The sequence below is a fragment of the Paraburkholderia aspalathi genome (assembly GCF_905220735.1).
Lineage (GTDB): Bacteria > Pseudomonadota > Gammaproteobacteria > Burkholderiales > Burkholderiaceae > Paraburkholderia > Paraburkholderia aspalathi.
This window is the reverse complement of sequence record NZ_CAJNBA010000016.1, coordinates 1-55,792: the sequence shown is the minus strand read 5'-3', so window position 1 is coordinate 55,792 and position 55,792 is coordinate 1. Positions and strand designations below refer to the sequence as shown.

The window sequence follows — 55,792 nt, the reverse complement described above, 5'->3', positions numbered from 1 at the left end:
GACTCCACGCCGATGATAGTGCGGATTCCCGTGTGAAAGTAGGTAATCGTCAGGCTCCCCTGCAAGTCCAGAAACCCCACCCCATAAAGGTGGGGTTTCTGCGTTTACGGCACGAAACGCAGAGGCAGAACGAGTCTTCTGCCTCCAGTCGAGTCATCACGACGACGATGGCATGCTCACGCCGGGACTTAGTCCGGGCGTCTGTCCGTCCATCACAATGGTCGGATCTGAAAACATCATTCCGCGCAGCTTTGCCCAATGCGCCTCAGTTCTCCTTGCCTTACTTCTCCCCGATCCGCAGCGATCGCGTAACCGTTGGCTCTTATCAATTCCGCGACATACATGCGCAGGCTCTCTGCTCTTCTCATTCCTCCCAGAGCACGTGAGATTGGACCCTGCTTGCTGAGCGACAGCGCCAAAAAGTAGCTCTCCCGCAGGCGAAAAATCTGCAACAAAAACAGCTTCGCCACCCCTTTTTATTTCCCTCTTGCGCGCGCCTCGTCGCATCGCTTTGCCTTAACATCCGTCCCAGAATACTGTATAAATATACAGTGAAAACTCGTCACCCCATGCTTGCCCGATGCCGGGCAGGGTGGAGTATTCCCTATTGAACGAGCGTGTCTATGGCAGCAGCGATTCATCTGGCGACGACAGCGTTGTCGTCGAGATTGCGGCGTCAGGTGTGGCAGGGCAATGAGCTTGCCGAGGCGGACTCGCGGGTGATTTCCAGCGGCTATGCTGCGCTGGATCAACTGCTGCCTGGGCAGGGCTGGTCGGCCGGCGGCCTGACAGAGTTATTGATTGAGCACGAAGGAGTCGGCGAACTGCGCCTGCTGGCCCGCGCGCTTCGGCATCTTACGGCACAAGCTGAACGGCACGTCATGCTCGTGGCGCCCCCTTACCAGCCCTGTGCTTCGGCATTGAGGTCGTGGGGTATCGATGTCGAACGCGTCTTATGGGTGCGTTCGAGTGAAGACCAGTCTCTGTGGGCTGCTGCTCAGGCATTGAAGCAGGATGGCATCGGCGCTGTGCTGGTATGGCTACCGAATGCGCGCGCCGATAAGGTTCGGCGTCTGCAGGTGGCGGCTCAGGAATCGGGATCGCTGGCATTTTTGATCCGGCCTGTCGAGGCAGCCACGCAATCTTCACCGGCGCCATTACGAATGATCTGCGAGCCGCTCTTGCCGGCCAATGCGCAGACGATCAACCGTCGTGAATGGTTGCAGGAGATTGGTATTTCGATCGACATCTTCAAGCGTCGCGGCCCGCCGCTAGCGGAGCCTCTGCGTCTCATTTTGCCGTTACAAAGCGTCTTGTTGCCGGAAAGCGGGATCGGTAGCAATCAAGGACGAGAGATCAAACATGTTGTGGATCGCAGTCACATTGCCACTCTTATCGCTGGAAGCGGTGAAGCCTCTCGAGCCGCTTCCGGATGGTTCGCTCGCGAAGCCGAATCGGTGTGAGTCCGGCGAGACAAGCCAACCTCCGGGTGCCGACAGCGTTACCGAGGCGCGCTGCTATGCGTTGGCCGATCACGCGCACATCGTGATGCCGGATTTCGACGCATTGCGTGCCGGGGTGCACGTGGGGCAATCGCGCTCGTACGCATTGGCCTTGGCGCCCGGTCTCAAGATGCTTGCCGCAGACACAGTCTGCGAAACGCAGGCGTTCGAAGCGATGGCGCTCGCTTTGCTGACGTACACCCCGAAGGTGTCGCTCGGGCACGCGCATACCTTGTTGCTGGAAGTCGGCTCCGGCTTGCGGTTGTTTGGCGGCTTGCGGGCGTTGTTGTCGCAGGTGTCCACGACGGTGGCTGAATTCGGCTATACGGCGCGCATCGCGTGTGCACCGACAGCCTGGGGCGCGTGGTTGTTGGCTCAGGCGCACGCCGATCGGCAGGGGCATCGTTGGCATGTGATAAAGGAGACGTCGCTTGCTCGGGTCCTCGACCGCTTATCCGTGTTGTTGTTGCCGGTTTCGCAGGCGGATCGCGATGCGTTTACGCATGTTGGTTGCGCGACACTGGCCGATTTGCGTCAGTTGCCAAGGTCGGGTGTCGTGCGGCGTTTCGGCAGCGGAATTCTGGATCTGCTGGCGCAGGCATATGGTGCGCGTCCGGATCCGCGCGAATCGTTTCGCGCGCCGGCATCGTTTCATGCTCAGTTGGAGTTGCCGTCGCGGGTCGACAATGCCGATGCATTACTGTTCGCCGCGCGTCGGCTGATTGTGCAACTGGCCGGATGGTTGAGCGCGCATCATGCAGCGCTCAGTGGTTATACGTTGTTGCTCGAACATGAATTGGCATCCCGTCATGCGCCGAAAACGTCGAGTCTGAAGGTCGCTTGGGCCATACCGTCGCGCGATGCCGAGCATCTGATCTGGCTGTTGCGTGAGAAGTTGAATCAGACGGTTCTGGTGGCGCCCGTGATCGAGTTGAAGCTGGTCGCGGATCAGATCGGCGACCATGCAGGGCGGTCGGACACTTTGTTTCCAATGCCCGAATCAGACGGCGATTCGATCGCACGTCTGCTCGAACGCTTGAGCGCGCGTTTGGGGCCGGAGAACGTGTTGCAGATGTCGGTGCAGGACGATCATCGGCCCGAGCGGGCAATGCGCGTCGAGGCCTATCAGGCGCAAGCGTTTTCGCGCAAGAAGCGCTCATCTGCGAAGACTAAGACAAAAATCAAAGCGGATAAAACCTGGCTGACCGATGAGTTGCAGCACGCTGCATTGGAGAGCGTGGGTGCAGACGACGATGGGGCGAGACACGCGGAACGCACAGCACACCCAGAGCACATATCCCGAGAGCCAGAAGAAGCGAGCGACGCTAAAAGCAGCCACCTATTCGTAACACAAGCGGCCGATGCTCAAGCCTCACTCGATCTGCCCGACAGTGCATTGCCATCACAGCCTCGCCCCGTCTGGATGCTCGACAAACCGCTGCACCTGATGATGCGCGACCAGCGGCCGATCTATCGTCGGCCACTGAAAATGCTCACGCGTACCGAACGGATTGAAGCAGGGTGGTGGGACGGTAACCTCGTCGAGCGGGATTACTACGTTGCGGCAGACGATCGTGGGCATATGTTCTGGGTGTACCGGGAACGCCTTGGCGGCGAGTGGTATCTGCAGGGTTTATTCGGCTGAGCATCATGGCAGATTCCCAAGTCTCAGGTTCATTGGAGCAGGCGCTTGTGCCCCAATTGCCTCCGTATGCGGAGTTGCACTGCCTGACTAATTTTTCGTTTCTGCGTGGCGCTTCGCACCCGCATGAACTGGTCGAGCAGGCGATGTCGTGCGGTTATAGCGCGCTCGCGATCACCGATGAATGCTCGCTGGCGGGCGTCGTGCGCGCGCACACGGCGGTGAAAGAAATCGAACAGGAGCGGGAGCGCCAACGGAAGGAGCGCGATGACAAGGCGAAAACCGCGCAGGCAGGAGCGGCTTTGGAAGAAGCAGTAGAGCCGGCGGCCGCGAAGCCAACGTGCACCCCACAAGCAACCACCCAACAAGCAACCACCCAACAAGCAACCACCCAACAAGCAACCACCGAGCCAGAAACCCCTGACCAAGAGAAGCTAAAACCCATCCCCCACCTCATCATCGGCAGCGAACTCAATCTAACCGACGATGCAGGCGAGCCATTCTGCACACTGGTTGCGCTCGCAACCAATCGCAATGGTTACGGCAACCTTTCCGAACTGATCACGCTGGCCCGTTCGCGTGCAGACAAAGGCAGCTATCGCCTCGGTCCATCCGACTTCACCGACTCGCTGCCGCATCTCGAGCATCTCAAAGCCTTGCCCGACTGCCTCCTGATCCTCGTGCCGCAGCGCACGGCGACGCTCTCGCACACATTGCGTTGTGTGCACTGGCTGGCATCGTTCGCGCCGCAACGCTCATGGATCGCACTCGAACTTTGGCAAACCGGTAGCGACGATCTTCAGATCGACGCATTGCGAATGATTTCAAAAGCGAGTGGTTTGCCTTTGGTAGCAGCAGGAGGCGTCCTGATGCATGTGCGATCGCGCAAGCCGTTGCAGGACACCCTAACCGCGATTGGCCTCGTCACACCGCTATCGGCGTGTGGTCATGCGCTCGAGGCCAATGCCGAACGGCATATGCGCACGCGCGTGCGGCTCGGCAAACTGTATCCCCGTGACACGCTCGAAGAAACGCTGCGTATCGCCGCCCTGTGTCGCTTCTCGCTCGACGAACTCAAGTACGAGTATCCGGAAGAACTGGTGCCCGCCGGTGAATCGCCATCAAGCTATCTGCGCAAACTGGTCATGGCCGGCGCGATGGAGCGCTGGCCGAAGGGAATAGATCTCAAACGAATCGATCAGATCGAGAAAGAGCTGCAACTGATCGCCGACCTGAAATACGAAAAGTACTTCCTGACGGTACAGGATATCGTGAGCTTCGCGCGCTCCAGAAACATTCTCTGTCAGGGACGAGGCTCAGCGGCCAATTCGATCGTGTGCTACTGCCTGCACGTGACGGAAATTGATCCGGTGCACATGAACATGCTAATCGAACGGTTCATCTCGCGTGCGCGTAACGAACCGCCTGATATTGACATCGATTTCGAACATCAGCGTCGGGAGGAGGTGATTCAATATATTTATGGGAAGTACGGCCGTCATCGCGCGGCGCTCACTGCAACGCTGATCACCTATCACGCCCGCAGTGCGCTGAAGGACGTCGGCAAGGCGTTAGGGCTCGAAGCGTCGTTGATCGAGCGAATCAGTAAATCGCAGCAGTGGTGGGACGGCACGGATGCGGTCGCCAAATATCTGGCCGAAGCGGGCTTCGCTGCCAACTCGCACATCACGCAGAATCTGATTCGCCTCACCAAAGAGTTGCGCAACTTTCCGCGTCATCTGTCGCAACACGTCGGCGGCTTTGTGATCGCGAAAGACAAGTTGTCACGGCTAGTACCTATCGAGAACGCGACGATGAAAGACCGCAGCGTAATTGAGTGGGATAAGGACGACATCGATGCGCTCGATCTATTGAAAGTCGACGTGCTGGCGCTCGGCATGTTGTCGGCGATTCGTCGTGCGCTGGAATTCGTCGCCTTGCGGCGCGGTTTGCTGAAATTCAGGATGCAGGATATTCCGCGCGAAGATCGCGGTGTCTACGAAATGTGCGGTCATGCCGATACGATCGGCGTATTCCAGATCGAATCGCGTGCGCAGCAAAGCATGCTGCCGCGGCTGAAACCGAACAAGTACTACGATCTTGTGATCGAAGTTGCGATCGTGCGGCCCGGACCGATCCAGGGCGGCATGGTGCATCCGTACCTGCGTCGCAAGCAGGGTCTGGAGGCGGTGGACTACGCTAAAGATGAGTTACGCCCCGTGCTCGAGCGCACGCTCGGCGTACCGATTTTCCAGGAGCAGGTGATGCACCTCGCGATGGTTGCCGCGCTCTACACCGGCGAGCAGGCCGATCAATTGCGGCGCGCGATGGCCGCGTGGCGGCGCACCGGCAATCTGGCGAAGTATCAGCAGGATCTGACTGACCGCATGTCGGCGCGCGGCTACGAAAAGGAGTTCATCGCGCGCATCTGCAAACAGATCGAAGGCTTCGGCGAATATGGTTTTCCTGAAAGCCATGCGGCGAGCTTTGCCTTGCTCGTCTATCTCAGCGCGTGGTTGAAACGTTATGAGCCGGCCGCCTTTCTGGCGGGGTTGCTGAACAGCCAGCCGTTGGGATTTTATTCGCCGTCGCAACTCGTGCAGGATGCCAGGCGTCACGGCGTCCAGGTGTTGCCGCCGGACGTAACCTTGAGCGATTGGGAGTCGACCTTCGAAAGACGCGGCCATGAAGGGCAGCGGATTTCATCGAGCGAGACCTGTTTGCGTCGTCAGCAGGGCGCATTGTCTGCACAGCAATTCCGTGACATGTCGTTGCGGCGCTTCACATTGGCCCGGACGATCCGGCGTGCGGCAAAACAGCTGACCGCCCGCGTATTTCAATCGTCGAAAACCTATGGTGCACGCGGTCCGGCAGTACGCATCGGCATGCATCTGATCAAAGGTCTTTCGCAGGTAGCGGCCGAACGCATTATGGCGGCTCGCAGCGACGCGCAGTTTACCGACGTCGACGATCTGGCGCGTCGCGCGGCATTGACGCGGCGCGATCTCGAAGCGCTGGCCGCGGCGAACGCGCTGGTCAGCATTGCGGGCCATCGGCGCGAAGCGTGGTGGCAGGTGACCGCGCAGCACACGGTACCCAAGCTGCTGCGCGATGCGCCGATCGCCGAAGCGCCGTTGACATTGCCGCAGGCAACAGAAAGTCGCGAGATCGTCGACGACTACGCGAGCATCGGCCTCACGCTCAATCGTCATCCGCTCGCGCTATTGCGCGAGCGTCTTGCCAAGCAGCGTTTTCGCACGGCCGCAGAACTTGCCGCGTGCGGACACGGCACGCTGGCACGCGCCTGCGGCATCGTTACCGTGCGGCAGCGGCCGGGCACGGCAAACGGCACCGTGTTCGTTTCCATCGAAGATGAAACCGGTTCGATCAATGTGATCGTCTGGCCGGCGCTGGTGGAAAAACAGCGCAAGGTACTGCTGGGTTCATCCTTGCTGGCGGTGTATGGCGTCTTGCAGCGTGACGACGGCGTTTCTACCGGCGGTGACAGCGCCGGCAATGCGATGAACGCAAGTAAAACGGGCAACGCGAAACGGAAACAGAAGGGCGAGGTGATCCATCTCGTCGCGCATCGACTTGAAGATCACAGCGACTGGCTCGGCGAACTGGCTACGGCGAGCCGTGATTTTCATTGAGGCTGATCTGCCGCCGGCTCGCCCCGCCATGGAAATGCGGCCAGCACTTGCCGGATCGCAACGTCGAACGGCGTGCGGCGACCAATGCCGAGCGCCTCGAGCCGGTCCGACGCCAGGTGGCAGTTATGCGGACGCGGCGTCGCGTCGGTGGGCGTATGTTGTGGCGTCAGTTGCGCATCCAGTTGCAGTGCTTCGGCCAGCCGCACGGCGATTTCATACTTGTTCATCGGCTCATCCCCCGACCATTGCACGATGCCGCCGATCGCATCGCCACGCGCATGTCGTTCGAGCATCTGCCGGATCACGAACGCGACGTCCGGCGTAAAGGTCGGGTAGCGAATCGCCCATGCATCCATGATCGCGGCTTTGCCCTCGCGTGAAGCCGACGCGGCAATCGCCGGCACGAGACTCGTCACCGCCGATTCTGCCCAATCGACGATCGGCCCATAGAGCAGCGGCAAACGCAGCACGCAGCCGAGATCGGTAGATTCCGTCAGCGCGCGCTCGCCTTCGAGTTTGCTGCGCCCATAGGCATTGAGCGGCGCGGGCGCGGAATCGTGCTGATAGGGCGGGCGGGTGCCGTCGAACACATAATCGGTTGAGATCGAGAGCGTCCACGCGCCGCGCCGCGTTGCCGCCGTGGCCAGGGTGCGCACCGCATCGACGTTCAACGCCCGGGCGAGCGCCGGATCGTGCTCGCACACATCCGGCCGACGCTCTGCTGCGGCAATCACGAGCGCGTCCGGCGCTTCACGCTCGACAAATTGCTCGACCGCCCGCGCATCGCGAATATCCAGCGCGACCGTGTTCGGCCCCGGCCGGCTGAACGCCGTGGCGACAACTTGCCAATCAGCCTGCTGCGCCAGTTCGTCGACGAGAGCCCGGCCGAGCAGTCCGGAAGCACCAATGACGGCAACTTTGAACATAACGGTCGCTCGCTTAGCGGGCTGGGCCGCTGGTCACGCCGGTCACCGTGTAACCGGCCTCGTCGATTGCGGCTTTGAGCGTGTCGACCGGTTGTGCCGATTCGACTGCCACGCGGCCGGATGCCAGATCGACCTCGACCTGAGCGGCGCCATCGTGTTCACGGATCGCGTTCGTGACCGCAGCCACGCAATGCTGGCAGCTCATGCCTTCTACCTGGAATTCGATCGTCATCGGGATTGCCTCAAAAAAATGAATATTGCGATGCTTGAATTATGCCTGCCGATGCGCAATTGAGTGGCTGACCTTCCCACTATGGGAAGGTGTACGATCGACGCACACACTGGGGAAACAGTCATGAACATCGGTGAAGCGGCCCGCGCCTCGGGCGTCACGGCGAAGATGATTCGCTACTACGAAAGCGTGGGCCTGTTGGCGGCGAAGGCGCGTACGAGCGCTGGCTATCGCGTATACGGGCCGCAAGAGGTTCATTCGCTGCGTTTTATTCGGCAGGCGCGCCGTCTTGGTTTTCTGGTCGAAGACATCCGCCGCTTGCTGGCGCTGTGGCACGACCGGTCGCGCGCCAGCGCCGAAGTGAAGGCGATTGCGCTAGAGCACGTTGCGGAGCTCGATCGCCGTATCAACGAACTGACCGACATGCGCGACACATTGGCGCATCTGGCGGACCATTGTCACGGCGACGAGCGCCCGGATTGCCCGATTATCGAGCGGCTCGCCGATACCGATCTGGTGTCGGGGAAGGGTTGTCATCCGATCTGAAAGCGCGGAGTGCAACCTGTCGAGGACGTTATCGCAACCGAGCCTCAAAAAGCACCTAAATGGTGCAATTTAATGTGGGGCAGCATCAATCGCCGCAAGAAAATCGTCTTGAATTCAGATAAATCAACAGCTTAAGTGCACCACGGGCGTGCACCATTCCAAAACGGAATGCACGTCATGCGGGCATTTCACTAGCAAGGTTGCACCATAGGGCTATAATCCGGGTTAACCCTTTTACGGGAAATCCCTGATGCCGAACTCACCGGGGATTCAATCTGATCCTTGGAGAACATCATGTTTGCATACGTACTTGAAAAGCTGAGCACCTGGTTTGAAACTGCAGAACGCACTCGTCGTGAAGCCTATCTGGCGTCGTCGTCGGATATCGTTCAGCTCGAACAGCGCATCCGCTCGCTCGAAACCAACGGCTACTCGCTGTAAGTTTCAACTGCATCAAGTTTGACCCGGCAGCGCTCATGCGCGGCCATTGCAGTAAAGCGTTGAGCCCCGTATAGACGGGGCTTTGTCACATCTGGACCACGAAAATCCACAACAACTGGCGCTTCTTGGCGACTCATGGCTAATAACGACTAGCCTGAAGGATGCCGCCGCGGTAAGGTAAAGCGTTTTCTGCGCAATCCGGCATTCTCAAACTCAACCGGTCCGCCCATGCGTCCTGTCCGCTTGCTCAAATCCGTCCTGGCCATGACCGCCGCAGCTTCGCTGACAACGGTTTTTGCCGTATCGGCAACGTTCGCCGCGTCGAGCACTACCGCCCGCAAGCCCGTGATACTCGACTCGCAGAGCGGTATCAGCGATGGTCAGAGCGGTACCGTGCTTCAGACCGCGCCGCTCTCGCGGCAGCCGATCGTAGGGGCGCAGCCTATCGCAACGCCCACGGAGCTGGCGCCGAATTCGTCGGTACCGTTCGTTGTCGCGCCTTACATTCCGGTGCCTGTTGGCGGCGGCACGCCGTCGACACAACCGCAGCCGCAGACTCGTCCTGTACTTCGCGCGCAATAAGTCGCAAGAAGCGACTCCGCCGCGCCATCTCCTGGTAGTTCTTTCCAATCCATCCGTTGATGGTTCGAGCGGCAGGCCCTCTGCCGTGCTGCCGCATGTGCACGCGCGTCTTTATCTTCAGCTAACGCGCGAGACACTGCATACGCTATTCGGGTTTCGATGCATGGCGTGCGCGACACCGTCCGACGACAATCGTTGCGCGCTCTCTCGCCAACGATGTGGACCATGCATCGTACGTAGCGCCATCGCATCGAATGAAAACAGAACAAGGAGACATCACATGCCTATTCACTGGATGCGGCGTGCCGCCAGCACCTGCGCCACGTTGCTCGCGCTGAGCGTACCCGCGACGCTGCCCAGCGTCGCGCTGGCCAAAGACACTCCGGAAAAGCCCACGCTCACGATGGCCGTTGGCGGTTTGCCGGGCCTTTACTATTTGCCGGTACTCGCCGCCCAGCAGTTGGGCTACTTCAAGGACGAAGGGCTCGACGTCACGCTCGAAGATTTCGCGGGCGGCTCGAAGGCGTTGGAAGCGGTCGTAGGGGGCAGTGCTGACGTGGGAGCCGGCGCATTCGAGCACACGCTGTTCATGCAGGCAAAAGGGCAACACTACCGCGCGTTCGTACTGATGGGCCGCGCGCCGCAGATCGTTGTCGCGGTGCTGAAGTCGAAGGCGGATCAGATCAGGACATTGGCGGACTTCAAGGGCGCCAAAGTCGGTGTGAGCGCACCGGGTTCGTCGACGGATCTGGTGCTCACCGTGGCTTTGCGCAAGGCAGGCGTGCAGCGTAACGAGATTTCGGCGATCGGCGTGGGCAGTGGCGCCACGGTACTGGCCGCGGTGAGCGGCGGTCAGCTCGACGCGCTGTCCAATGTGGATCCGATGATGACCAAGCTGGCGCGTAGCGGCGCGATCAAAGTGCTGGTCGATACACGTACTGTGCAGGGTACGCAGGAGGTATTCGGCGGGACGATGCCGGCAGCGACGCTCTACGCATCGGAGACTTTCATCCAGAAGTATCCGAAGACGACACAGGCGCTCGCCAACGCGATCGTGCGCGCGGACCACTGGTTGCAGACCGCGAGCGACGCCGACTTGCTGAAGATGGTGCCGCCGGCCTATTTGCTCAACGATTCGGCGCTCTACGTGGAGGCCTTCCACAACGTGCGCGACGCGTATTCACCGGATGGCTTGATGCCCGCGGATGGCCCGGCGACTTCATTGCGTGCTTTGTCGTCGTTCGATAACCGCCTCGATCCGAAAAAGATCGATCTGAACGCGACCTACACCAACGATTTCGCCCGCAAGGCAGCGGCGCAACTCAAGTAAGTGGACTGATGGCGGGTGATTTACCCGGCCACGCGCGCGTCATACCTCTGGTAAGGCGCCCACGTGCGGCCCGGGGCGTGCTCAATCCCCGCGATATTCGACCTTGAACTGCGCGGCCTTGTCCTCGCCGAGCGCCTCGACCAGCCAGGGCATCTGGTCTTTCAGCGTTTTTGCCAGCGTATACGGCGGATTCAGGATGAACATGCCACTGCCGAACAACCCGAAGCCGTCGGTCGGCGGATTGCTGACGGTCAGGCTCACATGCAGCCAGTTGCGCTCCTGCAGCTTCTTCAACTGATCGGGGAAGCGCTGCGATTCAAGGCGTCTTACCTGCGGATACCAGACCGCATAGGTGCCGGTCGGAAAGCGCTTCAGGCTTTCTTCGACGCAGCGCAGTGTGCGCGTGTAGTCGCGCTTGTCTTCGTACGACGGATCGAGCAGTACCAGCGCGCGGCGCGGCGCCGGCGGCAGCAACGCGAGAATGCCGTCGAAGCCATCGCCTGCATAAAGCATCGCGCGGCGGCCTGCGTCGCGGAAGTTATGGCGCAGCACGTCGATTTCAGTGGTATGCAGCTCGAACAGGCGCATGCGGTCCTGCTCGCGCATTTGCCGCCACGCGATATACGGCGAGCCCGGGTAGAAGCGCAACTGGCCGTCTGGATTCAGCGCGCTCACTTCGTCGACGTACTCCGCGAAGACCGACGGCAGGTCGTTACGCTCCCACAGTTTGGCGATGCCGGTCTGGAACTCGCCAGTTTTCGTCGCGTAGCCTTCCTTCAGCGAATAGACGCCGGCGCCCGCGTGCGTGTCGATATACCAGTAGGCTTTGTCCTTCTGGCCGAGGTAGCGCAGTAGCTGCAACACGACGGCGTGTTTCAGAACGTCGGCGTGATTGCCTGCATGAAAGGCGTGGCGGTAGCTGAGCATGATGAGGAGACACTGAAAGAGGGCGTGCCGGTCCACGGCGGATTCGGCGATGCGAGTGCAATGCGGCAGCACAACTGAAGTGCAGCGCGGTCGCGTATTGTACGCGACGCCGCGCTGCACTCCGCAGTGCGTTGCGCGTGACACAGTCCCGATAGTGCGTGGGCCATGCTCCGCGGACCGGTCCGCGCCCCGATCGGATCTGGACCAGTCCGGCGCGGCCGATCAGTCGTAGGCGTCGCCGATGACCGCCTCGATCCGCTCTTTGATCTCCGGCGTGATCCGTTCCGCCACCTCGGCGGATTTCATGTTCTCACCGATCTGTTCGACGCGCGACGCGCCGGTGATCACGGTGCTCACATTCGGATTCTTCAGAATCCATGCAATCGCCAACTGGCCGATCGTGCAACCCAGCTCGTCGGCCACTTCGCCCAGCTTGCCGACCACGTTGTTCTTGCCGGCGTCGGTGACCTGCTTGCGTAGCCAGTCGTAGCCTTGCAGTTGCGCGCGGCTATCGGCAGGCACGCCGTTGCGGTACTTGCCGGTGAGCAGGCCGGACGCGAGCGGGCTCCAGGTGGTCAGCCCAAGGCCGATATCCTCGTAAAGCCGTTTGTATTCCTGCTCGACGCGCTTGCGGTGGAACAGGTTGTACTGCGGCTGCTCCATGACCGGTTTGTGCAGATGATGCCGTTCAGCGATCTCGTAAGCGGCGCGGATTTCGTCGGCGCTCCATTCAGAGGTGCCCCAGTACAGGGCTTTGCCGCGCGTGATCATGTCGCTCATGGCCCAGACGGTTTCTTCGACCGGCGTGTTTGGGTCAGGGCGATGACAGAACACGAGATCGACATAATCGAGTTGCAGGCGTTTGAGCGACGTGTCGATGGCGTTCAGCAAATATTTACGGTTCAGCGTGTGGTACTGATTCGGCGCTTCGTTGAGGCCCCAGAAAAATTTCGTCGAGACCACGTAGCTCACACGCGGCCATGCCAGTTCCTTGAGCGCCTGACCCATGATTTCTTCGGATTGGCCGGCGGCGTACACCTCGGCATTGTCGAAGAAGTTGACTCCCGCATCGCGCGCGGCGGCGAGCGACTCGCGCGCTGCACGATGATCCACCTGATTGCCGTAGGTGACCCATGAGCCGATGGACAATTCGCTGACTTGCAGGCCCGAACGGCCTAGACGTCGATAATTCATGCATTCCTCCTTGGTAGTGATGCCGCCGGAATCCCGCTGAAACGTCCAGTTTAAAGAGATAAAGCGCAATGTGCAGTTTACGGATGCAGTTCACACGGTTCATGCACAATAGCAGCGTTGGCCGCAGTGCAGCATTCAGCCAAACGGTCTATGCCGTTTGGCTGACTTCACGCCGCCCGCGGTCCGTGGTCTCATTGCTCATCAACTGCATGGAGGTTCTGGATGTCGTCACTGAACACGAATCTGAATGGCAAGGTTGCGGTGGTTACGGGTGCCGCGAGCGGCATCGGCAAGCAGATTGCGCTCACGCTTTCCGCCGCGGGCGCAGCGGTCGCGATCGCCGACCTGAACCAGGACGGCGCCAACGCCGTCGCTGAAGAAATCAAAAAGGGCGGCGGCAAGGCAATCGGCGTGGCAATGGACGTCACGAACGAAGACGCCGTCAACCAGGGCATAGATAAAGTCGCGGCCGAACTCGGCTCGATCGACATTCTGATTTCCAACGCCGGCATCCAGATCGTCAATCCGATCGAAAACTATTCGTTTTCCGACTGGAAGAAGATGCAGGCCATTCACGTGGACGGCGCCTTCCTCACCACCAAGGCCGCGCTCAAGCACATGTACAAAGACGATCGCGGCGGCATCGTGATCTACATGGGTTCGGTCCATTCGCACGAAGCGTCGCCGCTGAAGTCCGCCTATGTGACGGCCAAGCATGCGCTGCTGGGTCTTTCACGCGTACTGGCCAAGGAAGGTGCGAAACATAACGTGCGCTCGCATGTGGTGTGTCCGGGTTTCGTGCGTACGCCGCTGGTCGACAAGCAGATTCCCGAGCAGGCCAAGGAGCTCGGCATCAGCGAAGAAGACGTGATCAAACGCGTGATGCTGGGCGGCACGGTCGACGGCATCTTCACCACGGTGGAAGACGTCGCACAGACGGTGCTGTTCCTGTCCACGTTCCCGACTGCGGCGCTGACCGGCCAGTCCTTTATTGTGAGCCACGGCTGGTACATGCAATAAGGAGGCGCCCATGGCGCAACGCAATCTCAAGCGGGCACGCGTCGGCGCACCCGGCGGCGGGGAAGGCGAGGGCGCCGGTCCGGCGCCCGCCGCGCATCCCGGCAAGCATCTCCAATTGCCGAACTACGAAACCGTCGCGTTGATGCTGCAAGGCGGCGGCGCGCTGGGCGCCTATCAGGCAGGTGTCTTTCAGGGGCTTTACGAAGCCGGTATCGAGCCGAACTGGCTCGCCGGCATTTCGATCGGCGCGCTGAATACGGCCGTCATTGCCGGCAATCCGCCGGAGAAACGCGTCGAGCGGCTGCTGCAATTCTGGGAGACGATCTGCCAACCGGCGTTCGGACCGCCGTTGCCGGCCTTTATCGAGCACGCGCTGTTTAATTCCAGTGAAGCCGTGCGCAAGGCTTTTACGGCGACCCAGGCGATGGGCGCGATCGTGGAAGGGCAAAAGGGCTTTTTCGTGCCGCGTTTCCCGCCGCCGTTGCCTACCGTCTCAGGGCCGCCGCAACTCGCGAGCTACTACGACACCACGCCGCTGAAGGCCACGCTGGAAGCGCTCTGCGATTTCGATCGGATCAATTCCGGTGAGATGCGTGTGTCAGTGGGGGCGGTGAATTGCGGTACCGGCAATTTCGCCTACTTCGATAACAAGCATACGAAACTGAGGCCTGAGCATTTCATGGCGTCAGGTGCGTTGCCGCCGGGTTTCGCGGCGGTCGAAATCGACGGTCAGTTCTACTGGGACGGCGGCTTGATGTCGAACACGCCGCTCTACGAGGTGATTCAGACCACACCACGTCGCGATACGCTTGCGTTCCAGGTTGATCTCTGGAGCGCGGTTGGGCCGGTGCCGGACAACATCACCGATGTTCAGGGGCGCATGAAGGACATCCAGTACTCAAGCCGCACACGTCTCGTGACCGATATGCTGCAACGTTCGCAGCGTTTCCGGCATGTGCTGCGCGAGGTGCTCGATCGTGTACCGGCTGACCAGCGCGACGATCCGTGGTGCAAGCTGGCGGATGATCTGTCCTGTTCGAAACGCTACAACGTGATCCATCTCATCTATCGGCAGAAGGAATACGAAGGGCATTTCAAAGACTTCCAGTTCGGCCTTTCTACAATGCGTGAACATTGGAGCAGCGGCCTGGAAGATATCCGCCAGTCGCTCGCGCAACCGGACTGGCTCGACATGCCTGATAACGACGCAGGTTTTGTCACGCACGATATCCATCGGGATTCGCGCTGAAACGGACCTAGGTGACAGAAGGAGTGTCGGCAGCGGGGCCTATCGGCGGGTCACACTCACACGTCCGGCAACAACAGCCGGCCAATAAAAAACGGCGCCCGAAAGGGCGCCGTTTCTACATGCAGCTTAAGCAGCAACAACAAAGTAAAGCGCGTGCGACTAACGCCCGCGCCCTGAAAGCCTTACTTCAGCACATGAGCGATCGCGCTAGCCACCACGTCGAGGTTGCGCGTATTCAGCGCAGCCACGCAGATGCGGCCCGTACCGACTGCATAGATGCCGAACTCTTCACGCAGACGGTCCACTTGCGGAGCCGTCAGACCCGAGTACGAGAACATGCCGCGTTGTGCGTTCACGAAGCTGAAATCGCGATCCACGCCGCTGGCCTTCAGACGTTCGACCAGACCGTTGCGCATTGCGCGGATACGGTCACGCATTTCGCCGAGTTCGCTTTCCCACGTGGCGCGCAGTTCAGCCGATGCGAGCACCGCAGCAACCACCGAGCCGCCGTGCGTCGGCGGGTTCGAGTAGTTCGTGCGGATCACGCGCTTCAGTTGCGACAGCACACGAGCTGATTCTTCCTTGCTTGCCGTGATGATCGACAGCGCTCCGATGCGCTCGCCGTACAGCGAGAACGACTTCGAGAACGACGACGACACGAACACGTTCAGTTCCGATGCCGCGAACAGACGAACCGCTGCAGCGTCGGATTCGATGTTGTCGCCGAAACCCTGGTAAGCGATGTCGAGGAACGGCACCAGATTGCGCGCCTTGACGACTTCGACGATCTGCTTCCATTGGTCAACGGTCAGGTCGACGCCGGTCGGGTTGTGGCAGCACGCGTGCAAAACGACAACCGTGCCGGCAGCGTAGCTGTTCAGCGCGCTCAGCATGCCTTCGAAGTTCACGCCGTGCGTGTGCGCGTCGTAGTACGGATAGTTCACGACTTCGAAGCCGGCGCTTTCGAACAGCGCGCGGTGGTTTTCCCAGCTCGGATCGCTGATCGCGACCTTGGCGTTCGGGTTCACACGCTTCAGGAAATCGGCGCCGATTTTCAACGCACCCGTGCCGCCCAGTGCTTGCGCCGTCACGACGCGACCTGCGGCGATCAGCGGCGAGTCGTTGCCGAGCAGCAGCGTTTGCACGGCAGCGTCGTAGGCAGCGATGCCTTCGATCGGCAGATAACCACGCGGCAGCGCGGCTTCGACGCGAGCCTTTTCCGCGTCGCGCACGGCGCGCAGCAGCGGAATCTTGCCTTCTTCATTGAAGTACACGCCAACGCCAAGGTTGACCTTGGTGGTGCGCGCATCGGCGTTGAAGGCTTCGTTCAGGCCCAGAATCGGGTCGCGGGGAGCAAGTTCGACGGCGGAGAACAGAGACATGATGGATGGGCAGCAGTTGTGAAAAGAGGGCGGCTTCAAGCCCGGGCGGGCCGGCCAACGGTGTCTGACGGACAACAACGGACAATTCAGACGGCGGGCGGGCATCGACAGGCGAGCGCAACTTGCCATTGTAGCGAATTCACGGGCGTTTTTCGGGCGACAAAGCCTGCTGGACTGAATTATTTGCTTGAAAAACAGGCACTCCGGCGTCATGTCGTCATAGCGGATTTGCCTGGAGCGAAGCCGGCGAAGGCCGAACAGCGGCCTCGAGCCGTCGGGAAATCGCCTCCGCATCGGCCAGCTGGCCTGCATCGTCCACCCCGCAATCCCTACGCAGACCCGCTCAGCCCGGGTTCCCGCAACCCGTTAGAATAGTTCTTTGCCCAAGGCCCGGTGCCGCCCCCATGTCCGAACAACATCTGACTGAAGTCGACGAGACGCTTGATGAATCCAAATTCATCACGTTCGAAGGCTCGCCGTTCCAGCTTTACCAGCCGTATCCGCCCGCGGGCGACCAGCCGACGGCAATCGACACGCTTGTCGAAGGCATCGAGGACGGTTTGTCGTTCCAGACGCTGCTCGGCGTGACCGGCTCCGGCAAAACCTTCACGATGGCCAACACCATCGCGCGGCTCGGCCGGCCGGCGATCGTGTTCGCGCCGAACAAGACGCTCGCCGCGCAGCTTTATTCGGAGTTTCGCGAGTTCTTTCCGCGCAATGCGGTCGAGTACTTCGTCTCGTACTACGACTACTACCAGCCGGAAGCGTACGTGCCGCAGCGCGACCTGTTCATCGAGAAAGATTCGTCGATCAACGAGCACATCGAGCAGATGCGGCTGTCGGCCACCAAGAGCCTGATGGAGCGGCGCGACGTGATCATCGTCGGCACGGTGTCGGCGATTTACGGTATCGGTAACCCCTCCGAATACCACAAGATGATTCTGACGCTGCGTACCGGCGACAAGCTCGGCCAGCGCGACATCATCGCCCGCCTGATCGCGATGCAGTACAACCGCAATGAAGCCGACTTCCAGCGCGGTTCGTTCCGCGTGCGCGGCGACACGATCGATATTTTCCCGGCCGAGCACGCCGAAATGGCGGTGCGCATCGAGTTGTTCGACGACGAGGTCGAGACGCTGCAACTGTTCGATCCGCTCACCGGCCGCGTGCGGCAGAAGATTTCGCGCTTCACCGTCTATCCGTCGTCACACTATGTGACGCCTCGCGACACCGTGGTGCGCGCGGTCGAAACGATCAAGACCGAACTGCGCGACCGGCTCGAGTTCTTCTACAGCAACGGAAAGCTTGTCGAAGCGCAGCGGCTCGAGCAGCGCACCCGCTTTGATCTGGAAATGCTGCAGGAATTGGGCTTCTGCAAGGGCATCGAGAACTACTCGCGGCACTTCTCGGGCGCCGCACCCGGCGAGCCGCCGCCGACGCTGGTCGACTATCTGCCGTCTGACGCGCTGATGCTGCTCGACGAGTCGCACGTGCTGATCGGGCAGTTGAACGGCATGTACAACGGCGACCGGGCGCGTAAAGAGAATCTGGTCGACTACGGTTTTCGCTTGCCGTCGGCGCTCGATAATCGCCCGCTCAAGTTCAATGAGTTCGAGCGCAAGATGCGCCAGGTGGTGTTCGTGTCGGCCACGCCGGCTGACTACGAAAAGAAAACGGCCGGGCAGGTGGCCGAGCAGCTGGTGCGTCCTACCGGCCTCGTCGATCCGGAAATCGAGGTGCGTCCGGCGCGCACCCAGGTCGACGACGTGCTGGCCGAGATCAACGAGCGTGTCAAAGTGGGCGACCGTGTGCTGGTCACGGTGCTGACCAAGCGGATGGCCGAGCAACTGACCGAGTTCCTGGCCGACCACGGCGTCAAGGTGCGCTACCTGCACAGCGATATCGACACGGTGGAGCGGGTGGAAATCATCCGCGATCTGCGGTTGGGCACGTTCGACGTGCTGGTCGGGATCAACCTGCTGCGCGAGGGGCTGGATATCCCTGAAGTATCGCTGGTCGCGATTCTCGACGCGGACAAGGAAGGCTTCCTGCGCGCTGAGCGCTCGCTGATCCAGACCATCGGCCGGGCGGCGCGTAACGTGAACGGCAAAGCGATTCTCTATGCGGACCGGGTGACAGACTCGATGCGCCGCGCCATCGACGAAACCGAGCGGCGGCGCGCCAAGCAGATCGCCTACAACCTGGAGCACGGCATTACGCCGCGCGGCGTGGTCAAACGGATTCGCGACATTATCGACGGGGTGTACAACGTCGACGACGCCCGCGCTGAGCTGAAGGAACAGCAGACTCGGGCGAAATTCGAGGACATGTCCGAGAAGCAACTCGCCAAGGAACTCAAGCGCCTCGAAAAGCAGATGATGGAGCACGCCAAGAACCTCGAGTTCGAAAAGGCCGCACAGACCCGCGACCAACTGGCGCTGCTGCGGCAGCGCGTATTTGGCGCGAACGTCGGCGACCACGTGCCCGGCGTCGAATAAATTCTTCCTACGTATCAAGCAAGGTGCGAAGAAAGGCGCGGCAATGTGCCGCGCCTTGTCTTTCCTGCGCTTTACACCCGCCAACACCTTCGCCCGCGCTTTCCTTAACACCGCCTTAAGTCCCTGCTGCCGTAAGGCTTTGCGAGCGTCCTCGTTTGTTCTCCCTGCCGATCAATGATAAACTCGACCAATATTGAGAATGGTTCGCATTAACGTTCGTAATGCGATTGTCTGTGGTCTGTCGCCCCTGTCGGTGGATGTGGGGCCGCGGCTTAAAACGCACGCGCACCGCACTGTTCCAATGAGTTCGATTCCAGTCTGATAAAAACAAGGAGTTTCAATGCGGATTTCTTCATTTGTGCGCGGTGGCGCAGCAGCGGTGGCCGCAGTAGCGGCGCTTTCCGCAACGGCAGCGGAATACCCGATCGGGAAGCACCAGATTCAGGGCGGGATGGAAATCGGCGCGGTCTATCTGCAGCCGATCACGATGGAACCCGAAGGCATGATGCGCAAGGCGTCGGACTCGGACGTCCACCTCGAAGCCGACATCCACGCGGTCAAGAACAACCCGACCGGTTTCGCCGAAGGCGACTGGATGCCGTATCTGCAAGTTCGTTATGAATTGACCAAAGCCGGTTCGAATCAGACCCAGAAGGGCGACATGATGGCGATGGTCGCCAACGACGGTCCGCATTACGGCGACAACGTCAAGCTGCAGGGCCCCGGCAAGTACCACCTGAAGCTGGTGGTCGAAGCGCCGATGCAAACCGGCCACATGGCGTTCGGCCGTCACGTCGACAAGGAAACCGGCGTGGGCCCGTGGTTCAAGCCGATCACGCTCGAATACGACTTCACGTACGCGGGTATCGGCAAGAAGGGCGGTTACTGATCAACGCGGATCAACGCGGATCAACGCGGTTCGCCGCGCCAAACGCGGGGCGAACCGCATGAATGAATGCAGCAGACGGCGCCGGGCATAAACTCCAGCGCCGCGTTTTCCGGAAAGGCTAATGAGAATTGACCGAAAGATCGCGATCCTCGCCATGACCGTTTTGACGGTGGGGGCCGCGCACGCAGCGGATCTGCCGACCTTCAACCTGGAAATGAACGACGGCAAGCTCAATCCCGCGCGCATCGAAGTGCCCGCAGGGCAGCGCATCAAGATCGCGATACGCAACACCGGCAAGGGCGCGGCCGAATTCGAAAGCGTGCAATTGCGTAAGGAAAAAGTGTTGGCGCCGGGCGGCGATTCGTTCGTCGTCATCGCACCGCTCTCGCCGGGCGAGTACAAGTTCTTCGACGATTTCCATCAGCAGGCGCAGGGCGTAATCGTCGCGAAGTAAGAGTGGTGGCTTGGGGTGCGAGCGCATGCCTTGAACAACCGGATTGTGCGTTCGCCGAAGCAGTGGAAGGGTAGAGGGGAGAGCTTGGATGGGTCAGATTCTGTTCATCGTGTGGCGGGAAAGCGTTGAGGCCTTGCTGGTCGTCGGCATCCTGTACGCGTGGTTGAAAAATGGCGACGACGATGCGCGCCGCGGTTTGCCGTACCTGTGGGGCGGCGTCGCGGCCGGTGTGATCGCGGCGGTCGCGCTCGGCGCGGCGCTGGTTGGTTTCACCGAAGTGCTCTCCGGTGACGCGCAGGATTATTTCCAGACCGGCATGGTGCTGGTCGCGTGTGTGCTGATCGTGCAGATGGTGCTGTGGATGAAGCAGCACGGCCGGTCGCTCAAGCGCGACATGGAACAGTCGCTGCAAAAGAGCAAGCGCGATTCGAACTGGTGGGGTGTCGCATTGCTGGTCGCGTTGGCTATCGCGCGCGAAGGCAGTGAAACGGTGATCTTCCTGTACGGTCTCGGCTTTGGCCAATCGGGTCACGTGGATGGCAGCCAGATGCTCGCTGTGCTCATCGGCCTCGGTCTCGCATTCCTGACCTTCTATGTGCTGCAGTTGGGCGGCAAATACTTCTCGTGGCGGCTCTTTTTCCGCGTCACTGAAATCATGCTGCTGTTCCTCGGCGCGGGCCTGTTCCAGACCGGTGTCGACAAGCTGATCGACAAGGAAATCCTGCCGACGATCATCGACCAGATGTGGAACTCGTCAGCCATCCTCGACGATTCGAGTACCTTCGGTTCGCTGGTTGCGACGCTCACCGGCTATCGCGCCCACCCTGCGCTGATGAATCTGGTCGCCTACGCCGTGTACTGGTTGGTTGTCTATCTGCTGGTGCGTCGCGCGAATCGCAAGCCGGCGCAGCAGGCTGCAGGGCGCGCGGCATGAGCACCGTCATGACCCGTCCGGGCCGCCTTGCCGCGGCCGGGCAGTGGATGCAGCGTCACGGCGGTTTGATCCGCGGCATTCAGTGGGTTGTGGTGGCGGTGTATGCGTTCCTGATTCTCGTGCCGGCGGTGACTCCGCTGCCGGACGACACCGCGCATCTGTGGAACAACCTGACGCTTGCCGCGCAGTTCGTTTTCTGGGGCATCTGGTGGCCGTTCGTGCTGCTGTCGATGGTGATGCTCGGCCGGGTCTGGTGCGGCGTGCTGTGTCCGGAAGGCGCGCTCGCCGAATTCGCCAGCAAATATGGCCGCGGCTGGGCGATTCCGCGTTGGATGCGCTGGGGCGGCTGGCCGTTCGTCGCGTTCGGCATCACCACAATCTACGGGCAGATGGTCAGCGTCTACCAGTATCCGAAAGCGGTGCTGCTGGTACTCGGCGGCTCGACCTTCGCGGCGATGATCATCGGTCTGCTGTACGGACGCGAGAAGCGCGTCTGGTGCAAGTACCTGTGCCCCGTGAACGGGGTTTTTTCGCTACTGGCGCGTCTCGCGCCGTTTCACTACAAAGTCGATGAAGACGCGTGGCGCCGTTCGTACAAGAACGGCGAACATGGGCATCGCGTGATTCCGATCAACTGCGCACCGCTGGTGCCGCTGCGCAATATGAAGGGCGCGTCGGATTGCCATATGTGCGGCCGTTGCAGCGGACACCGCGACGCGATCGCGCTGACGTGGCGCGCGCCGTCGTCGGAAGTCGTGCAGCTCGGCGACAAACAGGCGAACCCGTGGGACACCGCGTTGATCCTGTACGGCCTGCTCGGCATCGCGATAGGCGCATTCCACTGGACGGCTTCGCGCTGGTTCGTGGACCTGAAGATGTTTTTTGCAACGTGGCTGGTCGATCACGACATCACGTGGCCGCTCGACACCAACGCGCCGTGGTTCCTGTTCACGCATTACCCCGAGCAGAACGACGTGTTCTCGTGGCTCGACGGCACGATGGTGATCGGCTATATCCTCGCCACGGCGCTGGTGTACGGCACGGTGCTGCTCGTACTGCTGATGGGTGCGTCGCGCATGCTGGGGCGCTTCAGCTTCGTGCGTCTGCATCATTTGACGCAAGGCCTGATTCCGATTGCCGGCGCAGGCGTGTTTCTCGGCTTGTCGGCGACCACCCTGTCGCTGCTGCGCGCGGAGCATCTGTCGTTGTGGTGGGCGTCGGATATGCGTATCGCGATTCTGGCGATTGCCAACCTGTGGAGCGCGTGGCTCGCCTGGCTCGTCACACGTCGCTATAGTGAGCGCTTCGTTCAGCGCGGCCTTGCGATGGTGTGGTTCGCAGCGGCGCTGGCGGTGGTCGATAGCGCATGGTGGCTGATGTTCTGGGGCTGGGCTTCGAAGTAAGTCTCAAAGAAAGCTTCAACGCGCTGCCGCGACCGGATCGGCGCCCTGTAAAACAAAAGCCGTGGAGATGACAGCATCCCACGGCTTTTTCATTTTCTGCATGTGCGACCCACGTCGTTTCGTGTGTCCGCATTGGGTGAGAACCAAAAAAGCGGCCTGGCTGGCTGCGACGACTGGCTTGGTGTCTGCACGAAGGGGTCTAGTTCTCACGTGCAAGCCGTCGTGGCTGGCTAATGCCTAACACCTCTCGAGGAGGTGGTCCCCACAATACCCGGTACGTACTGCTATTCGATGTTGCCTGTTACTTCGTCAGGATCAGCTTGCCTAAGCGCGTTGCACGCAGCTGGTAGGTCTCGCCGTTATGCAGGATGCTGACGTGGCTATGTCCTTGCAGCAGCGCGTCGCTGCGCACCACCCGATCCGACTTCTCGCTCGTACCGCTCGCGTGATCCGCTGCAGGCTTCGCGGCGGTTGCCGTTGCCGTCGATGCTTTCGGACGGCTGGTCAGCGCGGCCGCCGGGCGGCGCAGGCTGAGTGTGGAAGAGCGGTTGAGATCGGTCATTCGTTTTTGCTGTTGGTCGATTCGATGGATTAATTCTAAATGATAACTATTCCCATTTACAAGAAAGAGAAATTCATCGGATTCGACTTTCGATAGTTGAATGACGCGGGCGGAATGCCCGCGCATGCATCAATGCAATGAACCGGGTTCCTGCTTGGCCTGCACGTACTGGCGGATCAGCCGCACGGTATCGATATCGTTCTCGCGATACGCCGACTTCACGATTTCCTGCGTCTGCACGGCGTCCTGGTCGTCGGACACGGGCAGGGTGGTCGTGTATTCGAAGCGCAGGAACAACTGCAGTTCGTCAGGCTGCTCGATCGTCATGGTCAGCGAGCCGCCGACATAGTCCGCCGTCGGCAGAATGTCGTAGCGCACGCTCTGGCGATCCTCCAGCGTGACACGGTCGCGCACGGTGGCCTGGCCGTAGTGCAACTCCCGTTCGAGCGTGTCGCCTTCTCGCGAAAGGATGGTGCAGCTGTCGAGTCCGATCACGAACAGTTGCGGCTGTTCGGCGCGCAGCACGAGACCCTCCCACAACTGCTCGCGGGTCATCGAGTCGACAAACGGATTCAACGGATCGTTGATCTGGATAAGGTGTTCGAAATTCAAAACGGCGGCTTCCTATGAAAGCGTTGCATAACGTTCAGCCCGGTTGAGCCGATCACGCCATTGTCGCGCTCCGCGAGCTATCGCGCCAATGTGCCGGCAACGAGGCCCGAATGGCCCGCACGACTTCAGACGACGGCAAGACCCGAGCGGATCGTGATCGAATGCGTGAGGATCTTGTGAACCGGGCACGCATTGGCAATTTGCAAGAGCCGTTCCCGCTGCTCGTCGGATAGATCGCCTTCCAGCATGATCTTGCGGTCGATGGTCGAGCCCGCGTCGCCGGTTTCGAGCGACAGCGCCACGCGCACGTCGGCGAGCGGCCAGCCCTTGCGCTGAGCGTACATCTTCAGCGTAATCGACGTACAGGCACCGAGGCTCGACAGCAACAGCGAGACGGGCGTCGGCCCGCGATCGCCGCCGCCAAGCGACTCGGGTTCGTCGGCGAGCCATGTGTGCTTGCCGTCGTCGAAAAGGACCTGGAAATTCGTCGAACCGATGTGGGCGGTGACGGTGGACTCTGCCATGCGCGCTCCTGAACAGGGACGGAAATCGCCGCGCGCCACGAGTCGTCACGTCTGGACGGTGTGGTGCGCGGCATGAATTGCTATTGTGAACGAATTCACCGGCCTTCGTGCCTATGCGCGGCGGCGGCGCGGGCGGCATGGTGAGCGCCGTGCCACCGCAATCGTGCGCGGCGGCGCGTGCCGGCGTGGCAGATCAGTGGGTGATCGCGCCCATGCGCCCGGCCTGGTAATCGGTCACGGCCTGACGGATTTCGTCTTCCGTGTTCATCACGAACGGACCGTAGCGCACGACCGGTTCTTTCAGCGGTACGCCACCCAGCAGCAGCACTTCGAGCGGCTCGGCGCCGGCTGTCAGCGTGATCGAGTCGCCGTCGTTTCCAAACACCACCATCTTCTGCGCGTCGATTTCCTGGCGTGCTTCCCCTTCGCCGTAGAAGCCTTTGCCGGACAGGCTGTAGGCAAACACGCGATAGTCGGCCGGCACTGGTTGCTGGATCGTCGCGCCCGGTTGCAGCGAGAAATGCTGATACAGAATCGGCGTGCGCGTTTCGATCGCTGCCTTCACGCCGAGCGCTTCGCCCGCGATTACCTTGACGCGGACCTTGCCGTCCGCGGACGTTGCGACCGGAATGCTGGCCGACGGTATCTCCTGATAGCGCGGCGCGATCATCTTGTCGCGGCGCGGCAGATTCACCCACAGTTGCACGCCATGCACGCGCCCACCGTCGCGCACGAACGACGGGTCCGGCATCTCACTGTGCACGACGCCTGCGCCCGCAGTCATCCATTGCACGTCGCCGGCACGCAGCGTGCCCGAATGGCCCGCCGAGTCCTTGTGGCCGAACTGACCCTCGAGCGCGTACGTGACCGTTTCGAAGCCGCGATGCGGATGATCCGGCGCGCCTTTGGCCTCGCCTGGCGCGTAGTCGATCGGCCCCATTTCGTCGAGCAGCAGGAACGGATCGAAATCCATCAGCAAGCGGGTCGGAAACGGACGGTGGACGATAAACCCGCCGCCTTCGGTCGTGCGAACGGCGGGAAACGTGCGTTCGATCGTGCGTGTCGTGCTCATCAAAAGTCACCTTAAAAAATGGGGAATAGCGTTATTTTTGAAACATAGAGCTATTATAGGGACCGTTTTCCTAGGCGCCAGCCACCCTCACGCAATGGATTGTTCTATTACTGGAACGATGAGATGAAGATCGATTCACACAATCTGAATGACCTGATGTATTTTTCGCAGGTCGTCGAACATGGCGGTTTTTCTGCCGCCGAGCGCGTGCTGGGCATTTCCAAGTCGCGCCTGTCGCGCCGGCTCACCGAGCTGGAGGCGTCGTTAGGCGTACGTTTGTTGCAGCGTTCCACCCGCAAGCTGGCGCTCACTGAAGCCGGCCAGCTCTTCTACCAGCACTGTCAGGCGATGCTGAGCGAGGCTCAGGCGGCGGTCAATGTCGTGCAGCAACTGCGTTCGTCGCCGCGTGGCACGGTGCGCGTGAGCGTGCCGGTGACGATTTCGCAGACGATCCTGTCGCAGATCCTGCCGGAATTCATGCATCGCTATCCGGAAGTGCGGGTGGTGATGCGCGTGACGAACCGTGTGGTTGATCTGTTCGAGGATTCGATCGATATCGCGTTGCGTGTGCGCTCCGCTCCGCCTGAGAACGCCAATATCGTCGTGCGGCCGTTGTGGCGCACGCAGCAGATGCTGGTCGGCGCGCCGAGCCTGTTGCAGCAGAATGCGCCGCCGCTATTGCCTGCCGATCTGAGCCGCTTTGAAACGCTCGACGTGCCGACCGGCGACGGACGCCACGTCTTCGATCTGATCGCCCCCGACGGCACGCGCCACGCGCACGAACACGAGCCGCGCCTCGTCACCGCCGATCTGATGACGATTCGTGAAGCCGTGCTGTCCGGCGTGGGTATCGCGGCATTGCCGGAGATGATGTACGGCAGCGCGCTGCGCGCGGGGCAATTGTCGCCAGTGATGCCCGGCTGGACCCTTCCGACGCCACAGTTGTACGCGGTATTCGTGTCGCGGCAGGGAATGGTGCCGGCTGTGCGCGCGTTCGTCGATTATCTGGTCGAAATGCTCGATCCGGACGAAGGTAAGCACATTACGGGCGAGTGCCCGACGCGTGCGGCGGCGCAAGACGCAGCGCAGCCTGTTCTTGCAGTCGCGTCATAGCACTTATTAGACACGGCAACATCGCTTTTAGCATTTAAGCGCCGCCTGTCATGAGTACTTTCAATGGCCGTTTGCTTGAATGCGCGCGCTCGCGGGCCTATAGTGAAATCCCTTCGCTAAGGAGTCTCTTATGCGAAAACTCATGGCCTCTATGATAGTGGGCCTGATAGGGCTGACCGCGCTGTCCGTGTCGATCACGGCTGTCGCATGCGGTGACTCGAGCTATCAGTCATCTTCTGATGGTAAATGATCCCGCCGCCCGAAGGCGCCGAGTGCGCAAAAAAAAGGCCTTCATCTGACGATGAAGGCCTTTTACTTTTAGCCCTTGAAACAAGGGCTTTTCTGTTTTTTCGGCAGGCGCTGCGTAACAAGGGCAGCATTGCTGCGCTCAGATCACTTGCGCTTATTTGCCTTTGGGCTGCGTGACGAAACCGATCTTCGTGAGACCGCCGGCCTGCGCCGCCGACATCACCTCCGCCACTTTCTCGTACGCGACCTTGCGGTCCGCATCCAGATGCAGCTCCGGCTGCGGATTCGCTTGCGCAGCCTCTGCAATCTTCGCGCGCAGCGCTGCGTCGTCGACCTTCTTGTCGTCCCACAAGACGTTGCCGTCAGCATCGACGGAGACCGTGACTTGCGCGGGCTTGGTGTCTTCTTTCTGACTGCTCGCGTGCGGCAGATCGATTTTGACTGCGTGACGAATCACCGGAATCGTCACCATGAAGACGATCAGGAGAACCAACATCACGTCGACGAGCGGCGTCATGTTGATTTCGTTCATCAGGCCATCGTCATCGTCGCTGGCGAAAGGGCTCATTGCCATCGGAGTGCCTCGTCGATCAGTTGGCGCGCGCGAGGCGCAAACCGTCGCCGCGCTTGGATGACGACAGGCGGGCGCCCGTCACGAAGAACGCATGCAGACCGTGTGCAAAGCGGCTCAGCTTGGCGACGATCGCCTTGTTGGCGCGCGTCAGTGCGTTGTAGCCGAGCACGGCCGGAATTGCGACGAAGAGGCCAAACGCGGTCATGATCAGTGCTTCACCCACCGGGCCCGCGACCTGATCGATCGACGACTGGCCGCTCGCGCCGATCGCCAGCAGTGCGTGATAGATGCCCCACACCGTGCCGAACAGGCCGACGAACGGCGCCGTACTGCCGATCGAGGCGAGAATCGCCAGACCGCTTTGCATGCGCGCAACGCTTTCGTCCATCGTGTCCTTCAGGCAGCGCGTCACCCAATCCGACACGTCCATGCGGTCGTGCAGATGCGGCTGCGTCTGATGATGGTGATCGGCAGCTTCCTGGCCCGACAGTGCGAGTGCGAGGAACGGGTTGTCGTGCGGCGTCGACGCTCCGGCGCCGAGCTTCTTCACCCCGTCGGCGAGATCGTCCGAATGCCAGAACTGCTGCTCGGCATTCTTCGTGAGACGCTTCAGGCGCATCACATTCCAGCCTTTGATGACGATCACGCTCCACGACATAACCGACATGATCAACAGCGCGAGCGCGATACCGCGCGTCACGAAATCCCCTTGCGCCCACACGTGCGCCAGTCCGTAGTTTTGCATTGCAATTCCTTGTTTTTAAAATCTGCCTCAATCGTTCAGATTGAAGTTATAAGGCTGGGTGGCCGTGGCCCGAATGGCCTGGCCGTTCTCGAGATAGGGCTTGCACGAGCTCGCATGCGCGGCGGCGATGGCGGCGTCGTCCAGGCGGCTGAAGCCGCTGCTCTTTTTGAGCGAGATGCTTTCAACCTTTCCTGTCGGTCCGATGACGAACGTCACATAGGCCGTACCGGTTTCGCCGCGGCGCTTCGACAGCGCGGGGTAGTCCGGCGTGATCATGCTGCACTCGATATGCGAGACGTTCTTCGGCGCCGTGATGTCCATGGTCGGACGGCCTATCGCCGGCGCGGCCTGAGCGGCTGGCGCCGCCGGTGCGGCAGGCGCGGGCGTCGGTTCGGGCGCGGCGACAGGTGTCGGCGACGGAGCCGCGGCGACCGGCAGCGGCGTGGGTGTCGGCGTAGGAGTCGGTTTGGGCTGGACCTTCGGCTTGGTGTGAACCGGCGGTGTCGGCTTGGGCGGCGGCGGGGCGATCGATTGCACCGCGACGGGCGCGGCGACCGGCGCCGGCGCCAGCAGCTGCGCGGTCATCACCTTCGCTTCGATCACGGGTTGCAGCGGTTCATGACGCAGCGTCAGGATCACCGCAAGCAAAGCGATGTGAATTGCCGCGACCGCAGCAGTCGCGGTCAGCGCACGGGAATTCATTCGGGGGGACGAAGCCGACGTGGCGGCTGAAATGGTATGCGAGGCCTGCATGTTAGCGTGGCGGCGTGCCGTCGATACGGCACGTCAGACAAGACATCGTCATGTTCGAAAGATCAGCAGCGAAATGAACAAAGTAGTCACGAAACCAATCAGCAATTCCATCTCGAACTCCTTTTAACGGGTGAGCGGGTAGCTGGCTGGTACGGATACTGGCTTGCTGACGGCAGTGGGATAACGCGTGAAGCAGCGCGTGAAACCGCGCTTAGAAACTGAGCATGAAGCAGTGAGGCAGTGAACACCCAAGGCGCGCCGCGTGGCGCCGCGCCCTCAAGCCGCGATTCAGGCGGCCTTGCGTTCGTAAAACGTCAGCGGGATAGCCTGCGAGTGATGATCGAAGCCGCAGCGGCTCGCGCACACGCCGCTTTCCATCATGACGCCGCGCACGGAATCCGCGCACTTGCCACAGCAGGAAGCGACGCCGAGTTCGAACTGGAGTTCGTCGAACGAATCGACGCCATCCGCGATCGAGGCACGGATCTTTCGGTCAGAAACAGACTTGCAGACACAGACAATCATGGCAGGGCGTCATAGCTAACGTTAATGCGAACTATTATCATTTTGATTGGCCGGTTTGGCAAGCGTCCTGCATGATTTTTTGTAACAAAACCAGACTCTTAGAAGGGTTTCGCCTAAGGAACGGGCGTCCGGGCAAGCGGCGGAGAAGGGGCGAAAACGGCTAAAAAGCGCGCAAAAAGGCCACGCGGCGGCGCGAAAACGCGCTAGCGAGAGGTTTTATGCGGCTTGGGAATCCGACGCTGCTGTGCGGCGCGACGGGATTACAACCTGGTCGACTGCGGCGTCGATTTGCAGAAGGGTCGCGGCGAGCTGTTGCTGATGGGTGCCGTCGCTGGTCGAATAAAAGCGGGGCAGAACAGCGCCGGCGCCTTCCGGGGCGGCGCGCAATCCGTGCTGGTCGAGTACCCGCTCCAGCTGACGCGCAATGGCCACGCTCGTATCGATCAGCATGAGCCGGTCGCCGACGATATCGCGGATCGCCGCATCGAGAAACGGATAGTGGGTGCAGCCGAGCACCAGAGTGTCGGCGCCGGCATCCAGCATGGGCTGCAGGTAGCTGCGCAGCAGCGCGCGCAGTTCGGCGGAGTCTACGTCGCAGCGTTCCACTGCCTGCACGAGCCCGTGGCCCGGCTGGCAAAGAAAACGGCAATCGGCGGCGTAGCGCTCCAGCAGCCCCTGAAAGCGGGCGCTGCGCAAGGTGACCTGGGTGGCGAGCACGCCGGCTACGCGTGTTTTCGACTGCAGCGCGGCCGGTTTGATGCCGGGCTCGACTCCCACCAGCGGAATTGCCAGCTTTTCGCGGACCAGTGCGATCGACTGCGCGGTCGCCGTGTTGCATGCGACCACCAGCGCCTTCGCGCCCTGGCTGGCGAGCCATTGCCCGATTGCAAGGGTGCGGTCGGCGATGAAGTCGTCGTCGCGTTCGCCGTAGGGGGCGTAGAGCGAGTCGGCGACATAGATGAGCGCCTCGCCGGGCAGTTGCGCCCGGACCGCCCGCAGCACCGACAAACCGCCCAGACCCGAGTCGAATATGCCGACCGGCGCTCGCGAACCGCCACCTGAGGTGGCAACCCTGGCACTTGAGGACGGCGATTCTGCGGTCATAGGCGATGAGGACACGCGCGGCACAGCGGTCACGGCAAACTCACGAAAACGGGGAAGTGCGCAAGTATACCGCTCGCGCGGGCCGTTCCAACGTGGTCCGATCAGGACTCGATCGAACCCATTGCGGTTTGCTGGTAGTTCTGGATGCCGACCTTGTCGATCAGGTCCAGTTGCGTTTCAAGCCAGTCGATGTGTTCTTCGGTGTCGTCGAGAATCTTCACGAAGATTTCGCGCGAGATGAAATCACGCACGGATTCGCAGTACGCGATGGCTTCTTTGCAGGTGCTTTGCGAAATCTGTTCGAGCTTCAGATCGCACTCGAGGATTTCTTTGGTTTCTTCGCCGATCAGCAGCTTGTGCAGGTCTTGCAGGTTAGGCAGACCGTCGAGCATGAAAATGCGTTCGATCAACCAGTCGGCGTGCTTCATTTCGCCGATCGATTCGTCGTATTCATGCTTGCCGAGTTTCTCGAGTCCCCAGTGCTTGTACATCCGCGCGTGCAGGAAGTACTGATTGATGGCGGTGAGCTCGTTCTTGAGCTGGGAGTTCAGATACTCGATAACTTTCTTGTCGCCTTGCATGGGGTTTCCTTATTAGAGACTTGAATTTCCCAGAACAATAAACGCCGAAGGGCAAAAAGCCAAGGCAAAAAAACAGTTTTTTGCCTTGATTTGCAAGGTTTTGTGCGTGATGCGTACCGTTCTCATTTCATCATAAAAAAGCCGGGGTTCGAGGCCCCGGCTTCTACTTTCCAGCTGTTACCGCCGATCAAACGCTGATCAAACCGTCGCGACTGGAATCTTGCCAATCTTGGCTTGCCATTCCTTCGGGCCAGTCTGGTGCACCGAGGTGCCGTTCGAATCGACGGCGACTGTCACCGGCATATCCTGCACGTCGAACTCGTAGATGGCTTCCATGCCGAGGTCTTCGAACGCGAGAACCTTCGCGCTGCGAATTGCTTTCGACACGAGGTAAGCGGCGCCGCCCACGGCCATCAGATACGCGGCCTTGTGCTTCTTGATCGCCTCGATCGCAACCGGGCCACGCTCGGCTTTGCCGATCATCGAAATAAGACCGGTTTGCGACAACATCGTCTCGGTGAACTTGTCCATCCGCGTGGCGGTGGTCGGGCCTGCCGGGCCGACGGCTTCGTCACGCACCGGATCGACCGGGCCGACGTAATAGATCACGCGATTCGTGAAGTCGACCGGCAGCTTTTCGCCCTTCGCGAGCATGTCGGCGATGCGCTTATGTGCCGCGTCGCGGCCCGTCAACATCTTGCCCGACAGCAGCAGCGTCTGGCCCGGCTTCCATGCTGCGACTTCTTCCGGCGTCAGCGTGTTCAGATCGACGCGCTGGCTCTTTTCCGTGTCCGGTTCCCACTGCACTTTCGGCCATGCGTCGAGCGACGGCGCTTCGAGCTTCGCTACGCCCGAACCATCGAGCGTGAAGTGCGCGTGACGGGTCGCTGCGCAGTTCGGGATGATTGCGATCGGCTTGCTCGCCGCGTGCGTCGGCGCGGCCATGATCTTGACGTCGAGGACCGTAGCCAGACCACCAAGACCTTGTGCACCGATACCGAGCGCGTTGACCTTCTCGTGCAGTTCGACGCGCAGTTCTTCGATCCAGTCCTGCGGGCCGCGTGCGATCACGTCCTGAATGTCGATCGGATCCATCAGCGATTCCTTCGCCATCACCATCGCTTTCTCAGCGGTGCCGCCGATGCCGATGCCGAGCATGCCCGGCGGGCACCAGCCTGCGCCCATGGTCGGCACGGTCTTCAGAATCCAGTCGACGATCGAGTCCGACGGGTTCAGCATTGCGAACTTCGACTTGTTTTCCGAGCCGCCGCCCTTCGCCGCAACCTGCACGTCGACCTTGTCGCCCGGCACGATCTCGTAGTGGATCACGGCCGGCGTGTTGTCTTTCGTGTTCTTGCGCGCGCCTTCCGGCGGGCTCACGATCGATGCGCGCAGCACGTTGTCCGGGTTCAGATAACCGCGGCGCACGCCTTCGTTGATCATTTCGGTGACGCCCATCGTCGCACCGTCCCAACGCACGTCCATGCCGACCTTCACGAACACCGTGACGATGCCGGTGTCCTGGCAGATCGGGCGTTTGCCTTCGGCGCACATGCGGCTGTTGGTGAGAATCTGCGCGATCGCGTCCTTCGCGGCGGGGCTCTCTTCGAGCTCGTAAGCGCGGCCCAAGGCCTGGATGTAATCGAGCGGGTGGTAATAGCTGATGTACTGAAGCGAATCAGCAATGCTCTGAATCAGATCTTCCTGTTTGATGACGGTCATGATGGCTAGCTCAGTGGGGACAATGGCGCTTGTTATCAGACTCGCAGGGCAGTGCGGTCAGTCGTGCGCCTTCAGGGGAGTGGAACCGTTAGAACCCAGCGGCTGTATGCCGACGGGTTCCTGAAAATGTTTTGGATGCGTATGCGTGGTCAGGCGGTCGACCAGCGCCATCACCACTGCCGAGAGGAGGAACGCGACGTGGATGATGACCTGCCACATGATGGTGTGCGTCGAATTCTGGTCGGGGCTGATGAAGGTCTTCAACAGATGGATCGACGAGATGCTGATCAGCGCCATCGACAGTTTGACCTTCAGTACGCCGGCGTTCACGTGGTCGAGCCATTCCGGTTCGTCCGGATGACCCTCAACGCCCAGGCGCGACACGAAGGTTTCATACCCGCCGATGATCACCATGATCAGCAGGTTCGAGATCATCACCACGTCGATCAGGCCGAGCACCACCAGCATGATGTTGGTTTCGTCGAGCGTCATGGACGCGCTGACCAGATGCCAGACTTCTTTCAGGAACAGGACGACGTACACGCCTTGCGCGACGATCAGGCCGAGGTAGAGCGGCACTTGCAGCCAGCGGCTCATGAAGATGAGGGCGGGGAGCGGGCGCAGCGGGCGGCGCTGACGGGCTGAGTCGGGGCGCGGAGCAGACATAGGCAAGAGTCAGATGAAACGCAGGTGACGGAACACGAACCAAATGCGCTGACCCGAAGCGCAAACCAGACGCGCGGATCAAGCACGCAAACGAGGCGCAGACGGCGCGGTACGCGGCCAGGGGAGGCCGGAAAAGCTCGCGTCAGGCGCGCTATTGTACAGCGTCGGGTGAATTTGCTGCGCCGCGGCGGGCAGTGCGGTGCTCACGAGGCCACCGGCGGCATCGCTTGACCTTCAGGCTCGCCGGCCGATCCCTGCCGTCGCGCATCACACAGGCGAGGTAATGAGACGCAGGGAGTAGCGATTCAAGCTGGAATCCACACGGCTAGTTCAGTTAGCATTGTAAGAGGGCGTGTGAGCCAGCATAAAGGCGAAGTGCCGGTGGGGCGCAAGTGATGCTCCCCGTGGACCCGATTTCGGCATGGATCGCTTGTATCGGCATGTCGATCAGCACGCATGAACGGACCGTAACGCGTAGCATGCCGTGCGTGACCAGTCTGAACCGCGTAAGGGTTTTCGCCCGTCACGCGATGCACCGCGCGTAAGTGGCCGGTAAGTTGCAAAGTTTATGTTTAAGCATGAGAGCGGAACGCCAGCCATTCATTTATGTTGCGGTGCGGCATAGATGAAAGTGAAAGGTGAACGGGCCGCGGCGCAGCGATCGGTGATTGTTGCGCGAGGGATGGAGACAGCGCGCGGCCTATCGATCACGAGTGATCACGAATGGCGGCGGCATCATGACATGGCGAGCCACAGGCGCGCCGGCACAGGTTTTACGTTTCATCTTCACCAAGGGGTTGTCGATGTCTGCGATTGAATCGGTTCTTCAGGAACACCGTGTTTTCCCGCCCTCCGCTGAAGCAGCGGCTGGCGCGTCGATCTCCGGTATGGATGCGTACCGGGCGCTTGCCGCCGAAGCGGAGCGCGATTACGAAGGTTTCTGGGGGCGCCTCGCTCGCGAGACGCTTAGCTGGAACAAGCCTTTCAGCAAAGTGCTCGACGAATCGAATGCGCCTTTCTACACATGGTTCGAAGACGGCCAGCTGAACGCGTCGTATAACAGCATCGACCGTCACGTCGAAGCCGGCAATGGCGAGCGCGTCGCGATCATCTTCGAAGCCGACGACGGCACCGTCACCAACGTCACCTATCAGGATCTGCTGCAACGTGTGTCGCGCTTTGCGAACGCGCTGAAAAAACGCGGTGTGAAGAAGGGCGATCGCGTCGTGATCTATATGCCGATGTCGATCGAAGGCATCGTCGCGATGCAAGCATGTGCGCGGATCGGTGCAACGCATTCGGTCGTGTTCGGCGGCTTTTCGTCGAAGTCGCTCAATGAGCGGCTGGTCGACGTGGGCGCCGTCGCGCTCGTCACCTCCGACGAACAAATGCGCGGCGGCAAAGCATTGCCGCTAAAGAATATCGCCGACGAAGCCATTGCCATGGGCGGCTGTGACGCAGTGAAGAGCGTGATCGTCTACAAGCGCACCGGCGGCAAGATCGCATGGGACGAAAGCCGCGATCTGTGGATGCACGAACTCACGCAGGCTGAATCGGATCAATGCGCGCCCGAGTGGGTCGGCGCCGAGCATCCGCTTTTCATCCTGTACACATCGGGTTCGACCGGCAAGCCGAAGGGCGTGCAGCACAGCACCGGCGGCTATCTGCTGTGGGCCGCGCAGACCATGAAGTGGACGTTCGACTGGAGGCCCACGGATGTGTTCTGGTGTACCGCCGACATCGGCTGGATCACCGGCCATAGCTACATCACGTATGGTCCGTTGACGCTTGGCGGCACGCAGGTCGTGTTCGAAGGCGTGCCGACCTATCCGAACGCCGGCCGCTTCTGGGACATGATCGCCAAGCACAAGGTCACGTTGTTCTATACCGCGCCGACTGCGATCCGCTCGCTGATCAAGGCCGCCGAAGCGGACGCGAAAGTGCATCCGAAGAGCTACGACCTGTCGACGCTGCGCATCATCGGCACGGTCGGCGAGCCGATCAATCCCGAAGCGTGGGTGTGGTATCACGAGAACGTCGGCGGCGGCCGTTGCCCGATCGTCGATACGTGGTGGCAAACCGAAACGGGCGGCCACATGATCACGCCGCTGCCGGGTGCCACACCTCTGGTGCCGGGTTCGTGCACGCTGCCGTTGCCGGGCATCATGGCGGCCGTGGTCGATGAAACCGGTCAGGACGTGCCGAACGGACAGGGCGGCATTCTGGTGGTGAAGCGTCCATGGCCATCGATGCTGCGCAACGTGTGGGGCGATCCGGACCGCTACAAGAAGAGCTACTTCCCTGAAGAACTCGGTGGCACGCTGTATCTCGCCGGCGATGGCGCGGTGCGCGACAAGGAAACCGGCTACTTCACGATCATGGGTCGCATCGACGATGTGCTCAACGTGTCTGGTCACCGCCTCGGTACGATGGAGATCGAATCGGCGCTCGTGTCGAACCCGATCGTGGCGGAAGCGGCCGTGGTGGGCCGTCCTGATGCGACCACCGGCGAAGCTGTGTGCGCATTCGTGGTGCTCAAGCGCGCGCGTCCTGAAGGCGAAGAAGCAGTGAAGCTCGCCAACGAACTGCGCGCCTGGGTCGCCAAGGAGATCGGTCCGATCGCCAAGCCGAAGGACATCCGCTTCGGTGAGAACCTGCCGAAGACGCGTTCGGGCAAAATCATGCGCCGCTTGTTGCGCTCGCTCGCGAAGGGCGAGGAAATCACCCAGGACGTCTCGACGCTGGAGAACCCGGCGATTCTCGATCAACTCGGCGAGTCGCTCTGAGCTTAGGTTTGCCTGGGTTTGCAGCAAGGGTGTGTCGAACGATATGCCCTTCGCTGGACCCAGGTATCGATCACTTAGGTCAGGCAGTTAAAGCCACCGCGCGGACAATCCCGATTGCCTGCCCGGTGGCTTTTTGATACATAGGCGCATGGCTGCGCCACACCACACCTCTCACGCTACGCTCAATCCCGCACCCGAACCCCCTCCGGTCTCGGCAGCGATGGCGCGCGCGCATCGGAAATACTGGCGCTTCAATCTCGCGTTGATCGCGACGTTGATGACCTTGGGCTTCGTGGTGTCGTTCGTTTTGCCGCTGGTGGCGCCGGCGTTGGACCAGGTGCGCTTCATCGGCTTCCGGTTGCCGTTCTACTTCGGTGCGCAAGGGGCGATTCTGATCTACGTGGCGTTGATCGTCGTTTATATCCTGCTGATGCAGCGCGCCGACCGCCGTCTGCAACGCGCTTTCGATGCGGATGCCAGTGCTGGTGACGGTGCCAACGCCAGTGCCGATTCCACCGCGCCCGCTGCGCGCGGAAGCTGAGCCGATGAAGCTCACGAACCGGCTGATCCGCTCATACGCGCTCTATACGCTCGGTTTCCTGCTTTTCATCTATGTGATGTGGCGCATCGAGCGGACCACCGGTCCCGGCGTATGGATCGGCTATGTGTTCCTGTTCGTACCGATCGCGGTGTATGCAGTCATCGGGTTGCTGTCGCGCACGTCTGACCTCGTCGAATACTACGTAGCCGGACGGCGCGTGCCGTCCGTCTTCAACGGCATGGCGACTGCGGCCGACTGGTTGTCTGCCGCATCGTTCATCGGCCTCGCCGGGTCGATCTATGCGACCGGATATGACGGTCTTGCGTATCTGATGGGGTGGACCGGCGGCTATTGCCTCGTCGCGTTCCTGCTGGCGCCATATGTGCGCAAACTCGCGCGCTATACGATTCCCGACTTTCTCGGCACGCGCTTTTCGAGCAACGCGGTGCGTGGACTCGCTGCGTTAGCGGCGATTCTCTGTTCGTTCGTTTATCTGGTTGCGCAGATTCAGGGCGTCGGCTTGATCGCGACGCGGTTTATCGGCGTGGATTTCGCCGTCGGCATATTCTGCGGACTCGCGGGCATTCTCGTGTGTTCGTTTCTGGGCGGCATGCGTGCGGTGACGTGGACCCAGGTCGCGCAATACATCATCCTGATCGCGGCGATTCTGATTCCCGTGTCGATGATCGCGCATAAAGATGGTCTCGGCTGGGTGCCGCAGTTCAACTACGGGCGCTTGATGGAGCGCGTCGAAGGTCTGGAGAAGCAGGTGCGCGACGCGCCGCTCGAGCAGACCGTACGCGACGACTATCGGCGGCGCGCCGAGTTGATGCAGATGCGGCTCGACACGTTGCCGCAATCGTTCGTCGACGAGAAGCTGCGCCTCATGCAGGAAGTCGCGGACTTACGGCGCCACAATGGCCCGCTGCGTGAGATCAAGGAACGCGAGCGGGCGCTCGAACAATTTCCGCGCGATGCCGCGGCCGCGCAGATCGTCTGGACCCAGCGCCGTGACGAAATGCTGATGCGCGCGGCCGCGCCGGTGCCGATGCACGAGCCGTTTCCCGTCACGACCGAAGAAGACAGGCGTACCCACGAGCGCAATTTTCTGTCGCTGCTGCTGTGTCTCTCGCTTGGTACCGCGAGCCTGCCGCACATCCTGACGCGCTACAACACGACGACCTCGGTGGCGTCCGCACGACGCTCGGTCGGCTGGACGCTGTTCTTCGTCGCGTTGTTCTATTTGACGGTGCCTGTGCTGGCAGTGCTGATCAAGTACGAGATGCTAACCAACCTGGTGGGCCATCACTTTTCCGATTTACCGCAGTGGCTTACGCAGTGGCGTAGGGTCGAGCCGAGTCTGATCAGTCTTGCTGACACGAACGGCGACGGTATCGTGCGCTGGAGCGAGATCCAGATGCAGCCGGATATGGTGGTGCTCGCCGCGCCCGAGATCGCGGGGCTGCCGTATGTGATGTCCGGACTGATCGCGGCCGGTGCGTTGGCCGCGGCGCTCTCGACTGCGGACGGTTTGCTGCTGACCATCGCCAACGCGTTATCGCACGACGTCTACTACCACATGGTCGATCCGACGGCATCGAGCCAGCGGCGCGTGACGATCTCCAAGATTTTGTTGCTGGGGGTGGCGTTGTTCGCTTCGTATGTGGCTTCGTTGAATACGGGGAATATTCTGTTTCTGGTGGGCGCGGCGTTTTCGCTGGCGGCTTCGAGTCTGTTTCCTGTGCTGGTGCTGGGGGTGTTCTGGAAGCGGACCACGCGGCTTGGGGCCGTGGCGGGTATGGTGGCGGGGCTGGTGGTGTGCATCTACTACATCGTGTCGACGTATCCATTCTTCACGCAGATGACGGGCTTTGCTGGCGCGCGGTGGTTCGGGATCGAGCCGATCAGTTCGGGCGTGTTCGGCGTGCCCGCGGGGTTTCTGGTTGCGATCGGGGTGAGCCTCGTGGACCGGAAACCGGACGCCTATACGAGGGCGCTGGTGGACTACATCCGGCATCCTTAAGCCGGTTTGCGCATGGGTCTGGCGCAGGGCCCGAAGTTTGCTATAATTCGGCTCCCCGCCGGAGAGATGGATGAGCGGTTTAAGTCGCACGCCTGGAAAGCGTGTATAGGTTAATAACCTATCCGGGGTTCGAATCCCCGTCTCTCCGCCAGGAAGTATTCTAAGCCCTTGATTTCAAGGGCTTTTTCTTTTGCAATAATTTCTACCCACACTTCCACCCACGTTCTATTTCGACGGCGCTGGTAGTGCTTCGGCGTGTTCTCGTGGATTGGCTACAATCCAATAAGAACGGGCTGGAGGTGTTTATGGCTGAACTAGCGGTTACCGCAGCAGAGCTGACTCGAGCGTTGAGACGGACCAAGTATCACTTGGTTACGTCGCAACTACTGGTTTCGGGCGCAATGATTCTTGCATTGAAATTCATTCACTGATTACGGGCACCCGCGCGGTGCCCGTTACCGTTTGCGCGGTCGCGTAGGGTAGTCAATCTCCGACACATGCAACGTTGCATCAAACCACGTTCAGCGAGCGCGCCGTGGCACATCGTCCACACTACGCTAGATCGTTTCCTGGTTCATGCGCAGAAGTCACCGCGCTACGTGCCGCTTTTCTTTGAAACTGCTTTAAGCGCAGTTCGATATAGTCCGCAAGGAATTCATAGGTCTCTTGCGTCGGTTCCCCACTGAAGTTAATAGTGACGTCCAAATCATTTGGGTCGATGATTTTTTCGCTTCGCGCCGATTGGGTGTACGCGACAGGTTCGGGTGAGGGGCGCATCGGCGTCGGTACAACTCGTGCAATGTCATTTTCGGGCTGAGTTTGGGCCAATGGAGCACCGAATTGCTCCTCGATAGGCGCATCGGTACCGTAATAGGGTTCTGCACCGTGCGAGATATTCGCGAATGCGTCGTTTAGCCGGAGAATTTTGACCACGCGCATGGCTGTCTCTTCCTGGAAGCCGCGATCGAACATCAGATAGTGACTTAGGGTGTGTTCGGACGGAAGTCCATCGGGCCAACGTTTGAATACTTCGCTGGCCACTGCCGGATTCAGCGCTGCGTTGCGTATGAAAGAGGCTTTCTCTTCCGTGTCGGGTCGCTGATCAAGCAATATCCGAAGCGCGGTTTCTGTAAGTCGAACCATTCGCCCGCTGGAACCGCCTTCGTCGATCAATAGACCGTAGCTTTTCAATGCTGCAACGGTCTGCTTAAAAGCGCTGCTTGACTCGGTATAACCCCAGTGTTTCGCCACCGCTGCAGCGGGGGCGCTGCCGCGTCGCTCGTGCGAATAAAGCACTTGTGCCCTTTGCAGTGCAGGCTCCAAAGGAATGAAAGGGAAATTTGGGCTTCGCTCTTTGGTTTTGCGCGCGTCAGCAGTATCGTTCATAAAGTCCTCCAATCGTTCAGTGAACTATACGCCCAGTTCATGCTGAACTCAAGAACTCGAAAGTTCAGTTGTTCATCTGATAAGACGTTGACAACCAGATAGGCGCGGGCGTACAGTAGCGGAACTGGTGTAAGAAGGTGTTCTACGCGAGACGCGTAGATGCAAAAAAAAAGCCCAGATCAGCCTTTGACGAGGCAAATGATCTGGGCTTCTTACTACCGGTAACCCCCTGTGTTGACGCACAGGGCTTTGGCAAGGTGATAAGGACACACCGGATGCCGCACAGCTATAGGAAACGTCATTGTATCAAATAGATGGCGTGCTGTGATGACAATTGTCTTGGCTTCCTTACGGGAGGGATCGGACATGGCTCCATCCAGCGCCTTCAAGGACGTCTTTGTGACCGCGTACACTCGCATCCGATATGGTCGGACCGAGTTCGTGTGTCAGCATTGGCGTTCCTCGCCTAGTCATTAAATAGACTTAGGCAAGCGCGGCACCGCACGGTGCCGCGCTCCGAAGGAGCGCGCTGCCACCATTACGCGAATTGCTCAAGCTCCTCAACGAGTTGCTGGTAGGTTAAGTTCTCGACCGCTTTATCATGCGGGGTGTAGTTCTCGTTCCTTTCATCTGTAGGAACCGCAGCCTTCCAGATGCTTCGCAACGAGAAACGGAACCAAAACTGAGGGTTGCGCGACTCCCGGCTCTGCGTTAAGTCTGCGATCGATCCTGCCAGATAGAGTTTTTCCCAGTAGCCCAAGGTGTCCCGATAACCGTCTAGGCGATTTCTGATTACTTGAGCGATATCTCGCCTCAAACTTTCGGGATCGTCTCCTCGTTCGGTTCGCCGAAATAGTTCATCTAGCTCATCCATAGTTCACCTTGCGACGCTGAGTGTGCCCCCATAGTGGCACGTAGACGTTAGAATAGAGTACACCGTTATCACCGGCGACGGTTTCCGCGCGAAGGGGAGCCAATTCGATGTGATTTGCCCGCCACACCACGCCTCGGCAAACAGGGCCAACCGGGCAAGAAATGGTTATGCTTGGCTGGCCACTTCCAGCCCGCGACGTAACAGACCGGCCGCCGCTTGACTCAGCGTGACCCGAAGGCCGGTTTGCTGTTCGATCCGTTGCTTGTGAGCTGCGATGGCCGCCAGCAAATCCCGCTCCGCGACTACCGTAAATCGTTCTTTCACGGCCGTTGCTTCGAAAGTGTTTGTTTGCATGTGATAGCCCTTTTAGTAGTCCGTAAGCCAGCGCTTTTTCGGGCGACCGGGGCGTTCGGTAGCCGCACGAATGGCAGCTACCGCACTCGCGTCGATGTACCTGACGACCCGGCGAACTTGAATTTCACTCAGGGTAGGCCATACGCGCTCAATGCGAGCCACTATGTCCTCGCCGCCTTCGCCGCCCAGCATGATCGAGCCGAATGCCGGGATGGTCGCTACTACGCGCGGAAAGCCGCTTTCGTCAGAAGAGCGCAGAACGTAACGAGCACCTGCCAGGGCGTCTTCGATGTGGCGGGGTAGTTCGGTGCCGGGTTTCTTTTTCTTTGTTTCGCGCTCTGCGGGCTTCAGTCCTTTCGCGGCGCAGCCACGACACTGATGGACGCGTCTGTCTTGCTTGTCATCGTTATCGTCCCCGTTGGGGGCGGTAACGCGGCTGGTTAGAGACTTGCAATTGCTGCAGCGCCCAATAATGTGCAGTGCCATTACGCCTCCACCGTCCAGAAGCGTGTTGCATCCGGCACTAATGCCTGAAGCCCTGCCCATGCCGTCACGGCCAGCGTGCCGTTGATGTTTGTACGATCCACAATTACGTCCACGTCGCTGCGAATCATCACGGCAGAACGTGCGAAGGAACCAATGACGGTGACAGCCATATCGGGCGTCAGTTCGGCCGTGATGCCAGCGGCGCGCAGCACGCCGTTATTGTCGATGGTCGCACCGTGGCCCGATGTACCGACCAGCGCGCGAAGCTCGCTCATGCGAACGCCAGCGGCAGCAGCGGCAGCCAAGCTAAACGCAGCCGGAGTGGCAGCGATAATTCCGGCCGTCAGCACTGCGTCAGCCGTGCGAGCCAAGCCCTGCACAATCGCGTGCATGATCGCGTCTTCAATCGACGGATAGCTTTTCAGGGTGGCGCGGCTGAACTCGAAGCGCAGGCCGTAAATGCCCGTGTCGGTTTGCAGGCCGCCCGTTGCATCCACGTGAATGGTCGCGCGATTGATCGGCAGCGGCGTAACGGTCACTTCGTCGCCGTCTGCCACCAACGCAAACGGCGCGGCCTCGAAGGTTTCGAAGTAAGCCGGTTTGCTCGCCATCACCACGTCACCCTCTAGACCCGTAGAAATGGCCTGCGCCGGGTCCTTGTAGATGATGATTTCGGCACCCGCCTGCGCCACCAGCGACTGGCGCAGGATAGCTGCGTCGATTTTCAGGTTCTCCACAGCCGGTGTGCCGCTCGGCGCGCGCTTCAGCGTGCCGTCCGCTTTTTGAATCTTCGGCAATGTGTCGCCGTTCAGGTCGATCAGGCCGCGAACAGAGGAACTACCCTTGTGGGTAGCCCGCAGATCGCCGTTCGGCGTGAAAAACCGGATATTGCCTTGCTCCACCTTGGCGCGCTGGAAAAGCTCAATAAGTTTGTTCATGTCTGGCTCAGGCTTTGCGGGAAACGGACCATTGCGTGCGCAGAACTTCATCGGCACAGCCAAGGTAGTGATTCATCACGCAATGGTTCTGCGCAAGGAGCCATTCGAACACTGCGAACAGATCGGTGGTGCCGTCCAGACTAACCGGGGCACCTTTGGCCTTGATTTCACTCAGGGCGGCTGGGGATTGGCGCATTGCAGTGGCCAGATCGGCTGCGTTCAGTTGCGGCGAAACTACTTTTCCGGCCTTGGCATCGGCCACGATGGAATTCAGTTCTTCGATGGTCATTTATTAGTAATCCAAAATTGTGTGTGTTCATCTGAATTATTCAGAATCACTCATACATGTTCCACGTGGGGGTTTTGTGCGTGGCTAACGGGATGCCATCCGCGAGTCACAAAAATGGAGCGCTGCGTCGAGAGCAGATTGGAAATCGCTGTGAGTGAATCCGTTGCGCTTGAATACAGCGATGAAGGCGCGAACGTCTTCATTTTCAAGGTCGTCTCCGATGGAATCCAGCCAGCCCAGCACGACTGTTGCGGGAACTGTTAGCGAGACTTGCTGGCCATCCGCGATTTGTTGACCGATGGCAAGGTTGAGGAGCCACACGCAATCGTGTTTCCCATCAGCCAGGCGCGGCAGCATGCCAGCCCGCGCATAAGAACGGATTTTCTCCTCGGATATGCCGAACAGCACGGCCATCCTTTCAGCGGTGCAGGCATAGGCCGGGTTGTTACCAGCAATCGCGTGACTCGTAGCGTTTTTCAACATTTCTGGTCCTTATTTTGTCGTTTATGAAGATATTAAAACTACTTCTGGAAATGGACTTTCGTCTTTGTTGTCAAATGTTTACCTTGGTGAATATAGTCGTAGTCGCTGTTTTAAAAATCCTCTCAGATTTTTATTCACGCGGTGCTTTGTACCCCGCATGCACCACCCCTCAGGAAGGACCCATGTAGGGGGAGGGGTCTTGGCAGCACGCTAGGGCTTCTGAGGCAACGGCTATGCTGTTACGCCGTGTCGTGTCAGCGCGTACGCAAACCCTTTCCCTTCGGTCGGTGCAATGCCACGCGGCGTTGCATAGTTCACGCTGCGCCGCCATTCGCTCACACCACTAGAGAACGCCTCGGCAGCAACAATGCAACCGCATGTCATCCAGGCGAACACATCACCGCGCCGTACATCACGCAGCATCTGCATGTGCCGTTTGCCGAGCGCATCACGGTTAGCAAGATGCTTCTTCGTGGCATCAGACGTTTGCATCGTCGCTCCCGCCTGCGTCACGATATTGCATGGCTGCTTCACCGATGATGCGACGCACGACACGTCGCAATTCGTTCGCGGAGTCGGTACTCAGCCCCGCCGTTTCAGTAGCAATGCCCATGGCGTGAATCCGGCTAACCAGAATGTGTTCCATTTCACCGGCTACCTGCTGCGTTAGGGCAGCCAAAACTACGTCGCTAAGTCTCTCTGACATTTGAAGCACTCTAGATATCGTTTGGTGACACGAATCGTATCTAGCGGCATAAAAATAAGATAGTTAGCACTATTTACCTATGGAAACATGATGTTTTATTATGGAAACATTTATTCAATTTGTGTCGCGTAATCTATTGATTTTAATGTGGAATATATTTTTAGAGTTTTATCTCTAATTTACGTTTTTTGCTCGCAAAGGCCTTTTGCGTTTAAACGCATTTTGTCGAGTTTGGCGTTGCCATGTTTCCACCTGCCGAAATCGGGGTGGTTACGTGGTGATTCTTGTGTGTATTGGGTTTGCGGGAAGTGTTCCCACTGTTACCTCAAAAACATGCGATGCAATCTTTTCCCTCTACATATCCCAATATAGGTTTTCTTTAATTTGTGGTGGTAACAGAGGTAACAAGGTAACAGCCCTTATGCGGTGCGGTTTTCGGCGTTACCACGTGGTGGCGAAGGCGGTAACAAGCTGGGAACAAAAAACCCGCCGAAGCGGGTATGCGTTAAAACGGGGTGTCAGGTTCTGGCGTCACTCGGACCCACGCCTTGATGAGTTGGCCTCCACGTCGGATGGTCTTACGCTCCAGGCCTAGCGCGCGAAGAATCTTTCCCGCCCGCATCTGCTCAGTCTTGCCTTGCTTGGCGATTTCCAGCCCGATGGCGTCGCGCAATACTTCGCGCACTATGATTTCGCTGCGGCTCAGGCAGTAGTCGGAGATTGCCGATTCCCAGGCGTCATCTTCGCGCCGTTCTTCGGTTTGCTGGCGGTGCGCGTGTTCCGGGACTTCCCACCACGTCGCATGGGCCGTGTAAAGTTCCACGGCTTCTGCGAATAGCTGGTCGCGGTTCCGGGTCAGCCAGCCATTATCAATCTTGCCGACAGCGACCGGCCAGAATCTACGTGCGCCCGTGGCGTCGCGCAGATAGTCGCTTTCGTTCGTCGTGCCTGCGAATACGGTACGCCTAGGAGCGTCGATGGAATGTTTGGCGTATGGTGGCCGGAATCTGTCGCTCGGCGCGCTAAGAACCTGCTTGATTCGCGTAATGTCCGACTTGCGAAACGCGTCCAGTTCGGCAACCTCAACTAACCACTTGCCCTGGATCGAGACAAAGAAGTCTTTGCTTTCCAATGGGTCCGTCAGTTCGGCATAGAACGGGCCGCCGAGAACAGCCAGCAGAGTCGACTTGCCTTTTCCCTGGGTGCCTTCGAACACAGGCATAGTGTCGACCTTGCAACCCGGGGCGACGCCGCGTGCAACCATTGAAATCAGGAAATTTCGAGCGACGGCGATATGGTATTCGTCATGCGGCGCACCAGCGGCTGTCGTCAGCCAGGAATCTAGGCGCTGTACACCATCCCAGCGAAGCGATTGCAGCCAAGTTTTCAGGTCGTCGCGTTGGTTCTTCATCGCCAGAACCATCACAGCCTGTTCCACCATATCAGGCGTAAACTTGACCAGCCCCATTTCGCCTTGCAGTACGTCCGCGATTGCGATGCGGTCCACGTCTGCCCAGCGTCGCGGCATGTCGCTGTCCCATGTGGTGAATCGTTCCTGGTGGAACGTATCGTGCCAGAAGTGCCCCGCGAAACGCGGATGCTTCTCTAGAACCTCGCGGACGTTAGAGACCGTTCCAATCGCTTCGCCGCGTCCGTTCGGATGCACGTTGACGCCCACAGCAGCGAGGTGCTGAACTGCCTGCCACGGATTCGCTAGGACGCCGCCAGTTGCTGCTTTTCCCGTCATGCGCGCTCCCGCTTCGGGGTCCAGCCCATTTCTGCTAGTGTATTGCGGGCAGCTTGGATAAACGCTTCCGGGCGACGCGGCGGGCACCTGGCGATTTTCAGAAACATATCGCCAGCTTCATCCAGGGAGTAACCTTTTCGCATTTCGCGCATCACGAAGCGAACGACGTTCTCTCGCGCGTCATCGCGGATAGCTGCTTCCAGCGCTTGGCGCCGCACTTGTGTCGCAGCAGCCCACGCTTTAAAATTTTCGACGGTAGGTTGTTTTTCTTGAGGGAGTGCCATGCTTGTGGTGCTCCCTTTTTTATTGGCCGCGAGCGGCTGCGATACGCTGATTCAACCAATCGTTTACTTCTTGTTCCACCCATCCTGCGTAGCGTGGAGACAGCCGAATCGATGCCGGAAATTCGCCGCGCCGGATCATTTGGTAGATAAAAGGCTTTGATAATCCGGTCCGCTCAAGCACGGTTGCAATGCGGATGATCTTCGTCGGTTGCTGTTGTGTTTGCATCGTGTGTATCCGAAGTTTCGTTGGTGTGTGTCGGATTTTGAATACCTATGCAGACATTCTCCACGTGGGGGTTTTCGCATTCCACATGAGGGCTTTGGGTGAGAGCAAGCGAATACAGAAAAGCCCGCGTGGGCGGGCTTCGAATCGAAAATCAGGCTTGAAGATGAATCGGTATCACGGTACCGTCTTCGCGTTTCTTCGCACAGTATGCGGCCCAAGCGTCCATCATCTTGCCGCGCTTCGCCAGCAAGTCACCGCGTTGATAGGCGGCTTCAACCTCGCTGCGGACGGCGTGAGCAAGAGCTTTCTCAGCTAGTTCGCGCGGAAAATTTGTGCACTCGGCGGCCCAATCGCGGAACGTCGAGCGAAATCCGTGCACAGTCAGGTTAGGGCGCTCCATGCGCTTCAAGACTGCGAGCAGGCTCATGTTAGAAAGGCCGGTGCCTTCACGCATACCGGGAAATACGAAATCGCCGTGGCGTGCCGCTTGCATTTCCTTCAAGATAGAGATCGCACGCTTGCCTAACGGCACACGGTGTTCCTTCTTCATCTTCATGCGCTCGGCCGGCACGATCCACAGCTTGGCATCCAGGTCCATCTCGCTCCACTGTGCACCGATGATTTCCGCAGTTCGCGATGCGTTGAGGATGCAGAATTCCAGCGCGCGAGCCGCCACGCCGTGCATGCCGCGAAGACCGTCCATAAATGCGCCAATTTCGTCATAGGGCAGCGCTGCATGGTGTTCTTCGTTCTGCACCGCGCTGGGTTTGGCGAGCAGAGTGTCTAGATGGCCTTTCCATCGGGCTGGATTTTCGCCGCTACGCAGACCGCGAGTAGTAGCCCATGCCAGCACCTTTTCGAGCCGCCCGCGAACTCGTGACGCAGTTTCGTTCTTCGTGGTCCAGATCGGCTCAAGTACGCGCGTGACATCGTGAGTGTCAACCAGGGCAATGTCTTTCTTGCCGATGAGTGGCGCAGCATACGTTGCCAGCGTGTTGGCCCATTGGTCCGCATGCTTTTCGTTCTTCCACCCGTGTTTGTGCGCCTCAATGTAGGCGCTTGAACACTCCGTGAAAGTCATTTTCGCCGCGATCTTCGCCCGCTCTGACTGGCGCATGGCCAGCGGATCATCGCCATTACCCAAAGCGCGCCGCATCCCCTCGGCCTTTTCCCTGGCTGATTCCAGCGAGACATTTAAATAAGAGCCGAGGCCAATTTCGTGAGATTTCTTGTTCCGTGCGTACCGAAAAATCCACGATTTAGAACCGCTGGGGCTAATTTGAAGGTATAGGCCGCCGCCGTCGCTGTAGTAGCCCGGTGTTTTTTCCTGTCGAACTTTGATTGCCGACAGCTTCTTGATTGGTCGCGCCATTGTTCCGCCTTATTATGCTACCCACGTTCCTACCCACACTTTATGAATAGATGGTAGCACACTCATGCGAACTCAAGAATACTTAAGAGCCTTATGTGGCGTGGCTTTTGAGGCGATAGAGATACTCTTGCAAACTTATGAATACTCGTCGTATGCGGACCGTCTCTCCGCCACGAATTGAATGAGAAGCCGTTGAATCTAAAGAGATTCAACGGCTTTTTGTTTTATCGACCCACAAATCGACTATCAGGTGATTTTCTTCATTCGCTGAGTACGCGACAGAAAGCTCCTTACGACCGCACGCGGGCATCGTTCAGATTGGCCGGCATGAGAACATGCTTAGCCTGACCGACCGGCGATGTACTCGCATGCTCCACAAGCGCTCATTGAGTTTGACTTGCTATCAATCGGCCACGAAACTAGGCCCGTGAACTGAGCGTGGTAGCGCACCCCACCATCTACAGATGAGCCTCGACCAGGCTCGCTCCCGAATGCCGAACGCCGAACGCCGCACCTAAAAATCCCCCGCATACCCATAAAAACAAAATAAACAAACTTGCTCTAAACTACCTGCCGCCCCAGCTAGCCTAGTCGAGAGCAAGACACCAATGCCCATACCCCCAGCCGACCCCGCCGGCGACCCTAACTTCAGTCTGCCAAAACACCCCGCATTCCAGCGTTTCTGGTGTACCCGTATCCTTTCATCGCTGTCGTTCCAGATGCTCGCCGTGGCCATGGGCTGGCACATCTACGCACTCACGCATAGCGCCTTCGCACTGGGCCTAGTCGGCCTCGCCCAATTTTTGCCGATGTTCGTGCTGACGCTCGTGGTCGGCCACGTCGCCGACCGTTACGACCGTCGCCGGATTGCGGCCATCTGTCAAAGCCTCGAAAGCGTCGCTGCATTGTTGTTCGCCTTCGGCACCTTCGGCGGCTGGATCAGCGCGCCGGTCATCTATGTGCTGGCCGCATGCGTGGGCGCGGCCCGCGCCTTCGAATCGCCTGCGGTTGCATCGTTGTTGCCGGGCGTCGTGCCACGCGGGCAATTGCCCAAAGCGACGGCATGGGCCACCTCCGCAAATCAAACCGCCCAGATCGCAGGTCCGGCATTGGGCGGCCTGTTGTACGGTGTCGGTCCGGGCGTGGCCTACCTCGCGTGCACGCTGTCATTCGCGGCCGCCGCTGCCACTGTGTGGGCCATTCCGTTGCAGGCCAAGCTGGCGAGCCGCGCACCAGTGACGCTTGAGTCCGTGTTCTCGGGTATCGCTTTCATTCGCAAAGAGCCCGTGATACTCGGTGCACTATCGCTCGACCTTTTCGCTGTGTTGTTCGGCGGGGCGACAGCGCTGTTGCCGGTTTTTGCGCGCGACATCCTGCATGCCGGGCCGCTCGGTCTCGGCCTACTGCGCTCAGGCACCGCCATCGGCGCGCTCGCGGGCACCATCTGGCTCGCACATTTTCCGCTACGCAACCGGCCTGGCGCTGCGATGTTCGGCGGCGTGATTGCGTTCGGCGCGGCGACTGTGGTGTTCGGTTTGTCGCATCAATTCTTGCTGTCGCTCTTCGCGCTCATGGTGCTGGGCGCATCGGACACCATCAGCGTGGTGGTGCGTCTGTCGCTCGTACAACTGCGTACGCCGGACGAAATGCTGGGTCGCGTCAGTGCGGTCAATTCGCTTTTCATCGGGACATCGAATCAACTGGGTGAGTTCGAATCCGGTGTGACGGCAGGGTGGTGGGGCGCGCAATCGGCCGTACTGGTGGGCGGCATCGCAACGATTGCCGTCGCTCTGCTGTGGATGCGATTCTTTCCGGAACTCAAGAACACACGCTCGCTGGAGCCGGAAGAAGCGTTGGCGCCAATTCATTGATCGCAACGTTGGAGGCCGAAACCCTGCAATTGCGCGCTGCATCGCACGCGTGATTCGACGTGTGCTTCGACCCGCTATGATGGTGGCAACCTCACTCGGCCACCTTCATCATGCGGATCGCCCCTTTACCCCCGCTTCAATGCCTGATCGCGTTCGAGTCGGCCGTACGCCATGCCAGCTTCACTAAAGCGGCCGTAGAACTGCATCTGACGCAAAGCGCTGTCAGCCGCCAGATCGCGCAACTCGAAGACTTCCTCGGCCGCTCGCTCTTCGTGCGCGAGCATCGCGCGCTACGGTTGACGATCGCCGGCGAACGTTACGCGAAGCATGTGCAGTGGCTGCTTGCCAATTGCTCGGAAGCCACACTCGACGTGATGAAGCGATACGGCGATCTGGAGTTGACGATCGCGTGTTCGTCGGGCGTGGCGGTGTTGTGGCTTACACCTCGCCTCGGTGCGTTTCGCGCCGCCCATCCTAACGTGAAGATCCGGATGATCGTGCGCGACGGGCTCGCATCTTTGTCGCCTGCGGAATTCGACGTGGGTCTGTACTACATTCGCCAGCATGCCGAGCCGCATTTCACGGCACGCCGCATTTTCGACGAAGACGTGTACCCGATATGTTCACCCGGATATCTCGCCGGCCGCGTGCTGGAGCCCGCCGATCTCGCGCATGAAACATTGCTGATGCAGGAAGACGGCCAGCGGCAATGGATGTCGTGGCCCGAATGGTTCCGGCTTAACAATGTGCAGATGCCTGGCTCGCCACAGTCGGTCGTCATCAATCACTATCCGCAACTCGTGCAGATGGCGATTCTCGGCCAGGGCGTTGCGCTCGGCTGGCGTCACATGATCGATGCGTGTCTGAACGAGGGGCTGCTGGTGCGCGCCACGCGAGCATCGGCGAGCCACGGTGGCGGCTACTACGTCGTGTCGCCAAACGACCGCGCGGAGAACCAGGCGGCGCGCCTCTTTACGCGCTGGCTTTTCGAGCAGGCAGAGGCTCAGGCAAGTGGGCAAGCACTCGCGGAGACGAGCAACGCGCCCAGCGCTTGACCACTTTTCGCATGCGCTACGCGCATGCGTGCATGCGAATCTTTCGTTTCGAAAACAAATCAGGTCTCTCTACGATCGGCGTTATGCATGCAGAGGCGCCGTTCGATTCCGACACGCCGCCTTGCTGGCAAACGCTCGCCCGACCCGTAGCCACGCAGCAGCCGCATCAATAGCGGCACAAGCAGCCTGATAAGGAAAGAGACCATGCAAGGAACGCTTTCATCCAACGTCGCGATATCCGTGGATTCGCTCGCGCAGCAGCGGCGCCGCGCGATTGTCGCCACTGTGCTCGGCAACGGGCTCGAGTGGTTCGACTTCACCGTCTATAGTTTTTTCGCGGTGATCATCGCCAAGCTGTTCTTTCCGACCGGCAATGAACTGACCTCGTTGCTACTCGCCGTCGCGACGTTCGGCGTAGGCTTTTTCATGCGGCCGGTGGGCGGCATGGTGCTCGGTGTGCAGCGATCGGCGCGGGCCTCGGAAAATCTCTAAGCTTCTGCTGCGCTCACACGTAACGCGGTCCATCGCACCGTCGCGAGAATCGATGCCGCGACGATCAACGCACCGCCGATCCATGCCGCCGTCGAAATCCGTTCACCTAACCAGATGCAGGCGAACAGCGCACCGAAGGCGGGCTCGCTGCCCATCAGCAACGACACGCGCGTCGGGCTGCTGCGTTTGATTGCGAAGTTCTGTGCGAAGAACGCGAACAACGTACACGCGACCACCAGATAGCCGATGTAGCCCCAGAACACAGCATGCCCGGCAAGCGACGGCAGCGGTTGCCACTGTTGCGGCACAAACAGCACCGCTACCGCCGCGCTGCCAAATGCCACCACGCCCGACTGAACCGCCGTCACCGACAAAGGTGGCAACGCGGAGTCGCTCATCACACGTTTAGTCACGCACACGTTCAGCGCGCGCAGCAACGCGGCGAGCAGAATCAGCGCGTCGCCGGGATTGAAACTCAGCGCGCCATCCCCCGCTAGCAGCCAGGCGCCGAATAGCGAAAGCGCGACCGCCGCCCATTCGATGCGAGTCGGCTTGCGCTTGAGCAGCCACCATTCGACGAGCGGCGTCAGCACCACACATAAGCTGATCAGAAACGCTGCATTGGCCGCGCGCGTCAGCAGAATGCCGAACGTCTCGCAGAGAAAGATACCGAGCAGCAAGGCGCCCGCGATCAGCACGCCGCGCAGCGTGCGGGCATCGGCGGCGCGCAAATGACGCAAGGCGGGCGACAGGATCAAGAAGGTGATGCCGAAGCGGATCGCGAGCAAACCCAAAACTGGATAGAACACCAGGGCGCTTTTGACGACGCCGTAACTGGTGCCCCACACCACGGCAACCGCTAGCAGCATCAGATCGGAGAGCAGAAGCGGGCGTTCTTGTTTCGACATGGCGGACCTCGTGCAGATGAGCGCATATTGTCGAACTTTGCCTGTAAGGCGATAATCGGGTGGCTGCGCATAGCATTTATGTTTCAGATGCATCAATCGACTCAAACCCCGCGAGCGCCCGACGATGAACCCAACCGATCTTTTTGCGTTGCTGCCGGATATGGCGGTTTTCGCGCGCGTCGTCGATGCCGGCAATTTTTCGGTCGCCGCACGTCAGCTCGGCAGTACGCCGTCCACGGTCAGCCGTCAGATCAAACGGCTCGAGGACGCGTTGGCGACACGCCTGCTCGAACGGTCCACGCGCACGGTGCGGGTCACTGAATCCGGTGCACAGGTGGCGCGTTTCTGCCGCGATATGCTGAGCGCGGCATCGGGCGCGGTGAATGCCGCCGGGCAACTGGCGGCGCGGCCGCAAGGCAAAGTCCGCGTGAGCGCGCCCACCGCGTTCGCGAAGACCGTGATTCATCCGCTGATCCCCGGCTTTCTGCGCGCCTACGACGAAGTCGACCTGCAATTGCTGTTCACCGATCACGACGTAGATCCGCTTGCCGACGATGTCGATCTGGTGATCCGTCTGACCGAGCATCCTCCGCAAGGGCTCGCGGGACGTAGGCTGGGGGCCGTGCGCTGGCTGCTGGTTGCATCGCCGGCTTATTTGCGTGAGCACGGCACGCCGGTGCAACCGCGCGATCTCCTCAAGCACGATTGCATCTACCTCGGCGAAACCGCCGACGACAACCGCTGGCGCTTTCGCCGCGGCACGGAGACGCAAACCGTCGACGTGAAAGGGCGTTACATCGCCAATCATGCGGGCGCGCGACTCGAAGCCGCGCAGCAGGATTTCGGCATCGCGAACCTGCCCGAGTTTGCCGCCACGGATGCATTGCTCAGCGGCGAACTCGTGCAGGTGCTGCCGGATTGGAATCTCGAAGCGCGCGCTTACGTGGGGTCGGTGTGGTTGTTGTATCCGCCGAACCGCTTCTTGCCGCCGAAGGTGAGGGCGCTCATCGACTATCTTGTCCAGCATATTCACGAAGCGGCTTAAGCAGCGGTCCAACGCGTCGTGCAACTCGCTTGCATACTATGGCCAGCCAACGGAGATTTGGATTGAGCGAAAGACGAACGTAGAATCGCTCGCGTCCCCATGATTGATAACGATCGCGACGACCGACGCGATCAGGAGGAGAACAAACATGACTTTGCGTGAAACCGGGCCGATTGCGGCGACTGTCTATCGCGGCGAAGCGATCGAGAACACACATATCGCCCATGTCGCGGTAGTTCAGGCCGATGGCCGCCTGCTGTATTCATTCGGCGATCCGTCGCGTATCACGCTGGCGCGCTCAGCGGCAAAACCGGCACAGGCTTTGGCGGTAGTCGAGACGGGCGCGCTCGAGCTTTTCGGTTTCGACGAAACGGATCTCGCGCTCATGTGCGCTTCGCACAGCAGCGAGCCGCGCCATATCGAACGCACGAGGCAGATGCTGGCCAAGGCGCAGGTCAGCGAAGCCGATCTGCGTTGCGGCGGCCATCCCCCGCTGTCCGACGCCGTTTATGTCGACTGGCTCAAGCGCGATTTCAAACCGGATGCCGTGTGCAGTAACTGTTCGGGCAAGCACGCCGGCATGCTGGCCGGGGCGCGCTCTATCGGCGCGGCAGTAAGGGACTATGAATTGCCGGAGCACCCGCTACAGGTCCGCGTGAAGCATACCGTCGCGGAGGTGTGCGACTTGCCGGACGATGCCGTGCAGTGGTCGATCGACGGTTGCAATCTGCCGACGCCTGCGTTCCCCCTCGACCGACTCGCCCGACTGTTCGCGAAGCTCGCCGCCGCGGAGGACGAAGTGTCGGCTTTCTCTGCGGGCTCTTCGTCCAGTGCGTCTTCCATATCGCCACGCACCGCTGCGCTCGCACGCATCTATCGTGCGATGGCCGCGCATCCGGAGTGGGTAGCAGGCGAGGGGCGTTTCTGTACCGCCTTGATGCGCGCGTTCGATGGCGCGCTGATTGGCAAGGTCGGTGCCGACGGCAGCTACGCAATCGGCGTGCGGGCTTCGCGGCAAACTAAGCAGCTCGGCGCCAACGGTGCGCTAGGCATTGCGGTGAAGGTGGAGGACGGCAACATTGGCGTGCTGTATGCAACCGTTGCTGAACTGCTCGCGCGACTTGATATCGGCAGCCCTGAGCAACGTGCGCAACTAGACGCGTTTCATAAGCCGCGCATGATCAATACCATGGGCATCGAAATCGGCCACATGGCCTTTTCGCTTGCGCTTGAAGCGCATTCACACCGCGAGGCGTGAAGCTATGCGGGGCGCTGCAGCGGGTTACGCGTCATCTTTCTTGAAGCGATCTTGTATGGCGATCAGTTGATCATCGCTGGTGGCCACGATCCACAGACGGGCGCGCTCGGCCATCAGGCGATTGTGATCTTTTAGCACGCCCATCGACACTGCCGTTTTCCACGCTACGGGTGCGGCGCGACTGGTTCTTCCGGACGGCGTGCCGACCAGCAATGCATAGGGTCCGAGGGGCAGCGAGACGAACGGCATAGCGGGTTTGACGCGCACTCGCCAGTCGATGAAGGGTGAATCGCTGAAGAGAAGCGGCGTGGGCAGACCGTGCAGCACGGTGAAGTCATAGAGCGCCAGTTGTTCGCGCATGGGCGTGTAGACCCGTCGAATATCGTCGACGAGGGCCGCACGGATTTCGTCGTCGAACATTGCTTCTTGGGTGTAGTGGTCGACTGCTTGCAGCGCGTCGTGCTGATAGGCGCTGAAGATTGCCAGGTCGAGACAATCATGAATGGCGCGTTGGACTTCGGCGGCGGAGCCGGCTTCTTCGGGTTTGCCGAGTTGCGCGGCGCGGAGGAAGCGGGCGAGGGCGGCGTCCTGGGTTGCGGGGCCGGTGGCTAGTGGGTCGTCGGTGGCGTCTTTGTCGAGCGGGACGTAGAGGTATTTTTCTGCTGCGAAACGGGATTTTTTGCCGTCATCGAAGCTGATTTCGCCGGTGGCGCAGTTGAGGTAGCGAGTGCCGATGTGGCCGTGTTCCCACACGAAGTTTTTCAGGAAGGGGCGAAGGGGATGGAGTGGGTCAGGGTGTTGCATTTTTTTGTTGCACTCCGTGCGGGTTCTAGTTTGGGTATGGTCACATAGAAATTGGGGTTTATGGTTTTTTTCCCTGCGGGGCGGCTGTTTGTCAGTGTTCTTAGGGCTTTGGGCTTTCCTTGTTCTGGCTTTGGTGCCTTTCCTTGCATTGTTAGTGGTCTATTAGCGTTGCCCCTGTGCGGGGCGGCACTGTAGTGGTCCAATGACTATGGACACCTCTAAAGGGGATAATTCTCCAAACGAGGTGAGAAATGAGCA

Annotated in this window: 54 protein-coding genes, 1 tRNA gene and 1 pseudogene; 24 read left to right on the top strand and 32 right to left on the bottom strand. The window is 60.0% G+C overall.

The window, feature by feature from the left end:
• Nucleotides 1–623 precede the first annotated feature (623 nt).
• From imuA to KHO30_RS38030, 3 genes are read left to right on the top strand one after another with little or no spacing between them, the layout of a single operon-like run.
• Entirely contained in the window at nt 624–1,463 is an 840-nt protein-coding gene (gene imuA / locus KHO30_RS38040) for a translesion DNA synthesis-associated protein ImuA (RefSeq protein WP_093646570.1), read from the top strand.
• On the top strand, nt 1,363–3,147 hold the full coding sequence (locus KHO30_RS38035; RefSeq protein WP_211703985.1) for a Y-family DNA polymerase: 1,785 nt from the start codon (nt 1,363–1,365) through the stop codon (nt 3,145–3,147). The genes imuA and KHO30_RS38035 overlap by 101 nt, the downstream gene beginning before the upstream one ends.
• A gap of 5 nt (nt 3,148–3,152) precedes the next feature.
• Nucleotides 3,153–6,797 carry an error-prone DNA polymerase gene (locus tag KHO30_RS38030; RefSeq protein ID WP_211703984.1) on the top strand — a complete coding sequence of 1,215 codons (3,645 nt, stop codon included), beginning with the start codon at nt 3,153–3,155 and terminating at the stop codon, nt 6,795–6,797.
• On the opposite strand, the gene KHO30_RS38025 is transcribed toward KHO30_RS38030, so the two are convergent.
• Both KHO30_RS38025 and KHO30_RS38020 read right to left on the bottom strand, forming a co-directional pair.
• Nucleotides 6,791–7,723 carry a dTDP-4-dehydrorhamnose reductase family protein gene (locus tag KHO30_RS38025; protein ID WP_093646577.1) on the bottom strand — a complete coding sequence of 311 codons (933 nt, stop codon included), beginning with the start codon at nt 7,721–7,723 and terminating at the stop codon, nt 6,791–6,793. The genes KHO30_RS38030 and KHO30_RS38025 overlap by 7 nt on opposite strands.
• A 13-nt stretch (nt 7,724–7,736) precedes the next feature.
• Nucleotides 7,737–7,955 carry a heavy-metal-associated domain-containing protein gene (locus KHO30_RS38020; protein ID WP_093646579.1) on the bottom strand — a complete coding sequence of 73 codons (219 nt, stop codon included), beginning with the start codon at nt 7,953–7,955 and terminating at the stop codon, nt 7,737–7,739.
• 123 nt (nt 7,956–8,078) lie between these two features.
• On the opposite strand from KHO30_RS38020, the gene cueR reads away from it, so the two are divergent.
• The 4 genes from cueR (at nt 8,079) to KHO30_RS38000 (ending at nt 10,854) form a co-directional block, all read left to right on the top strand.
• The gene (gene cueR, locus KHO30_RS38015) at nt 8,079–8,501 is read left to right on the top strand and encodes a Cu(I)-responsive transcriptional regulator (RefSeq protein ID WP_054042147.1); all 423 of its coding nucleotides are present in this window, start codon (nt 8,079–8,081) and stop codon (nt 8,499–8,501) included.
• A 294-nt stretch (nt 8,502–8,795) separates the two neighbouring features.
• Entirely contained in the window at nt 8,796–8,942 is a 147-nt protein-coding gene (locus KHO30_RS38010) for a DUF3563 family protein (RefSeq protein WP_012432419.1), read from the top strand.
• 228 nt (nt 8,943–9,170) lie between these two features.
• Nucleotides 9,171–9,524: a hypothetical protein gene (locus KHO30_RS38005; protein WP_093646582.1), complete on the top strand. Its 354-nt coding sequence runs from the start codon at nt 9,171–9,173 to the stop codon at nt 9,522–9,524.
• A gap of 280 nt (nt 9,525–9,804) precedes the next feature.
• Nucleotides 9,805–10,854 carry an ABC transporter substrate-binding protein gene (locus tag KHO30_RS38000; protein WP_211703983.1) on the top strand — a complete coding sequence of 350 codons (1,050 nt, stop codon included), beginning with the start codon at nt 9,805–9,807 and terminating at the stop codon, nt 10,852–10,854.
• An 81-nt stretch (nt 10,855–10,935) separates the two neighbouring features.
• Here the strand turns inward: KHO30_RS38000 and KHO30_RS37995 are convergent, their stop codons facing one another.
• Both KHO30_RS37995 and KHO30_RS37990 read right to left on the bottom strand, forming a co-directional pair.
• Nucleotides 10,936–11,781 carry a 23S rRNA (adenine(2030)-N(6))-methyltransferase RlmJ gene (locus KHO30_RS37995; RefSeq protein ID WP_054042170.1) on the bottom strand — a complete coding sequence of 282 codons (846 nt, stop codon included), beginning with the start codon at nt 11,779–11,781 and terminating at the stop codon, nt 10,936–10,938.
• Nucleotides 11,782–12,003: 222 nt separating this feature from the next.
• Nucleotides 12,004–12,975 (bottom strand): potassium channel beta subunit family protein, encoded by a 972-nt coding sequence (locus KHO30_RS37990; RefSeq protein WP_211703982.1) that lies wholly within the window; start codon nt 12,973–12,975, stop codon nt 12,004–12,006.
• Nucleotides 12,976–13,197: 222 nt separating this feature from the next.
• On the opposite strand from KHO30_RS37990, the gene KHO30_RS37985 reads away from it, so the two are divergent.
• Both KHO30_RS37985 and KHO30_RS37980 read left to right on the top strand, forming a co-directional pair.
• Entirely contained in the window at nt 13,198–13,995 is a 798-nt protein-coding gene (locus tag KHO30_RS37985) for a 3-hydroxybutyrate dehydrogenase (RefSeq protein ID WP_211703981.1), read from the top strand.
• A gap of 10 nt (nt 13,996–14,005) precedes the next feature.
• Nucleotides 14,006–15,244, top strand: a complete 1,239-nt coding sequence (locus KHO30_RS37980; protein ID WP_093646591.1) for a DUF3734 domain-containing protein — start codon at nt 14,006–14,008, stop codon at nt 15,242–15,244.
• A gap of 182 nt (nt 15,245–15,426) precedes the next feature.
• On the opposite strand, the gene KHO30_RS37975 is transcribed toward KHO30_RS37980, so the two are convergent.
• The gene (locus KHO30_RS37975) at nt 15,427–16,626 is read right to left on the bottom strand and encodes an amino acid aminotransferase (protein WP_211703980.1); all 1,200 of its coding nucleotides are present in this window, start codon (nt 16,624–16,626) and stop codon (nt 15,427–15,429) included.
• Between the two features lie 404 nt (nt 16,627–17,030).
• Here KHO30_RS37975 and uvrB point away from each other — a divergent pair, with 404 nt between their 5' ends.
• From uvrB to KHO30_RS37950, 5 genes are all read left to right on the top strand, one after another.
• On the top strand, nt 17,031–19,124 hold the full coding sequence (gene uvrB, locus KHO30_RS37970) for an excinuclease ABC subunit UvrB (protein ID WP_093646596.1): 2,094 nt from the start codon (nt 17,031–17,033) through the stop codon (nt 19,122–19,124).
• Nucleotides 19,125–19,464: 340 nt separating this feature from the next.
• Nucleotides 19,465–20,013 (top strand): iron transporter, encoded by a 549-nt coding sequence (locus KHO30_RS37965; RefSeq protein WP_054042141.1) that lies wholly within the window; start codon nt 19,465–19,467, stop codon nt 20,011–20,013.
• A gap of 121 nt (nt 20,014–20,134) precedes the next feature.
• Nucleotides 20,135–20,467: a cupredoxin domain-containing protein gene (locus KHO30_RS37960; protein WP_093646599.1), complete on the top strand. Its 333-nt coding sequence runs from the start codon at nt 20,135–20,137 to the stop codon at nt 20,465–20,467.
• A gap of 88 nt (nt 20,468–20,555) precedes the next feature.
• Complete coding sequence (locus KHO30_RS37955; RefSeq protein WP_211703979.1) at nt 20,556–21,401, top strand: FTR1 family iron permease; 846 nt, start codon at nt 20,556–20,558, stop codon at nt 21,399–21,401.
• Nucleotides 21,398–22,804: a 4Fe-4S binding protein gene (locus KHO30_RS37950; RefSeq protein ID WP_175054413.1), complete on the top strand. Its 1,407-nt coding sequence runs from the start codon at nt 21,398–21,400 to the stop codon at nt 22,802–22,804. The genes KHO30_RS37955 and KHO30_RS37950 overlap by 4 nt, the downstream gene beginning before the upstream one ends.
• Before the next feature lie 301 nt (nt 22,805–23,105).
• On the opposite strand, the gene hemP is transcribed toward KHO30_RS37950, so the two are convergent.
• The 4 genes from hemP to KHO30_RS37930 all read right to left on the bottom strand — a co-directional run bounded on the left by hemP (nt 23,106) and on the right by KHO30_RS37930 (nt 25,574).
• Nucleotides 23,106–23,366, bottom strand: coding sequence for a hemin uptake protein HemP (gene hemP, locus KHO30_RS37945; protein WP_093646606.1), 261 nt, complete (start codon nt 23,364–23,366; stop codon nt 23,106–23,108).
• A 129-nt stretch (nt 23,367–23,495) separates the two neighbouring features.
• The gene (locus KHO30_RS37940) at nt 23,496–23,978 is read right to left on the bottom strand and encodes an SRPBCC family protein (protein WP_200620843.1); all 483 of its coding nucleotides are present in this window, start codon (nt 23,976–23,978) and stop codon (nt 23,496–23,498) included.
• 125 nt (nt 23,979–24,103) lie between these two features.
• Nucleotides 24,104–24,502, bottom strand: a complete 399-nt coding sequence (locus KHO30_RS37935; protein WP_054042165.1) for an OsmC family protein — start codon at nt 24,500–24,502, stop codon at nt 24,104–24,106.
• A gap of 193 nt (nt 24,503–24,695) precedes the next feature.
• Nucleotides 24,696–25,574 carry a pirin family protein gene (locus KHO30_RS37930; protein WP_200620844.1) on the bottom strand — a complete coding sequence of 293 codons (879 nt, stop codon included), beginning with the start codon at nt 25,572–25,574 and terminating at the stop codon, nt 24,696–24,698.
• 123 nt (nt 25,575–25,697) lie between these two features.
• Between KHO30_RS37930 and KHO30_RS37925 the strand changes: the two genes are divergently transcribed.
• On the top strand, nt 25,698–26,687 hold the full coding sequence (locus tag KHO30_RS37925) for a LysR family transcriptional regulator (RefSeq protein WP_093646614.1): 990 nt from the start codon (nt 25,698–25,700) through the stop codon (nt 26,685–26,687).
• A 403-nt stretch (nt 26,688–27,090) separates the two neighbouring features.
• Here KHO30_RS37925 and KHO30_RS37920 read toward each other — a convergent pair whose 3' ends face one another.
• From KHO30_RS37920 to KHO30_RS37885, 8 genes are all read right to left on the bottom strand, one after another.
• Nucleotides 27,091–27,510, bottom strand: coding sequence for an ExbD/TolR family protein (locus tag KHO30_RS37920; protein WP_093646616.1), 420 nt, complete (start codon nt 27,508–27,510; stop codon nt 27,091–27,093).
• Between the two features lie 16 nt (nt 27,511–27,526).
• On the bottom strand, nt 27,527–28,255 hold the full coding sequence (locus KHO30_RS37915; RefSeq protein ID WP_093646618.1) for a MotA/TolQ/ExbB proton channel family protein: 729 nt from the start codon (nt 28,253–28,255) through the stop codon (nt 27,527–27,529).
• Between the two features lie 27 nt (nt 28,256–28,282).
• The gene (locus tag KHO30_RS37910; RefSeq protein ID WP_200653545.1) at nt 28,283–29,008 is read right to left on the bottom strand and encodes an energy transducer TonB; all 726 of its coding nucleotides are present in this window, start codon (nt 29,006–29,008) and stop codon (nt 28,283–28,285) included.
• Nucleotides 29,009–29,296: 288 nt separating this feature from the next.
• A complete protein-coding gene (locus tag KHO30_RS37905; RefSeq protein WP_054042125.1) occupies nt 29,297–29,533 on the bottom strand; it encodes a (2Fe-2S)-binding protein in 237 nt (78 codons plus the stop codon).
• A 216-nt stretch (nt 29,534–29,749) separates the two neighbouring features.
• Nucleotides 29,750–30,637, bottom strand: coding sequence for a glutamate racemase (murI, locus tag KHO30_RS37900; RefSeq protein ID WP_211703978.1), 888 nt, complete (start codon nt 30,635–30,637; stop codon nt 29,750–29,752).
• 101 nt (nt 30,638–30,738) lie between these two features.
• Nucleotides 30,739–31,218, bottom strand: a complete 480-nt coding sequence (bfr, locus tag KHO30_RS37895) for a bacterioferritin (RefSeq protein ID WP_054042121.1) — start codon at nt 31,216–31,218, stop codon at nt 30,739–30,741.
• Between the two features lie 198 nt (nt 31,219–31,416).
• Nucleotides 31,417–32,940 (bottom strand): fumarate hydratase, encoded by a 1,524-nt coding sequence (locus KHO30_RS37890; RefSeq protein WP_154565531.1) that lies wholly within the window; start codon nt 32,938–32,940, stop codon nt 31,417–31,419.
• A gap of 57 nt (nt 32,941–32,997) precedes the next feature.
• The gene (locus KHO30_RS37885; protein WP_200620848.1) at nt 32,998–33,606 is read right to left on the bottom strand and encodes a TIGR00645 family protein; all 609 of its coding nucleotides are present in this window, start codon (nt 33,604–33,606) and stop codon (nt 32,998–33,000) included.
• A gap of 803 nt (nt 33,607–34,409) precedes the next feature.
• On the opposite strand from KHO30_RS37885, the gene acs reads away from it, so the two are divergent.
• The 4 genes from acs to KHO30_RS37865 all read left to right on the top strand — a co-directional run bounded on the left by acs (nt 34,410) and on the right by KHO30_RS37865 (nt 39,107).
• Nucleotides 34,410–36,392, top strand: coding sequence for an acetate--CoA ligase (acs, locus tag KHO30_RS37880; protein WP_200653549.1), 1,983 nt, complete (start codon nt 34,410–34,412; stop codon nt 36,390–36,392).
• A gap of 148 nt (nt 36,393–36,540) precedes the next feature.
• Nucleotides 36,541–36,933 (top strand): DUF4212 domain-containing protein, encoded by a 393-nt coding sequence (locus tag KHO30_RS37875; RefSeq protein WP_200653547.1) that lies wholly within the window; start codon nt 36,541–36,543, stop codon nt 36,931–36,933.
• A 4-nt stretch (nt 36,934–36,937) separates the two neighbouring features.
• Nucleotides 36,938–38,956, top strand: coding sequence for a sodium:solute symporter family protein (locus KHO30_RS37870; RefSeq protein ID WP_200620849.1), 2,019 nt, complete (start codon nt 36,938–36,940; stop codon nt 38,954–38,956).
• Between the two features lie 60 nt (nt 38,957–39,016).
• Nucleotides 39,017–39,107 (top strand) — tRNA-Ser (locus KHO30_RS37865).
• Nucleotides 39,108–39,508: 401 nt separating this feature from the next.
• On the opposite strand, the gene KHO30_RS37860 is transcribed toward KHO30_RS37865, so the two are convergent.
• The 13 genes from KHO30_RS37860 to KHO30_RS37800 form a co-directional block, all read right to left on the bottom strand.
• Nucleotides 39,509–40,342: a hypothetical protein gene (locus KHO30_RS37860; RefSeq protein WP_211703977.1), complete on the bottom strand. Its 834-nt coding sequence runs from the start codon at nt 40,340–40,342 to the stop codon at nt 39,509–39,511.
• 538 nt (nt 40,343–40,880) lie between these two features.
• Complete coding sequence (locus KHO30_RS37855) at nt 40,881–41,216, bottom strand: hypothetical protein (RefSeq protein ID WP_211703976.1); 336 nt, start codon at nt 41,214–41,216, stop codon at nt 40,881–40,883.
• A gap of 165 nt (nt 41,217–41,381) precedes the next feature.
• A complete protein-coding gene (locus tag KHO30_RS37850) occupies nt 41,382–41,570 on the bottom strand; it encodes a hypothetical protein (RefSeq protein WP_211703975.1) in 189 nt (62 codons plus the stop codon).
• 12 nt (nt 41,571–41,582) lie between these two features.
• On the bottom strand, nt 41,583–42,056 hold the full coding sequence (locus KHO30_RS37845; protein ID WP_211703974.1) for a hypothetical protein: 474 nt from the start codon (nt 42,054–42,056) through the stop codon (nt 41,583–41,585).
• Nucleotides 42,056–42,994, bottom strand: coding sequence for a hypothetical protein (locus tag KHO30_RS37840; RefSeq protein WP_211703973.1), 939 nt, complete (start codon nt 42,992–42,994; stop codon nt 42,056–42,058). Before KHO30_RS37840 ends, KHO30_RS37845 begins: the two co-directional genes overlap by 1 nt.
• Before the next feature lie 7 nt (nt 42,995–43,001).
• Complete coding sequence (locus KHO30_RS37835; RefSeq protein ID WP_211703972.1) at nt 43,002–43,283, bottom strand: hypothetical protein; 282 nt, start codon at nt 43,281–43,283, stop codon at nt 43,002–43,004.
• Between the two features lie 84 nt (nt 43,284–43,367).
• A complete protein-coding gene (locus tag KHO30_RS37830) occupies nt 43,368–43,766 on the bottom strand; it encodes a hypothetical protein (RefSeq protein ID WP_211703971.1) in 399 nt (132 codons plus the stop codon).
• Nucleotides 43,767–43,997: 231 nt separating this feature from the next.
• A complete protein-coding gene (locus tag KHO30_RS37825; protein ID WP_211703970.1) occupies nt 43,998–44,258 on the bottom strand; it encodes a hypothetical protein in 261 nt (86 codons plus the stop codon).
• Nucleotides 44,245–44,412 (bottom strand): hypothetical protein, encoded by a 168-nt coding sequence (locus KHO30_RS37820; RefSeq protein WP_211703969.1) that lies wholly within the window; start codon nt 44,410–44,412, stop codon nt 44,245–44,247. The genes KHO30_RS37825 and KHO30_RS37820 overlap by 14 nt, the downstream gene beginning before the upstream one ends.
• A gap of 565 nt (nt 44,413–44,977) precedes the next feature.
• On the bottom strand, nt 44,978–46,219 hold the full coding sequence (locus tag KHO30_RS37815) for a virulence-associated E family protein (RefSeq protein ID WP_211703968.1): 1,242 nt from the start codon (nt 46,217–46,219) through the stop codon (nt 44,978–44,980).
• A complete protein-coding gene (locus tag KHO30_RS37810; RefSeq protein ID WP_211703967.1) occupies nt 46,216–46,503 on the bottom strand; it encodes a hypothetical protein in 288 nt (95 codons plus the stop codon). The genes KHO30_RS37815 and KHO30_RS37810 overlap by 4 nt, the downstream gene beginning before the upstream one ends.
• A gap of 19 nt (nt 46,504–46,522) precedes the next feature.
• A complete protein-coding gene (locus KHO30_RS37805; protein WP_211703966.1) occupies nt 46,523–46,729 on the bottom strand; it encodes a helix-turn-helix transcriptional regulator in 207 nt (68 codons plus the stop codon).
• Nucleotides 46,730–46,880: 151 nt separating this feature from the next.
• On the bottom strand, nt 46,881–48,101 hold the full coding sequence (locus KHO30_RS37800) for a tyrosine-type recombinase/integrase (protein WP_211703965.1): 1,221 nt from the start codon (nt 48,099–48,101) through the stop codon (nt 46,881–46,883).
• Nucleotides 48,102–48,709: 608 nt separating this feature from the next.
• On the opposite strand from KHO30_RS37800, the gene KHO30_RS37795 reads away from it, so the two are divergent.
• The 3 genes and pseudogenes from KHO30_RS37795 to KHO30_RS37785 form a co-directional block, all read left to right on the top strand.
• Nucleotides 48,710–49,972, top strand: a complete 1,263-nt coding sequence (locus tag KHO30_RS37795) for an MFS transporter (protein ID WP_211703964.1) — start codon at nt 48,710–48,712, stop codon at nt 49,970–49,972.
• A gap of 110 nt (nt 49,973–50,082) precedes the next feature.
• Complete coding sequence (locus tag KHO30_RS37790; RefSeq protein WP_211703963.1) at nt 50,083–51,027, top strand: LysR substrate-binding domain-containing protein; 945 nt, start codon at nt 50,083–50,085, stop codon at nt 51,025–51,027.
• A gap of 204 nt (nt 51,028–51,231) precedes the next feature.
• A pseudogene (locus tag KHO30_RS37785) lies at nt 51,232–51,486 on the top strand (MFS transporter); the annotation flags it as partial.
• A gap of 29 nt (nt 51,487–51,515) precedes the next feature.
• Here the strand turns inward: KHO30_RS37785 and KHO30_RS37780 are convergent.
• Nucleotides 51,516–52,427 carry a DMT family transporter gene (locus tag KHO30_RS37780; protein ID WP_211703962.1) on the bottom strand — a complete coding sequence of 304 codons (912 nt, stop codon included), beginning with the start codon at nt 52,425–52,427 and terminating at the stop codon, nt 51,516–51,518.
• Nucleotides 52,428–52,551: 124 nt separating this feature from the next.
• Here KHO30_RS37780 and KHO30_RS37775 point away from each other — a divergent pair, with 124 nt between their 5' ends.
• Both KHO30_RS37775 and KHO30_RS37770 read left to right on the top strand, forming a co-directional pair.
• The gene (locus KHO30_RS37775; protein WP_211703961.1) at nt 52,552–53,472 is read left to right on the top strand and encodes a LysR family transcriptional regulator; all 921 of its coding nucleotides are present in this window, start codon (nt 52,552–52,554) and stop codon (nt 53,470–53,472) included.
• A 148-nt stretch (nt 53,473–53,620) separates the two neighbouring features.
• Nucleotides 53,621–54,730, top strand: coding sequence for an asparaginase (locus KHO30_RS37770; RefSeq protein ID WP_211703960.1), 1,110 nt, complete (start codon nt 53,621–53,623; stop codon nt 54,728–54,730).
• Nucleotides 54,731–54,754: 24 nt separating this feature from the next.
• Here KHO30_RS37770 and KHO30_RS37765 read toward each other — a convergent pair whose 3' ends face one another.
• Complete coding sequence (locus tag KHO30_RS37765; RefSeq protein WP_211703959.1) at nt 54,755–55,534, bottom strand: hypothetical protein; 780 nt, start codon at nt 55,532–55,534, stop codon at nt 54,755–54,757.
• Between the last annotated feature and the right edge of the window lie 258 nt (nt 55,535–55,792).

Excerpts from the sequence above, each read along its gene's own strand:
- KHO30_RS37905 (WP_054042125.1), bottom strand. The coding sequence starts at position 29,533 with ATGATTGTCTGTGTCTGCAAGTCTGTTTCTGACCGAAAGATCCGTGCC.
- KHO30_RS37955 (WP_211703979.1), top strand. The coding sequence starts at position 20,556 with ATGGGTCAGATTCTGTTCATCGTGTGGCGGGAAAGCGTTGAGGCCTTG.
- KHO30_RS37790 (WP_211703963.1), top strand. The coding sequence starts at position 50,083 with ATGCGGATCGCCCCTTTACCCCCGCTTCAATGCCTGATCGCGTTCGAG.
- KHO30_RS38035 (WP_211703985.1), top strand. The coding sequence starts at position 1,363 with ATGTTGTGGATCGCAGTCACATTGCCACTCTTATCGCTGGAAGCGGTG.
- uvrB (WP_093646596.1), top strand. The coding sequence starts at position 17,031 with ATGTCCGAACAACATCTGACTGAAGTCGACGAGACGCTTGATGAATCC.
- KHO30_RS37920 (WP_093646616.1), bottom strand. The coding sequence starts at position 27,510 with ATGGCAATGAGCCCTTTCGCCAGCGACGATGACGATGGCCTGATGAAC.
- imuA (WP_093646570.1), top strand. The coding sequence starts at position 624 with ATGGCAGCAGCGATTCATCTGGCGACGACAGCGTTGTCGTCGAGATTG.
- cueR (WP_054042147.1), top strand. The coding sequence starts at position 8,079 with ATGAACATCGGTGAAGCGGCCCGCGCCTCGGGCGTCACGGCGAAGATG.
- KHO30_RS38010 (WP_012432419.1), top strand. The coding sequence starts at position 8,796 with ATGTTTGCATACGTACTTGAAAAGCTGAGCACCTGGTTTGAAACTGCA.
- hemP (WP_093646606.1), bottom strand. The coding sequence starts at position 23,366 with ATGACCGATCTCAACCGCTCTTCCACACTCAGCCTGCGCCGCCCGGCG.
- KHO30_RS37850 (WP_211703975.1), bottom strand. The coding sequence starts at position 41,570 with ATGCAAACAAACACTTTCGAAGCAACGGCCGTGAAAGAACGATTTACG.
- KHO30_RS37800 (WP_211703965.1), bottom strand. The coding sequence starts at position 48,101 with ATGGCGCGACCAATCAAGAAGCTGTCGGCAATCAAAGTTCGACAGGAA.
- KHO30_RS37820 (WP_211703969.1), bottom strand. The coding sequence starts at position 44,412 with ATGGAACACATTCTGGTTAGCCGGATTCACGCCATGGGCATTGCTACT.
- KHO30_RS37980 (WP_093646591.1), top strand. The coding sequence starts at position 14,006 with ATGGCGCAACGCAATCTCAAGCGGGCACGCGTCGGCGCACCCGGCGGC.
- KHO30_RS37765 (WP_211703959.1), bottom strand. The coding sequence starts at position 55,534 with ATGCAACACCCTGACCCACTCCATCCCCTTCGCCCCTTCCTGAAAAAC.
- KHO30_RS37795 (WP_211703964.1), top strand. The coding sequence starts at position 48,710 with ATGCCCATACCCCCAGCCGACCCCGCCGGCGACCCTAACTTCAGTCTG.
- KHO30_RS37990 (WP_211703982.1), bottom strand. The coding sequence starts at position 12,975 with ATGAATTATCGACGTCTAGGCCGTTCGGGCCTGCAAGTCAGCGAATTG.
- KHO30_RS37875 (WP_200653547.1), top strand. The coding sequence starts at position 36,541 with ATGGCTGCGCCACACCACACCTCTCACGCTACGCTCAATCCCGCACCC.
- KHO30_RS37890 (WP_154565531.1), bottom strand. The coding sequence starts at position 32,940 with ATGACCGTCATCAAACAGGAAGATCTGATTCAGAGCATTGCTGATTCG.
- KHO30_RS37830 (WP_211703971.1), bottom strand. The coding sequence starts at position 43,766 with ATGTTGAAAAACGCTACGAGTCACGCGATTGCTGGTAACAACCCGGCC.
- KHO30_RS38030 (WP_211703984.1), top strand. The coding sequence starts at position 3,153 with ATGGCAGATTCCCAAGTCTCAGGTTCATTGGAGCAGGCGCTTGTGCCC.
- KHO30_RS37950 (WP_175054413.1), top strand. The coding sequence starts at position 21,398 with ATGAGCACCGTCATGACCCGTCCGGGCCGCCTTGCCGCGGCCGGGCAG.
- murI (WP_211703978.1), bottom strand. The coding sequence starts at position 30,637 with ATGACCGCAGAATCGCCGTCCTCAAGTGCCAGGGTTGCCACCTCAGGT.
- bfr (WP_054042121.1), bottom strand. The coding sequence starts at position 31,218 with ATGCAAGGCGACAAGAAAGTTATCGAGTATCTGAACTCCCAGCTCAAG.
- KHO30_RS37780 (WP_211703962.1), bottom strand. The coding sequence starts at position 52,427 with ATGTCGAAACAAGAACGCCCGCTTCTGCTCTCCGATCTGATGCTGCTA.
- KHO30_RS37995 (WP_054042170.1), bottom strand. The coding sequence starts at position 11,781 with ATGCTCAGCTACCGCCACGCCTTTCATGCAGGCAATCACGCCGACGTT.
- KHO30_RS37825 (WP_211703970.1), bottom strand. The coding sequence starts at position 44,258 with ATGCAAACGTCTGATGCCACGAAGAAGCATCTTGCTAACCGTGATGCG.
- KHO30_RS38000 (WP_211703983.1), top strand. The coding sequence starts at position 9,805 with ATGCCTATTCACTGGATGCGGCGTGCCGCCAGCACCTGCGCCACGTTG.
- KHO30_RS38025 (WP_093646577.1), bottom strand. The coding sequence starts at position 7,723 with ATGTTCAAAGTTGCCGTCATTGGTGCTTCCGGACTGCTCGGCCGGGCT.
- KHO30_RS37840 (WP_211703973.1), bottom strand. The coding sequence starts at position 42,994 with ATGAACAAACTTATTGAGCTTTTCCAGCGCGCCAAGGTGGAGCAAGGC.
- KHO30_RS37815 (WP_211703968.1), bottom strand. The coding sequence starts at position 46,219 with ATGACGGGAAAAGCAGCAACTGGCGGCGTCCTAGCGAATCCGTGGCAG.
- KHO30_RS37870 (WP_200620849.1), top strand. The coding sequence starts at position 36,938 with ATGAAGCTCACGAACCGGCTGATCCGCTCATACGCGCTCTATACGCTC.
- KHO30_RS37855 (WP_211703976.1), bottom strand. The coding sequence starts at position 41,216 with ATGGATGAGCTAGATGAACTATTTCGGCGAACCGAACGAGGAGACGAT.
- KHO30_RS37910 (WP_200653545.1), bottom strand. The coding sequence starts at position 29,008 with ATGCAGGCCTCGCATACCATTTCAGCCGCCACGTCGGCTTCGTCCCCC.
- KHO30_RS37930 (WP_200620844.1), bottom strand. The coding sequence starts at position 25,574 with ATGAGCACGACACGCACGATCGAACGCACGTTTCCCGCCGTTCGCACG.
- KHO30_RS37845 (WP_211703974.1), bottom strand. The coding sequence starts at position 42,056 with ATGGCACTGCACATTATTGGGCGCTGCAGCAATTGCAAGTCTCTAACC.
- KHO30_RS37770 (WP_211703960.1), top strand. The coding sequence starts at position 53,621 with ATGACTTTGCGTGAAACCGGGCCGATTGCGGCGACTGTCTATCGCGGC.
- KHO30_RS37775 (WP_211703961.1), top strand. The coding sequence starts at position 52,552 with ATGAACCCAACCGATCTTTTTGCGTTGCTGCCGGATATGGCGGTTTTC.
- KHO30_RS37965 (WP_054042141.1), top strand. The coding sequence starts at position 19,465 with ATGCGGATTTCTTCATTTGTGCGCGGTGGCGCAGCAGCGGTGGCCGCA.
- KHO30_RS37860 (WP_211703977.1), bottom strand. The coding sequence starts at position 40,342 with ATGAACGATACTGCTGACGCGCGCAAAACCAAAGAGCGAAGCCCAAAT.
- KHO30_RS38005 (WP_093646582.1), top strand. The coding sequence starts at position 9,171 with ATGCGTCCTGTCCGCTTGCTCAAATCCGTCCTGGCCATGACCGCCGCA.
- KHO30_RS37915 (WP_093646618.1), bottom strand. The coding sequence starts at position 28,255 with ATGCAAAACTACGGACTGGCGCACGTGTGGGCGCAAGGGGATTTCGTG.
- KHO30_RS37805 (WP_211703966.1), bottom strand. The coding sequence starts at position 46,729 with ATGCAAACACAACAGCAACCGACGAAGATCATCCGCATTGCAACCGTG.
- KHO30_RS37975 (WP_211703980.1), bottom strand. The coding sequence starts at position 16,626 with ATGTCTCTGTTCTCCGCCGTCGAACTTGCTCCCCGCGACCCGATTCTG.
- KHO30_RS37925 (WP_093646614.1), top strand. The coding sequence starts at position 25,698 with ATGAAGATCGATTCACACAATCTGAATGACCTGATGTATTTTTCGCAG.
- KHO30_RS37810 (WP_211703967.1), bottom strand. The coding sequence starts at position 46,503 with ATGGCACTCCCTCAAGAAAAACAACCTACCGTCGAAAATTTTAAAGCG.
- KHO30_RS38020 (WP_093646579.1), bottom strand. The coding sequence starts at position 7,955 with ATGACGATCGAATTCCAGGTAGAAGGCATGAGCTGCCAGCATTGCGTG.
- KHO30_RS37935 (WP_054042165.1), bottom strand. The coding sequence starts at position 24,502 with ATGGCAGAGTCCACCGTCACCGCCCACATCGGTTCGACGAATTTCCAG.
- KHO30_RS37985 (WP_211703981.1), top strand. The coding sequence starts at position 13,198 with ATGTCGTCACTGAACACGAATCTGAATGGCAAGGTTGCGGTGGTTACG.
- KHO30_RS37960 (WP_093646599.1), top strand. The coding sequence starts at position 20,135 with ATGAGAATTGACCGAAAGATCGCGATCCTCGCCATGACCGTTTTGACG.
- acs (WP_200653549.1), top strand. The coding sequence starts at position 34,410 with ATGTCTGCGATTGAATCGGTTCTTCAGGAACACCGTGTTTTCCCGCCC.
- KHO30_RS37835 (WP_211703972.1), bottom strand. The coding sequence starts at position 43,283 with ATGACCATCGAAGAACTGAATTCCATCGTGGCCGATGCCAAGGCCGGA.
- KHO30_RS37885 (WP_200620848.1), bottom strand. The coding sequence starts at position 33,606 with ATGTCTGCTCCGCGCCCCGACTCAGCCCGTCAGCGCCGCCCGCTGCGC.